51 protein-coding genes (1 of these 51 cut by a window edge) are annotated in these 56644 nt (G+C 64.2%); 20 read left to right on the top strand and 31 right to left on the bottom strand.

Translation table 11 applies throughout. The features are described from left to right. The 10 genes from gspD to ACK4HJ_RS16580 form a co-directional block, all read right to left on the bottom strand. Positions 1 to 1575, bottom strand: the 5' portion of a protein-coding gene (gene gspD, locus ACK4HJ_RS16625) for a type II secretion system secretin GspD (protein WP_409833626.1). The gene continues 828 nt to the left of window position 1, outside the view; 1575 of the gene's 2403 nt are visible here — the first part of the coding sequence; it begins with the start codon at positions 1573 to 1575; the stop codon falls past the left edge of the window. A 756-nt stretch (positions 1576 to 2331) separates the two neighbouring features. Next, positions 2332 to 2892, bottom strand: coding sequence for a type II secretion system protein GspM (gene gspM / locus ACK4HJ_RS16620; protein ID WP_409833624.1), 561 nt, complete (start codon positions 2890 to 2892; stop codon positions 2332 to 2334). Positions 2893 to 2900: 8 nt separating this feature from the next. Continuing rightward, positions 2901 to 3833, bottom strand: coding sequence for a PilN domain-containing protein (locus tag ACK4HJ_RS16615; RefSeq protein WP_409833622.1), 933 nt, complete (start codon positions 3831 to 3833; stop codon positions 2901 to 2903). A gap of 401 nt (positions 3834 to 4234) precedes the next feature. After that, on the bottom strand, positions 4235 to 5059 hold the full coding sequence (locus tag ACK4HJ_RS16610; RefSeq protein ID WP_409833620.1) for a general secretion pathway protein GspK: 825 nt from the start codon (positions 5057 to 5059) through the stop codon (positions 4235 to 4237). 64 nt (positions 5060 to 5123) lie between these two features. After that, entirely contained in the window at positions 5124 to 5822 is a 699-nt protein-coding gene (locus ACK4HJ_RS16605) for a type II secretion system protein J (RefSeq protein ID WP_409833618.1), read from the bottom strand. After that, entirely contained in the window at positions 5819 to 6226 is a 408-nt protein-coding gene (locus tag ACK4HJ_RS16600; protein ID WP_409833616.1) for a prepilin-type N-terminal cleavage/methylation domain-containing protein, read from the bottom strand. The genes ACK4HJ_RS16605 and ACK4HJ_RS16600 overlap by 4 nt, the downstream gene beginning before the upstream one ends. Further along, complete coding sequence (locus tag ACK4HJ_RS16595; RefSeq protein WP_409833614.1) at positions 6223 to 6675, bottom strand: Tfp pilus assembly protein FimT/FimU; 453 nt, start codon at positions 6673 to 6675, stop codon at positions 6223 to 6225. Before ACK4HJ_RS16595 ends, ACK4HJ_RS16600 begins: the two co-directional genes overlap by 4 nt. Positions 6676 to 6719: 44 nt before the next feature. Then, positions 6720 to 7175 (bottom strand): type II secretion system major pseudopilin GspG, encoded by a 456-nt coding sequence (gene gspG, locus ACK4HJ_RS16590; protein WP_409833612.1) that lies wholly within the window; start codon positions 7173 to 7175, stop codon positions 6720 to 6722. A gap of 27 nt (positions 7176 to 7202) precedes the next feature. Further along, positions 7203 to 8447 carry a type II secretion system F family protein gene (locus tag ACK4HJ_RS16585; protein ID WP_409833610.1) on the bottom strand — a complete coding sequence of 415 codons (1245 nt, stop codon included), beginning with the start codon at positions 8445 to 8447 and terminating at the stop codon, positions 7203 to 7205. Beyond that, the gene (locus ACK4HJ_RS16580; protein WP_409833608.1) at positions 8440 to 10164 is read right to left on the bottom strand and encodes a GspE/PulE family protein; all 1725 of its coding nucleotides are present in this window, start codon (positions 10162 to 10164) and stop codon (positions 8440 to 8442) included. The genes ACK4HJ_RS16585 and ACK4HJ_RS16580 overlap by 8 nt, the downstream gene beginning before the upstream one ends. A 292-nt stretch (positions 10165 to 10456) precedes the next feature. On the opposite strand from ACK4HJ_RS16580, the gene ACK4HJ_RS16575 reads away from it, so the two are divergent. After that, positions 10457 to 12229, top strand: coding sequence for a hypothetical protein (locus ACK4HJ_RS16575; RefSeq protein ID WP_409833607.1), 1773 nt, complete (start codon positions 10457 to 10459; stop codon positions 12227 to 12229). Positions 12230 to 12253: 24 nt separating this feature from the next. Here ACK4HJ_RS16575 and rfbC read toward each other — a convergent pair whose 3' ends face one another. The 6 genes from rfbC to ACK4HJ_RS16545 form a co-directional block, all read right to left on the bottom strand. Next, positions 12254 to 12799, bottom strand: coding sequence for a dTDP-4-dehydrorhamnose 3,5-epimerase (gene rfbC, locus ACK4HJ_RS16570; RefSeq protein ID WP_409833606.1), 546 nt, complete (start codon positions 12797 to 12799; stop codon positions 12254 to 12256). A gap of 3 nt (positions 12800 to 12802) precedes the next feature. Continuing rightward, positions 12803 to 14632: a tetratricopeptide repeat protein gene (locus ACK4HJ_RS16565; RefSeq protein ID WP_409833604.1), complete on the bottom strand. Its 1830-nt coding sequence runs from the start codon at positions 14630 to 14632 to the stop codon at positions 12803 to 12805. Between the two features lie 8 nt (positions 14633 to 14640). Then, positions 14641 to 15525: a glucose-1-phosphate thymidylyltransferase RfbA gene (gene rfbA, locus ACK4HJ_RS16560; protein ID WP_409833602.1), complete on the bottom strand. Its 885-nt coding sequence runs from the start codon at positions 15523 to 15525 to the stop codon at positions 14641 to 14643. Between the two features lie 17 nt (positions 15526 to 15542). Next, positions 15543 to 16433 carry a dTDP-4-dehydrorhamnose reductase gene (rfbD, locus tag ACK4HJ_RS16555; protein WP_409833601.1) on the bottom strand — a complete coding sequence of 297 codons (891 nt, stop codon included), beginning with the start codon at positions 16431 to 16433 and terminating at the stop codon, positions 15543 to 15545. Beyond that, positions 16430 to 17518, bottom strand: a complete 1089-nt coding sequence (rfbB, locus tag ACK4HJ_RS16550) for a dTDP-glucose 4,6-dehydratase (RefSeq protein ID WP_409833599.1) — start codon at positions 17516 to 17518, stop codon at positions 16430 to 16432. The genes rfbD and rfbB overlap by 4 nt, the downstream gene beginning before the upstream one ends. A 115-nt stretch (positions 17519 to 17633) precedes the next feature. Beyond that, positions 17634 to 19622, bottom strand: a complete 1989-nt coding sequence (locus ACK4HJ_RS16545) for an SDR family oxidoreductase (protein WP_409833597.1) — start codon at positions 19620 to 19622, stop codon at positions 17634 to 17636. A gap of 225 nt (positions 19623 to 19847) precedes the next feature. On the opposite strand from ACK4HJ_RS16545, the gene ACK4HJ_RS16540 reads away from it, so the two are divergent. The 3 genes from ACK4HJ_RS16540 (at position 19848) to ACK4HJ_RS16530 (ending at position 22210) form a co-directional block, all read left to right on the top strand. Beyond that, positions 19848 to 20444, top strand: a complete 597-nt coding sequence (locus tag ACK4HJ_RS16540; RefSeq protein WP_409833595.1) for a phasin family protein — start codon at positions 19848 to 19850, stop codon at positions 20442 to 20444. A 249-nt stretch (positions 20445 to 20693) separates the two neighbouring features. Beyond that, positions 20694 to 21356: a TetR/AcrR family transcriptional regulator gene (locus ACK4HJ_RS16535; RefSeq protein ID WP_409833593.1), complete on the top strand. Its 663-nt coding sequence runs from the start codon at positions 20694 to 20696 to the stop codon at positions 21354 to 21356. 77 nt (positions 21357 to 21433) lie between these two features. Further along, positions 21434 to 22210, top strand: a complete 777-nt coding sequence (locus ACK4HJ_RS16530; RefSeq protein WP_409833591.1) for a hypothetical protein — start codon at positions 21434 to 21436, stop codon at positions 22208 to 22210. A 269-nt stretch (positions 22211 to 22479) separates the two neighbouring features. Here ACK4HJ_RS16530 and ACK4HJ_RS16525 read toward each other — a convergent pair whose 3' ends face one another. Continuing rightward, positions 22480 to 23247: a type III pantothenate kinase gene (locus ACK4HJ_RS16525; protein ID WP_409833589.1), complete on the bottom strand. Its 768-nt coding sequence runs from the start codon at positions 23245 to 23247 to the stop codon at positions 22480 to 22482. A gap of 181 nt (positions 23248 to 23428) precedes the next feature. On the opposite strand from ACK4HJ_RS16525, the gene lysM reads away from it, so the two are divergent. Beyond that, positions 23429 to 23917: a peptidoglycan-binding protein LysM gene (lysM, locus tag ACK4HJ_RS16520; protein ID WP_409833587.1), complete on the top strand. Its 489-nt coding sequence runs from the start codon at positions 23429 to 23431 to the stop codon at positions 23915 to 23917. Positions 23918 to 24119: 202 nt separating this feature from the next. On the opposite strand, the gene ACK4HJ_RS16515 is transcribed toward lysM, so the two are convergent. From ACK4HJ_RS16515 to ACK4HJ_RS16485, 7 genes are all read right to left on the bottom strand, one after another. Next, the gene (locus ACK4HJ_RS16515; RefSeq protein ID WP_409833585.1) at positions 24120 to 24536 is read right to left on the bottom strand and encodes a rhodanese-like domain-containing protein; all 417 of its coding nucleotides are present in this window, start codon (positions 24534 to 24536) and stop codon (positions 24120 to 24122) included. Positions 24537 to 24549: 13 nt separating this feature from the next. Beyond that, entirely contained in the window at positions 24550 to 25557 is a 1008-nt protein-coding gene (locus ACK4HJ_RS16510; RefSeq protein ID WP_409833690.1) for a M48 family metallopeptidase, read from the bottom strand. A gap of 13 nt (positions 25558 to 25570) precedes the next feature. Further along, the gene (locus ACK4HJ_RS16505) at positions 25571 to 26365 is read right to left on the bottom strand and encodes a lysophospholipid acyltransferase family protein (RefSeq protein WP_409833583.1); all 795 of its coding nucleotides are present in this window, start codon (positions 26363 to 26365) and stop codon (positions 25571 to 25573) included. 67 nt (positions 26366 to 26432) lie between these two features. After that, the gene (gmhB, locus tag ACK4HJ_RS16500) at positions 26433 to 27062 is read right to left on the bottom strand and encodes a D-glycero-beta-D-manno-heptose 1,7-bisphosphate 7-phosphatase (RefSeq protein WP_409833581.1); all 630 of its coding nucleotides are present in this window, start codon (positions 27060 to 27062) and stop codon (positions 26433 to 26435) included. 52 nt (positions 27063 to 27114) lie between these two features. Continuing rightward, positions 27115 to 29346 (bottom strand): glycine--tRNA ligase subunit beta, encoded by a 2232-nt coding sequence (gene glyS, locus ACK4HJ_RS16495; RefSeq protein ID WP_409833579.1) that lies wholly within the window; start codon positions 29344 to 29346, stop codon positions 27115 to 27117. 20 nt (positions 29347 to 29366) lie between these two features. Then, a complete protein-coding gene (glyQ, locus tag ACK4HJ_RS16490; protein WP_060985268.1) occupies positions 29367 to 30272 on the bottom strand; it encodes a glycine--tRNA ligase subunit alpha in 906 nt (301 codons plus the stop codon). Positions 30273 to 30732: 460 nt separating this feature from the next. After that, entirely contained in the window at positions 30733 to 31821 is a 1089-nt protein-coding gene (locus tag ACK4HJ_RS16485) for a type II asparaginase (protein ID WP_409833576.1), read from the bottom strand. A 179-nt stretch (positions 31822 to 32000) separates the two neighbouring features. On the opposite strand from ACK4HJ_RS16485, the gene ACK4HJ_RS16480 reads away from it, so the two are divergent. After that, positions 32001 to 32909 carry a LysR family transcriptional regulator gene (locus ACK4HJ_RS16480; protein WP_409833575.1) on the top strand — a complete coding sequence of 303 codons (909 nt, stop codon included), beginning with the start codon at positions 32001 to 32003 and terminating at the stop codon, positions 32907 to 32909. A 72-nt stretch (positions 32910 to 32981) separates the two neighbouring features. On the opposite strand, the gene fabB is transcribed toward ACK4HJ_RS16480, so the two are convergent. From fabB to ACK4HJ_RS16450, 6 genes are all read right to left on the bottom strand, one after another. Next, the gene (gene fabB / locus ACK4HJ_RS16475) at positions 32982 to 34211 is read right to left on the bottom strand and encodes a beta-ketoacyl-ACP synthase I (RefSeq protein WP_409833573.1); all 1230 of its coding nucleotides are present in this window, start codon (positions 34209 to 34211) and stop codon (positions 32982 to 32984) included. Beyond that, positions 34208 to 34732, bottom strand: a complete 525-nt coding sequence (gene fabA, locus ACK4HJ_RS16470; RefSeq protein WP_094288927.1) for a 3-hydroxyacyl-[acyl-carrier-protein] dehydratase FabA — start codon at positions 34730 to 34732, stop codon at positions 34208 to 34210. Before fabA ends, fabB begins: the two co-directional genes overlap by 4 nt. A gap of 169 nt (positions 34733 to 34901) precedes the next feature. Beyond that, entirely contained in the window at positions 34902 to 36527 is a 1626-nt protein-coding gene (lnt, locus tag ACK4HJ_RS16465) for an apolipoprotein N-acyltransferase (protein WP_409833571.1), read from the bottom strand. Continuing rightward, the gene (locus ACK4HJ_RS16460; protein WP_409833569.1) at positions 36524 to 37414 is read right to left on the bottom strand and encodes an HlyC/CorC family transporter; all 891 of its coding nucleotides are present in this window, start codon (positions 37412 to 37414) and stop codon (positions 36524 to 36526) included. Before ACK4HJ_RS16460 ends, lnt begins: the two co-directional genes overlap by 4 nt. Before the next feature lie 96 nt (positions 37415 to 37510). Next, positions 37511 to 38239, bottom strand: coding sequence for an N-acetyltransferase family protein (locus tag ACK4HJ_RS16455; RefSeq protein ID WP_409833567.1), 729 nt, complete (start codon positions 38237 to 38239; stop codon positions 37511 to 37513). A 303-nt stretch (positions 38240 to 38542) separates the two neighbouring features. After that, positions 38543 to 39025, bottom strand: a complete 483-nt coding sequence (locus tag ACK4HJ_RS16450) for an Lrp/AsnC family transcriptional regulator (protein WP_409833565.1) — start codon at positions 39023 to 39025, stop codon at positions 38543 to 38545. Positions 39026 to 39190: 165 nt separating this feature from the next. On the opposite strand from ACK4HJ_RS16450, the gene ACK4HJ_RS16445 reads away from it, so the two are divergent. The 5 genes from ACK4HJ_RS16445 (at position 39191) to phhA (ending at position 44352) form a co-directional block, all read left to right on the top strand. Further along, entirely contained in the window at positions 39191 to 40132 is a 942-nt protein-coding gene (locus tag ACK4HJ_RS16445) for an esterase/lipase family protein (RefSeq protein WP_409833563.1), read from the top strand. Between the two features lie 3 nt (positions 40133 to 40135). Further along, positions 40136 to 41125 (top strand): lipase secretion chaperone, encoded by a 990-nt coding sequence (locus ACK4HJ_RS16440; RefSeq protein WP_409833562.1) that lies wholly within the window; start codon positions 40136 to 40138, stop codon positions 41123 to 41125. Positions 41126 to 41295: 170 nt separating this feature from the next. Continuing rightward, entirely contained in the window at positions 41296 to 42408 is a 1113-nt protein-coding gene (hppD, locus tag ACK4HJ_RS16435; protein WP_409833560.1) for a 4-hydroxyphenylpyruvate dioxygenase, read from the top strand. 73 nt (positions 42409 to 42481) lie between these two features. Then, positions 42482 to 43447 carry a Bug family tripartite tricarboxylate transporter substrate binding protein gene (locus ACK4HJ_RS16430; RefSeq protein ID WP_409833558.1) on the top strand — a complete coding sequence of 322 codons (966 nt, stop codon included), beginning with the start codon at positions 42482 to 42484 and terminating at the stop codon, positions 43445 to 43447. Positions 43448 to 43512: 65 nt separating this feature from the next. Beyond that, positions 43513 to 44352, top strand: a complete 840-nt coding sequence (gene phhA / locus ACK4HJ_RS16425) for a phenylalanine 4-monooxygenase (protein ID WP_409833556.1) — start codon at positions 43513 to 43515, stop codon at positions 44350 to 44352. A gap of 937 nt (positions 44353 to 45289) precedes the next feature. Here phhA and ACK4HJ_RS16420 read toward each other — a convergent pair. Beyond that, positions 45290 to 46186 carry an esterase/lipase family protein gene (locus ACK4HJ_RS16420; RefSeq protein ID WP_409833554.1) on the bottom strand — a complete coding sequence of 299 codons (897 nt, stop codon included), beginning with the start codon at positions 46184 to 46186 and terminating at the stop codon, positions 45290 to 45292. Between the two features lie 98 nt (positions 46187 to 46284). On the opposite strand from ACK4HJ_RS16420, the gene ACK4HJ_RS16415 reads away from it, so the two are divergent. The 9 genes from ACK4HJ_RS16415 (at position 46285) to ACK4HJ_RS16375 (ending at position 56227) form a co-directional block, all read left to right on the top strand. Continuing rightward, on the top strand, positions 46285 to 47031 hold the full coding sequence (locus ACK4HJ_RS16415; protein WP_409833552.1) for an FFLEELY motif protein: 747 nt from the start codon (positions 46285 to 46287) through the stop codon (positions 47029 to 47031). 79 nt (positions 47032 to 47110) lie between these two features. Then, positions 47111 to 48793, top strand: a complete 1683-nt coding sequence (locus tag ACK4HJ_RS16410) for an AMP-binding protein (protein WP_409833550.1) — start codon at positions 47111 to 47113, stop codon at positions 48791 to 48793. A 300-nt stretch (positions 48794 to 49093) separates the two neighbouring features. Then, positions 49094 to 50047, top strand: a complete 954-nt coding sequence (locus tag ACK4HJ_RS16405) for a sugar ABC transporter substrate-binding protein (RefSeq protein ID WP_409833548.1) — start codon at positions 49094 to 49096, stop codon at positions 50045 to 50047. An 87-nt stretch (positions 50048 to 50134) separates the two neighbouring features. Further along, the gene (locus tag ACK4HJ_RS16400) at positions 50135 to 51799 is read left to right on the top strand and encodes a sugar ABC transporter ATP-binding protein (protein ID WP_409833546.1); all 1665 of its coding nucleotides are present in this window, start codon (positions 50135 to 50137) and stop codon (positions 51797 to 51799) included. Then, positions 51796 to 52788, top strand: a complete 993-nt coding sequence (locus ACK4HJ_RS16395) for an ABC transporter permease (RefSeq protein WP_409833544.1) — start codon at positions 51796 to 51798, stop codon at positions 52786 to 52788. The genes ACK4HJ_RS16400 and ACK4HJ_RS16395 overlap by 4 nt, the downstream gene beginning before the upstream one ends. Before the next feature lie 56 nt (positions 52789 to 52844). Further along, the gene (locus ACK4HJ_RS16390) at positions 52845 to 53867 is read left to right on the top strand and encodes a LacI family DNA-binding transcriptional regulator (protein ID WP_409833542.1); all 1023 of its coding nucleotides are present in this window, start codon (positions 52845 to 52847) and stop codon (positions 53865 to 53867) included. Next, positions 53864 to 54808, top strand: coding sequence for a ribokinase (rbsK, locus tag ACK4HJ_RS16385; RefSeq protein WP_409833540.1), 945 nt, complete (start codon positions 53864 to 53866; stop codon positions 54806 to 54808). The genes ACK4HJ_RS16390 and rbsK overlap by 4 nt, the downstream gene beginning before the upstream one ends. Next, positions 54805 to 55194 (top strand): D-ribose pyranase, encoded by a 390-nt coding sequence (rbsD, locus tag ACK4HJ_RS16380; protein WP_409833538.1) that lies wholly within the window; start codon positions 54805 to 54807, stop codon positions 55192 to 55194. Before rbsK ends, rbsD begins: the two co-directional genes overlap by 4 nt. Positions 55195 to 55294: 100 nt before the next feature. Then, entirely contained in the window at positions 55295 to 56227 is a 933-nt protein-coding gene (locus ACK4HJ_RS16375) for an MBL fold metallo-hydrolase (protein ID WP_409833536.1), read from the top strand. The last annotated feature ends 417 nt before the right edge of the window (positions 56228 to 56644 follow it).

Genomic DNA, 56644 nt, shown 5'->3' with positions numbered 1-56644 from the left:
TTCCACAATGGTGGCTTCGATTAAAACCTGGGTGGGCGGCAGATCCAGACGCTTCAGGGTAGCCTCGATCTTGAGGTATTCAGCCCGGGTGCCCCAGACCAGAATTGCGTTGTTCAGCTCATCGGCCATCACGCGAATGTTGCCGATGGTCGCCACCATCGCCCCGGCTTGCTGGGTGCCTTGTTGGCCTTGCGCGCCCGCACCCAATTGACCCGTGGTCCGCCCGCCCAGGCCGCCCAGCGATGACCCCGTCGTACCCAATCCGGCGCCTGTTCGGTTGCCAAATGCGCCGCCTGTCAGTGAGCCTGTGTTGCCAAAGGCGTTAGGAACGCTGGGTTGGCCAAAAGTGTTGCCGGTGGCAGAAGTGAGGCCGGGCGCCACACCCGTGCCGCTGGTGGTGGATGTGCCGCCCAGCCCACCAAAAATGCCGCTGAGCACCGAGGCGAGATGGCGTGCATTGCCGTTTTGCACCTTGAAGATGTGGAGCTGCGCCTCGGCGCCGTTGTCACTGGGCTGATCCAGCCGTTCGATCCAGCGGCGGGCTTCCTCCAGGTAGGCCGCGCGGGGCGTCACGACGAGAATGCTGTTGAGCCGCTCGATCGGCATGATGCGGAGGGCGCCGAACAATGGGTTGCCTTCACCCAGCATGGCAGCCGCGCCTGATCCGGCGGCTCCGCCGGGCGCCTGGGTGCTGGCAGTCACCGCGCCACGGCCCGCAGGCTGCGGCGTGGCGGCAGCCTGCGCCGCGCCGCCACCGCCGCTGACAAGCGCCAACGCAGACTCCACCTCTTTGATGGACGCATGCTTGAGCGGGAACACGCCCACTGACATCCCCTTCAGGAGGTTGACGTCGAAGGTACTGACCATGTCGAGCCAGCCTTCGGCCTGGGTGCGTGTACCCACCAGCACCAGCAGGTTGCGCAGGTTATCCACGCGCACGATGGACTCGGCAGGCACCATGGGGCGCAGGATGGTGGCCATCTCGCCCGCCCCGATGTATTGAAGCGGAACCACAATGACTCCCTGCCCTGGCGGCAACGGATTGCCCCCCGCCAGACGGACCGTGCCGCCAATGCCGCGCAGTGCCTCCGTGCGGCCGACGTGGTAGGTGCCACGCGCGTCGCGCACCATTCCCAGGCCGTTCGCCTGCAGGGCGCTTTCCATCAGGAACGAGGCCTGATCGGGCGAAATGGGCGCACGCGTGGCCAGGGTTATGGAGCCTGAAAGCGGGGGATGAAGCACGTAGTCCACTTTGAGAATGTCACCCAGCACGGTGCGCACGACCTGGGCAACAGGCGCCTCCTCAAAGTTCAGTGACACCGGCGGCCCGTCCAGCTGCGGTGCAGGCTTGACGGCGCCGACCATTTGGTCGTTGCCGACGATGAGGCGCGGCTCATTGGTTGTAGTTGTAGTGCTCGTTGCGGTTGCACTACCGCTGGATGGTGCGGGCAATGTGGAGACCGCAGCAGAACCAGGGGCCTGCCCTGCAACCACGGGGCCGCCTTGCGTTTGCGCAGCAGCGAGCTGGCAAGAAGCAAGCGCGATGGCGGTGAGTGCGTGTTGGTATGGTGTCATGTCTGCGTCAGTTTTGTCTTTTGGATGTCTGCGGCATAGCGTGCTGCGGTTGCAGCCTGGGGGCTATGTACTCACATTGTTGAATCGCCACCACTCAGCGGCTACCTCCAAAGGTAGCCCTGCGCGGGTCGGGCGTAGGTCTGGGAGACGCCGAGCTTTGTCCGGCGCTCGCACCACCGTCGGGAGCGGGCGCAAGGACGGGTGGCTGGGCTGCTACCGGCGGCGCCACAGCAGACGGAGCCGGCTGCTGCGATGCGGGCATCCCCGTGTAGGTTGTCAGCGCCGCGCGTGGCATGGTCAAAGCCCGGGTCTGGCCACCGTTGGCAAAAGTTGCCGTGTTGCCGGACACAGACCGCAAAGTCCAGCCGCCATCGACGGATTCGTTGAGCCGCACCCGGCGATCCTTGCCTCCGATGTTCATGATCACGCCGCCGCCAGAGGGACTGCTGAACACGCCGAATATGCGCGCCGTGCTGAGGGTATCGACCGGCGGGGGTGCCTCCGGCGGGGGAGGAGGGGGTGGAGGCCGACGGGTCAGCATGAATAGCGGCCGGTCGAGCATGGCCACAAATTTGCTGGTGTCGACAGGCGCTGTGCCGGGCAGCGGAGGCAACATTTGCGCATAGTCTGCCTTATGGGCAGGTGGTACGTCCCATGTGCTGTTTTTTAACTGCGCAGCCGGCGTAAACCAAAGCCAGGCGAGCACAGCGAGCAATGCGAGGTTGACAGCGATAAGAATCAGTATGGCTGGACGCTTCATTTCTGCTCCCGCAGCACACTGAACCCAAAGCTCACAGCCAGCTTGGGCTGAAACTTGGGAGGGGTGTTGCCCAACCCACCCAGCACCTGCACTTCAAACTCGTCGACCACGATCAATGGCAGCTGGGTAGAAAAAACGGCCAGCGCACTCTGTATTGCCAGCCATTCGCCCTCGGCTCGCACCGTGATAGGGATACGCTCGTAGCCCTTAACGGCCTTAGGAGGGAGCACCTGGCTGCTGCTGATCTGCAGCCCTGCGGTGCTGAGAATCTCTCGCACGCGCTGCTGTGCAGCGTTGCCTGCCACAGTGGCATCTTGCGATGCGGGGTAAACGTAACGCGCCCTGGCATCTTTGGCTTGCGCCAGCACGGCCGTGATGTCGGCACGCTGTTCAGTCAGGCCCAGTAGGCGGGCATAGCGGGGCTCCAACTCGGCCAGCCGGGCTTGGGCCCACTGGTGCTTCTGAAACACGTAGAACCCGCCGGCCGCAAGCGGTGCTAGCAGCAGCGCAATCACTACCGCCAAAGCCGCCACTTCTCTTGTTTTGTGGTTTTGCATGAAGGGGCTCAGGGTTTTGCAGGCGCCGTTGGCGCAGTAGCGGGCGGGGTCGCAGCGGAATCTTTGGGCGGCGCAGGCCGGGTAGCCACACCACCAAAAGTAGCGCCCCCTCCAAATGTCGCTCCCCGTGCAGAAGGGGTTGCCGCAGGCGCCGCCGCGCTAGCAGTTGCGGTGGCGGGTGCGGTAGCAGTTGCGGCCGACGCAGCAGCGGCTGCAGCAGGCGCGGTCGCTGGCGCCGGCGCAGTCGATACAGAGGGCGCAGTTGCCACCGGCGCCGGTGGCGGTGGAGTGGTCTGCACACCAAAGTGCGCAGGGTCGAGCATGAACTCGATCATGAACGATTCTTTTTGCGCGCCGGGCATGCGGGTAGCCGCCGATGGAGCCCGCACGTCACGCAAGCCGGGCTGCTCGCCCAAGATTTTCATTAGCGCAGACGCATCTCCGGTCAGCCCCAAAATAGTGACCTTACTCCCTTGCAACTTGACTGTCTGCAGCGCCGTGTCGTCCGGAAGCGCCTGGGTCAGCCGGTCCATGAGCGTCAAAGGCTCGATGCGCCCGACAAGCACCTCAGCCAGTGAAGAAAGCTGCTCGACAGATTGCAGAAGCTCCTCGCGCTCGCGCACAGCGGGAGCGGCACGCTCCACAATACCTTCATAGGCTTGCACGGCCTGTATGGCCCGCAAGCGCAGCTGCGCCGTGGGGGTGACTGCAATGGCTGCCAACAACAGCAAGCTGGTGCACAGCAATCCATAACCCAAGTGCCGCCAACGCGCCGCCTGCCTGCTGCGCTGAGCCTCGCCAAAGCCGGCAAACACCAGTGGCGCGGCACCCTGGGCGCTGCGCACCCACACCTCGGGGTCGCCGGCATTGCGAAGACGATCAGCCTGGGTGTTTATGTACTGCTGGATCTGTCCGCGCGACGCCAGAGCGATTTCCACCATAAGGACGTCCTTGGAGGGCGCCTTCGTAGAGTAGCCCCAAGCGACTTGACCCGGTCCGAAGGGACTAGCGCTTTGGACGTCCAGCGCAACGGCTTTAGCAATATCTTGCGCAGCCATAGGAGGTAAGGTAAGTTGACGGCGCAGCACAATAGCTTCCGGCAACTCCAAAGCCACACAACTTGCGTAGCCCGCCTGCCGCCCAGGCTGCTTCAGCTCAGCGTCACCGCACCAGATGGACTGCGCCCCGTCGGCCTGGAGGAGTCGCACGGGCAAAGCGGGCGTGAGCCAAGCCAGCAGCGGCCATCGGTGTACGCCCCGCAACGCCTTCCGCATGTCATGCCCGACCGCCTGAAGATCAACGCCAAAGAAACTGGCGTCGGAAGAGATAGTTGGCATTGTGATTACTTGGCCACGGTACGTGACATGGGTTCAAAACTGCGTTCAGTGTGGAGCGTGCGCCACGGCAACCCGTCACGCGAGCTAAACCCCAAGTCCACGGTGCGGCTGATACGCATGTGCGTGCCATCTGACAACGGCACCATGGCGGACACGCGGTACCTGCGGGATGGCGATACACCAACGAAGGATGCCTCAAGTGAGGTGGTATCCACTCCTTGGGCGCCCTGGTCGCGCTCTTGGGCAATGCGCTCCGCAACACCCACGTTGCCATTAGCGAGTACGGTGAGCACGTCCAGCGGAGCCGCCATGGGGTTCACTCGCCCCCCGCTCGCCCGGGCGTAGACTGTCAAGAGCGGCGAAAGTCTAGCATAGAGGTCGTAATCAACCCCGGGCACCCGAAGCAGGTCTTCAGTGGCCTCAAAGCGCTCGGGCTGGTTGGTGGGGCCCGGTTTGGTCCGCGCTTCAATCGTGAGCTGCGAGAGCGCCTGGGCCGCGTCCGCAGATATACCGCCCGCAACTTCATACAGCCGAGCCAACAAAGCCTGAGGCGCGGCATTGAGATCGATCAAGCCATTGAGTGGCATGACGGAGACCGGCACTATCACGCCCCGATAGGCAATGTCCGCATGCTGGACGCGGGTAACGGGCACGGTGGTGCCAGAGATTTCCCAAAGCGCCAGGGCAATCGCCGCGTCTCCCGTAGCCTGCGCTACGACGCCTTGGCGAAACGAAGCAACGACGCCGATTTCATCCCTGGCAACGCGGCTGAAGCCGGTGACCAGAATGGACAGCGCTGCGACGACCCACAGCACAGCGATGAGCGCCATTCCTCGTGAGCGTGTGGCGTCAACGCCCGCCCTTGCGCTTACAGCCCATCGAGGACTCATTGAATCACCTCGCGCCACCGCCAAACACAGCTTCACCAGACGCGCCACCCAAGACGCCAGTAGGAGTAGGGCGAACAGGGATTACGAGATCCGGCAAGTTGCCGGAGGTGGTCTGCAGCGAAATCATGACGCGGTCGGGGAAAGCGTCCGTTGACTCCCATGTTGAACTCCACTGGGGCTGATCCACGACGGTATTCACGTAAAGTATGCGCAGCCCTGTAGCCTCGTGCACCAACAGACGGGTTTCGGCCTGCGACCAATCCGGCTGGGTTATTGCGCTTTCCCACGGCAGAAACTCCAGCATCAACCCCCTTGCCCCGTCAGACTCACCCAACGAGAGCCGAAAGAAAAACCGCCCTCCCACCCCATGGCGCGCAGGCATGATGCCCACCCAGGTCAAGGTATCAGACCGCCCCTCAAAGAAATACGGGAGCTGACCCACAGCGGTCGGAGTGTTGAGCTTGAAGGGATAAACGCGTCCCACGACCCCACGAAGGAATGCGGTGGATACACGCAACTCGTCTGCCTCCAGCAGCCTGCGGTCTACACGCTCCCCGGTCTGGGCGGTAGTACGCAGTGCCGAACCCATCCCCAGTGCAATGAGTGAAAGCAGTGCCATGACGACGAGGAGTTCAACCAGCGTAAACCCGCCGACAGCACCGGGAAGATGTACGGCGGAAGGCACAACGCAGAAGCGTCTCATCGGCCCCCTCCTCCCTGTGGCACTGGCTTGCGCTCAGGCATCAGCGTTTGCAACTCCAGGCTTTTCACGATCGCCCCCTCTTGCCAGCTGACGATGACTCCCACTTCATGAAGACGCGGCTTATCGGAACTTTCAATAGGAACCGCGTAAGGGGCACTTGCCACACGCCACGAATAGCCCGCCGTTTCGCCAGCATCCTGCCAACCGCCAGGGCCGACAGAGTCCCGCATGGCCAGAACAGACTCAGCCACCATCGAGGCTCGCTGATTCTGCTCGGCAACTCCTACAGCACGGGCGCTGGAACCACTGGCCCGGTAAAGCATCCCCAAAGAGAGCGCCATGATGACAAATGCCACCAGCAGTTCCAGGAGGGAAAAACCGCGTTGGCGCAACGCAGCAGTCATTGAGCAAGCGCCTCCTGCGTAACCCGCCCGGACAGCCAGTCCACCCGAAGCCGAGTGCCCCCGCCTCCATCCTGGCGCAGCACGTCAATACTCCCGCCTGTTGCTCCTCCATCGGGCAGAAAGCGGATTGCTGCAACTCCGCCAGGGCCAAGTTCCGCTCCAGCCACGGTCGCCCGAACAGTCAACGAGTTGGGCAGCAGAGTTTCTGTGCGGCCCTGGACCCCAAAACTGCGCTGCTGAAGATTTACGCCGAATCGGGTCTCAGAACGCGTAAGGACGGCTTGCTGCCTTGCAACTCGCAACTCCGACAGCATGGTCCGCAAGACATTTCGGTATTGCGCGGTGTCGCGCATCTTTTGGTACGCAATGGGTGTAATGCTGATGAGCAACGCCATGATGGCAAAAACCACCAGCAATTCAACGAGCGTGAATCCGCTCTCACGCCGCATACCTACGCTCTATCCGCAGAAAAATGGGGGGCTCAGCACAACACTCAGGGAGTATTGCGGATGTCGGCGTTTTCGCCGTCCCCTCCAGGGGCCCCGTCTGCTCCAAGAGACAAGATTTCGATGCCTCCATTCGCGCCAGGGTTGGCGTACTTGTAAGCACGCCCCCAAGGATCAGTGGGCACCCCGCCCTTGAGATAAGGCCCCGTCCAACCATTGACGTTGCCAGGACGTTTCACCAGAGCCTCCAAGCCCTCTTCAGATGTCGGGTAGCGACCGATATCGAGCTTGAAAAGCTCCAGCGACTTGTCGAGATCGGCAATCTGAACCGCAGCGGTTTTGGACTTGGCGCCACCCAGCTGATTCAACACTCTAGGACCCACCAAGCCTGCCAGCAAAGTCAGGATGGCTAGGACAACGAGCAATTCGATCAACGTAAAACCCCCGGTACGGCGAGATCGGACTGACACTGCCGTAACGTGGGAAGCGGAGGTACTCACCATGTGTGGTGTTCCTTGGTCAAACAAAAATTATACGGCGAGGTCGTTGATGGACAGTATGCCGAGAAGAATCGACACGATGATGGCAGCGATCAGCACCCCCAACACGAGGATGAGCGCAGGCTCCACCAGCGTGAGCAGTCTCTTGATCCCGGTTTCCACCTCGCGGTTCAATATGTTTGCGAGTTCAAGCATCATGGGACCGATGCGACCCGTTTCCTCCCCCACCCGGATCAGGTTGATGGCCAGGGGTTCAAAAATGCCCGTAGCCGAGATGGCGTGAACCACCTTGCCCCCCTCCTTGACGATGGGCCCCACTTTGCCGAGCGCCTGCTGCAAAACGATGTTGCCAACGGTTTCGGTTGCAATATGCAACGCCGTGAGCATAGGCACGCCGTTACCCAGCAAGGTGCCTAGCGAGCGGGAGAACAAGGTGAGCTGATATTTCAGCGCAAGCGGCCCCATCAATGGGAGACGCAAAATGCGGGCTTGCCACCAATTTCGACCTCTAGGCGATCTGAACCAGCGCAACACAAGTACGCCCAGCGCAAAAATCCCGACACCCATCACCAAGCCATAGCTGGTAAACGCCTGTCCCATGGTCATGACCATGCGGGTGGGCAGCGGCAAGGCATCGCCCATGTCCGTAAAAAGCTTTTCGAACTGCGGCACCACAAACCCGAGCATGGCGATGAGAGACAACACGGCAACGCCCAGCAAAATGGCCGGGTAAATGGTTGCGGAAATTACGCTTTCGCGCAATGAGCGCTGCCGCTCCATATGCTCCACCAAGCGATCCAGCACAGCAGACATCTGACCGCTAGCTTCTCCGGATCGAACCATGTTGATATAGAAATCACCAAACAGCTCGTGGCGTTGAGCGAGCGCTCTGCTGAGTGGCGTGCCCCCCTTTACCGCCTCCAGCGTCGATTGCACCAAAGCTGCCACGCTGGGTTTGTGGCTCATGTCAATCAACACCCGCAAGGCGTTGTCCAAAGCCAGGCCGGCGCGAAGCATGATGGCCAATTCGGACGTCAACGCGAGGACATCTGCAGAGTTGACGGGGCCTTTGTCGACCCGACCAGTTTTGCGGCCAAGCTGCAAGGCGGTGGCACCTTTGAGGCCAGCTCCAGCGCCTTGGACCTCGTCCACCGCCAGGGGTGTCAATCCCCGGTCTCTTAGTTGCTTAACAACCGCAGCCGCAGCAGGCGCCGCCATGCGCCCCTCCTGAATCTGACCGGTGCCAGAGGCAGCTCGCCACGCAAATTCAAGCATCGGTCTGGTCCTGCGTCACACGGGCCAGCTCGTCCAGCGTCGTCACCCCCGAGGCGACTTTGCGCAAGCCGTCTTCATAGAGGCTGAGCATGCCGGCCTGAGCTGCGATGGCATTCAACGCATTGGCGTCCCGGCCTTCAATGATGGCCCGCCGCATACGCTCATCAAGCGCCAACAATTCATGAATTCCCGTTCGCCCTCTGTACCCAGACTGGCGGCACTGGAGGCATCCCACAGCCCGGTAGACCACCTGCCCTGGCTGAGTGAACCGCCCCAATCCGGTGCGCTGCAAAATTTCGTCATCCGGGTGATAGGGCTCCTTGCAATGCGTACACAGCGTGCGGACGAGCCGCTGGGCAAGCACCCCATTCACCGCGGAAGTGATGAGATAGCGCTCGACGCCCATATCCTGCATGCGGATCACAGCGCCAGCGGCCGTATTGGTATGCAAGGTGGAGAGCACCAAGTGCCCAGTCAGAGCAGACTGCACCGCAATCTGCGCGGTCTCCCCGTCGCGCATTTCGCCGATCATGATGATGTCCGGATCCTGGCGGAGGATGGAGCGTAAGGCGTTCGCGAACGTCAGATTGATCTGCGTATGCACCTGTATCTGATTAATCCCGTCGAGTTGGTACTCCACCGGGTCTTCCACCGTAATGATCTTTTGCTCGGACGCGTCGATCTTGGCAAGGGCCGCATAGAGGGTGGTGGTTTTGCCAGACCCCGTGGGCCCAGTCACAAGCAAAATTCCGTGAGGCTTGGCGAGCAAAGCATTGAAGCGCGCCAAGGTATCGGCCTCGAACCCCATCTTCTCCAGCTCAAGCCGCACACTGGCGCGATCCAACACCCGCATGACAACGCTCTCGCCATGTACGGTGGGGACCGTCGAAACCCGCAAATCGAGTTCACGGCCTTTGACGCGTGTCTTGATGCGCCCATCTTGCGGCAATCGCCGCTCTGCAATGTCCAGATGCGCAAGCAGCTTGACACGGGAGCTGACAGCCGCGCTCAACCGCGGCGGCACGAGTTCGCCCGGATGGATCACACCGTCCACCCGGTAGCGCACATGCAGGCCATCGTCGAACGGTTCCAGATGGATATCCGATGCGCGCAGATCGATCACACGGCCGATGATGGAGTTGACCAACCGGATGACCGGGGCTTCGCTGGCGAGATCCTTGAGATGCTCGACAAAGTCTCCGCTGTCCAGTCCGTCTCCAAAACCATCTTCATCATCGCTGGCCTCCTCGACGGGCTCGGCCAACGCTTTCTCGATATCGGACTCCAGCGCTAGGTGCGGGCGGATGGAGAGACCGGTGGCCAACCCTAGCGCCTTGACAACAAAGGCATCCTGAGGAACCGCCATCGCTACGTCCAGACGCCCCTCTTCGACCCGCAGTGGGTAAAGGGCATTGGCCTGCAGGAACTCTGGCAGCAGCCCCTCGACTTCAGGCATCAACTCAGGGAATCTGTCCGCAGGAACCAGAGGGATGCCCAACTGCCCCGCCAAGGCGGTGGCGACATCCGACTCGGAGACCAAACCCAGCCGAACCAGAACCTGCCCCAACATCCCCCCCATTTCCTGCTGCGCAGAGACCGCCCTGTCCAAGTCCCGCGCGCTCAGCTTGCCGGCTTGTACCAGCAGTTCACCGATACGCGGCCGGAACGCAGGCTCTTGGCGCTCCCTGTCGGCGGCCGAAAGTGTTTGAATGGTCATGGATACTCAGATACGACACGCGAAGCTGGGAAAATACATTGCCAGCCATAGACTTTTTGCCACGGAAGTGGCGAGGGCAAGAGTGTAGCCGGGAGCTGGTTTTTGCGAGGCCGGAGCACCGATGCATACGCCTCCACCGACGTCCACCCCGTACTTCATGAACTCTCTCTCAAAGAATTCGACAATTTTCACGGCTTGGGCGATGGCATCTGTGCTGGTTCTTGCGGGCGGATGGGGCGGTTTCGCTCTGCTGTCCCGTCTGTCCCCCACAGATATGCCAAGCAGGGGCCCCATGCTTCTCGCACCCATGGTTGCGGTGGTCGACTCGTGCATCCTGCTGCCGACAAGCCCATCGCCCGCGGCCAGCGCTGACTCCAACGCCCTCGCAGAATCTTGCACCGGACCGGAGGGCTCGGCAGCCCAACTGGTGGAATCAACGCTTGCTCGCATGGAGCCGCGCGACAAACACGCCACGCGCAAGCCGATGGGTTACACCCTGCCAGCGCCGCTGTTGCAGCTTTTTAAAAGCGGTGCCGATGGCTGGGCGATAGACATTGAGAGAGTTCAGCGTGTGGTGCGAACCATCCGCGACACTGATCGCCCCGTGGTTCTGTATTTGTTTGCCACGCACTTTGCGACGGATGCCCCGTTGGAGCAACAGCTTGCAAAAGACGCCACAAACCTAGCACAAACGCGAGACGGGCCCATGGCCCAGGGTCGCTACTACGACTCCGCCATCCATCACTGGACCTTCGCGACCACACAAACGGAATTGACGGCGCGGCGTGTGCAAGCTGCGGAGGCGCTTCTAGCAGAGACATGTCTGCTACCGGAAGCAGACCGAACAAAGATACAAGGCATTACCCTACTGGGCGAACTTCACCACCTGTTTCCGGATTTTGAGGCCGGCATGGGTTTTAACGCCCCCTACCGAGTGACAGACTACAGCGAGGCGTCTCGCACCGGGTTCAGGGCCTTTCTCAGAAATGAATTCCAGCGGATCGACCAACTGAACCGGGTTCTGGGCTCTGAGTTCGTCGCGTTCGAGGACATTGAACCTCCCACGCGCGACATTCGGGCGGAGCCTCTGACACGGTATACAGACCATATCGATGCCTTTGCGCATGGCACATTTCCTGTATCCGGCTGGGCATACTCCAAAAAGGATGCGCACGCTCGGCCGGCATATGTGCATGTCTACCTGAACGGGAAATTCGCAGGCAAAACCCCAGTAGATAAGAGCCGGCAAGACGTGCTTGCAGCGAAACCGGAATTTGGCACCGCCAATACCGGGTGGCGGTTGAACCTGGATTTCCGCCCGCTAAGCACAGGTGTGCACAAGGTGGATGTGTTTCTTGAGTCTAGGCCCGGGCAACTGACGCTTCTGGGATCACGAGAGATCGCGGTCATGGACAAAACGCAGTCTCCACCTCTCCGGCAGACACGGGTCTCAATGCCGCCGCATGACCAGCTCCGAGATGGCTCGGTGCAAGCGCACATCGACCAACCCGTTGATCAAGCTTCCTATTACTACAACCCGCTCGTGCCACTTTGGCATGCCTTCCGAGGCCGGCAGGTGGCTGACTACCTGAAGTTTATGGACCAGGTCGTAGCAAGGTCCTGCCTGTCTGCCACGCCACGCTACACCCACCAGATCATCCCATTCACCAACCCGAGCTGGGATGAGAACAAGTTCGCTATCGACGCCTCGCTCAGCGCAAAGAGCATGGGCAATATTCGACTGGGTGTGAGCCTGTACGGCGAAGCCTCCTATGGCGCGTCATTTGCGAAGTGGTATAGCACCACCGGACACCGCCGCTACGGTATTACAGAGTTTCACCCCCTGAAGGCCATGAGCGGCCACGATCTCGGGCAAACCTTGGATCAACATGCCCAACGAGGCGCCGATTTCTTGTCCTTCTTTGTAGAGCCCTACTGGCTGGGACGGCTGGTAACTCGGAGCCACAATCTTTTTTCTTTCGACCCCAGCAACGCCCAATTTGGTTCAGACAGGCTCTACCAAGCCGTTAAGAACCACTTGGTAACACCCGAAACTCATCGCTAAGACGGCAGCGAGAGGGAAAGCTACTCAGGGGAAAACCTCGGCGCTTTCAAAACTAGTACCTTGCGCATCCTTGCTGGACAGGCTTGGCGCTTGGCTCAGCCTCCAGTTGATAGCAAGCACCGGGTCGTTCCAGGCAATGCACCGCTCATGCACGGGAGCATAGTAGTCCGTGGTTTTGTAGAGAAATTCCGCAGCGTCACTCAAAACCACAAAACCATGGGCAAAACCTGGGGGCACCCAGAGCTGACGATGATTGTGCTCACTCAACTCTTCGCCTACCCACTGGCCAAAGGTGGGCGAACTCTTGCGAAGATCCACGGCCACATCAAAAACTGTGCCGCGCACTACCCGCACCAACTTGCCCTGTGGCTGCTGAATCTGATAGTGCAGGCCACGCAAAACCCCTTTGGCACTGCGACTGTGGTTGTCCTGCACGAATGTGTGCGCCATGCCGGTCGCTTCGTTGAAGGCGCGCTGGTTAAAGCTTTCCAGAAAGAACCCTCGGTCATCGCCGTATACCGTTGGCTCGATCAGGAGAACATCAGGAATGGCAGTGCGAAACGTTTTCATAGATCAGGGATGTAAAGCTGTTACTGCCTTCAGGTCACGAACAGCGAATGCGGCAGGCGCGAGCCCTTGGGCCCATCGATCGAACATCTGCGTATATGCGGCTTCCAGATTGGCCACAAATTCGGCGGAATTGAACAGTGGAAGAGAAGCCCGGTCCTCGGCAATGCGGCGCTTGAAGCCGTTGAGAAAATCGGCATCTGTCGCCAACCTGAACGCCATGGCCTCATACTCGTGCAGCGTATGTGTAACCAACTCGGGTAGCCCTGACGCAGCGAGCAAACTGGCCGCCACTCGACCAGCAAACGCCCTCCCCTGGCAGGTGAGCACGGGGACCCCAGCCCACAGCGCATCGCTTGCCGTTGTGTGGGCGTTGTAGGGCAAGGTGTCCAGCAAAATGTCCGCATGTGCATGGCGAGCAAGATGTTGCGCCAAAGGGACGCGCCTCGCAAAAACAAGCCGTTCTGGAGCCACCCCCTGCGCCGATGCCTCGCGCTGCAAATTTTCGCGGATGTCTGACAGGTCGCAAACAAGCCATAACACGCTGCCAGGGACTCGCTTGAGCAGACGCATCCAAACGGCAAAAAAGTCAGGTGTAATTTTGTAGCAGTTGTTGAAGGCGGCAAATACAAATCCGGACGATGGGAGCCCCTCTTCCACTCGCGTCGGCACACACTCGGAGATAGCGCGTTGGGTGTCGTTCACCTGGTAGCTGTGCGGCATCTGAACGATTTTTTCTGCGTACGCGGTCGCATCGGAGAATGGCGTGACGACAGGGTCACCAATGATGTAGTCGTACGCAGGATGCCCCATCGTCCCAGGGTAACCAAGATAGTTGACAACGATGGGAGCCGGCTTTCGGAGCAACACGGACGTGCGCGCTCCCCGGGTATATCCTTTCAGGTCCACGGCGATGTCCACTCGCGACTTCAACATCAGCTCGGCGATGTCTCCGTTGTTAAGGCCTCGCACATCTATAAATTCGTCAAACGCAGACTGCAGCCTTTTTCTCATCAAAGACCGGTCATCCGGGCCGAAAGAGAACGCCACGACTTCGAATCGGCTCCGATCGTGCCGCTCGAACAACTCAGCCGTCAGGTGGGCTGTTGCATGGTCGTGAAAGTCTGCCGACACGTAGGCCAGCTTGATGCGCCCGCCTTTTTGCCTTGGCGCGAAGACGCGTTTCGGCTCAATGGATTCGCGTTCCATCACGGTGTCGCCAAATGCCTTGGCGCAGCGGCGGTGGATTTCGGGGTCCTGCGTGAAAGATAACGATTCGAAAGGCAAAAGCGCTGGCGTTGGCGTCGATGCCAATTGGGCCTCCACTTTAATCCGCACCCTATCGAGTCCTTCCCATTGACAGGATTCAGAGCGGGCACGCCATAAACCTGCCCAAGCACTTGCCAGATGGGGTGCAAAGTGGACAGCCTGTTCGAACGCCTCCCCCGCCTCGGTATGCCGGGAGACCGCCAGGAGTGCAGTGGCCCGCGTTGCCCAGGCGGCGGCATATCCGGGCGCCTTTGCAAGCGCCTCATCAACTGCTGCGATTGCTGCCTCTGTGGCATCAATATCCTGAAGGGCGTTTGCCAAGTTGTTCCAAGCCATTGGGTCGGCCGGATTGACAGCCACGCTCTTGCGCAACAACTCGACAGCTTCATAAGGGCAACCAAGTTGCCCCGCTACAGTGCCAGCCAAATGCAACGCCATGGCATGCAAGGGGTTCTGCTGCAAGACGCGTCGATATACAGACTGAGCCTCGCGGCGGTAGCCCGATTTTTGCAGCGCGAGCCCCTGCTTGAGCTCCTCGAAATATGGATCCGCTCCCACGTTCGACATGTACCCAATCAGTAAATGACGTTGTGAAGCAATCGGCTTAAGTATTGGCCATAGCCACTCTTCGTAAGCGGCAATGCCAGCCTTTGCAACTCAGCGTCGTCGATCCAGTGGTGCCGCCACGCGATCTCTTCAGGACACGCAATCTTCAAACCCTGGCGATGCTCCAGCGTCGCAATGAACTGCCCCGCCTCCAGCAGGCTTTCGTGCGTGCCGGTATCCAGCCAGGCGTATCCCCGGCCCATGATCTCCACGCTGAGCTGTGACTGCTCCAGATACAGGCGATTGAGATCGGTGATTTCGTATTCACCGCGGGCTGACGGCTTCAGGCTCCGGGCCAGTTCCACGACCTGGCTGTCATAGAAATACAGGCCCGTCACTGCGTAGCTAGACTTAGGCTTCTGGGGCTTTTCCTCCAGCGAAAGCACCTTGCCCTGAGCATCAAACTCGGCAACGCCGTAGCGCTCCGGATCGTGGACATGGTAAGCAAACACGGTGGCGCCTTCTGTGCGCTGCATGGCATGGCCGAGCAGCTCGTGGAAGTCGTGGCCATAGAAGATGTTGTCGCCCAGCACCAGAGCGCTTGGCGAATCTCCAAGAAAGTTCTCGCCAATGAGGAAGGCCTGGGCCAGTCCGTCGGGACTGGGCTGCACTGCGTATTCCAGCCGGATGCCCCACTGGCTGCCATCGCCCAGCAGCTGCTCAAATCGCGGCGTGTCCTGCGGGGTGCTGATGATGAGGATTTCGCGGATGCCCGCGAGCATCAATGTGCTCAGCGGGTAATAGATCATCGGCTTGTCATACACCGGCAGCAGCTGTTTGCTGATCGCCAAGGTGGCCGGGTGCAGGCGGGTTCCGGAGCCTCCAGCGAGGATGATGCCTTTGCGTGCCGTCATGGTGGGTCCAGGGGTCGTCACAGGATTTCGGTAAGCATGCGGGATACACCGGCATGCCAGGGGGGCAGGACCAAACCCATGGTGGCCTGGAGTTTACGGGTGTTGAGCCGTGAATTGAGCGGGCGCGCCGCAGGGGTGGGGAACGCGCTGGTGGCGACAGGGGCCACTTCGTTAGCTATAATTTTTATAGCTTTCTGCGATTTACTGGCGTGCGATATGACGTATTTTGCATAGGAATACCACGTAGTCTCTCCCGCAGCGGCCACGTGATAGAGGCCCGCATCCTGCGGTTGGCGCCGCACATGGCGAATGGCGTGGGCCGTCACGTCGGCCAACAGCTCGGCACCCGTAGGGGCGCCCCACTGGTCGTCGATGACCGTCAGGCGTTCGCGCTCCTGCGCCAGGCGCAGCATGGTCTTGGCGAAGTTGCCGCCCCGCGCTGCATAGACCCAGCTGGTGCGCAGGATCAGGTGCTGTGCGCCTGACTGCGCAATCAGCTGCTCGCCTTGGAGCTTGGTGCGGCCATACACGCTCAGGGGCGCAGGGGTATCGCTCTCATCCCAGGGGCGCTCGCCGCTGCCGTCGAACACGTAGTCGGTGCTGTAGTGAACGAACGTTGCGCCAAGGCGGGCTGCCTCCTCGGCCAGGGCGCCGGGGGTCGTCGCGTTGAGAGTGCGGGCCAGTTCGGGCTCGCTCTCGGCCTTGTCCACTGCTGTGTGCGCTGCGGCATTCACGATGACGTCCGGGCGAAGGGTCCGAACGGTATCGGCAACGCCGGCGGGATTGGAGAAGTCTCCGCAGTGGTCGGCGCTGTCAAAGTCCAGCGCAGTCACCTGCCCCAGCACGGCCAGGCTGCGCTGCAGTTCCCAGCCGACCTGGCCACGGCAGCCAAACAGCAGGATGTTCATGCGGCTGCGCCCACTGGGGCACCATCGGCCGTCGCATATTGGGTCTGCAACCAGTCGCGGTAAGCGCCGGTCTGCACGTTGGCCACCCAGTCGGCGTTTTCCAGGTACCACTGCACGGTCTTGCGGATGCCGGTGTCGAAGGTCTCGGCAGGCTTCCAGCCCAGCTCGCGTTCGATCTTGCGCGCGTCGATGGCGTAGCGGCGGTCGTGGCCGGGGCGGTCTTTCACGTAGGTGATCTGGGCCTTGTAGCTCTGACCGTCAGCACGGGGGCGCAGCTCGTCAAGCAAGCTGCAGATCATGTTCACGATCTCGATGTTGGGCTTCTCGTTCCAGCCGCCCACGTTGTATGTTTCACCGGGGGAGCCGGCCTCCAGCACGCGGCGGATGGCGCTGCAGTGGTCCTTCACGTACAGCCAGTCGCGCACCTGCATGCCGTCTCCATACACCGGCAGGTTCTTGCCGGCCAGCGCGTTGACGATCATCAGCGGAATCAGCTTCTCCGGGAAGTGGTAGGGCCCATAGTTGTTGCTGCAGTTGGTGGTGAGCACCGGCAGGCCGTAGGTGTGGTGCCAGGCGCGCACCAGATGGTCGCTCGCAGCCTTGCTGGCGCTGTAGGGGCTGTTGGGCTCGAAGCCGCGGGTTTCGGTGAAGGCTGGGTCGGTGGGCGCGAGTGAGCCATACACCTCGTCGGTGGAAACGTGCAGGAAGCGGAAGGCCGCGCGCTCGCCCTCGGGCAGCGCGCTCCAGTAGGCGCGCACGGCTTCGAGCAGACGGAACGAGCCGACGATGTTGGTCTGGATGAAGTCTTCAGGACCGTGGATGGAGCGGTCCACATGCGATTCGGCCGCGAAGTTGACCACCGCGCGGGGCTTGTGCTCGGCCAGCAGGCGGGCCAGCAGCGCGGTGTCGCCGATGTCGCCCTGCACGAAGATGTGCCGGGGGTCGCCCTGGACGCTCTCCAGGTTGTGCAGGTTGCCCGCGTAGGTGAGCTTGTCGAGGTTGACCACGGGTTCGCTGGAGGTAGCGAGCCAGTCAAGAACGAAGTTGGCGCCGATGAAACCCGCGCCGCCAGTAACCAGAATCATAGGGAGGGCTTTGTGATGTGCCTGCTCGGCATAGCCCACGATTATCCCACCCTGCCCGGCACCCCGGTAACAGAGTTCTACGGGGACGGAATGGCACGGGCAGGCGTGGGTCCGGTCAGAAGTGGATGCCGCGCATCATCTGCTGCAGCGCCACGGCCTCGGCGGACAACTGCGGCTTGGCGTCCGTGCCGCCGCCCTTGGCGGCCGTGGAGTCCGGAAACATGCGAAAGCTCGTGTTCATGGTGATCTGCGCCACGCGCGGCACCAGCGCATGCAGGATCTGCCCGGTGATGCCCAGGCGCGTGGCAATGCGCACCGGCTTGAAGATGCAGGCCTGGGCAATCATGTCGGCCGCCTCTTCCGGCGCCAAGGTGGGTACGTTGTTGTAGATCTTGGTGGGCGCGATCATGGGCGTGCGCACCAGCGGCATGTTGATGGTGGTGAAGGTGATGCCCTGGTCGGCAAACTCGCTGGAGGCGCAGCGCGTCCAGGCATCCAGCGCCGCCTTGCTGGCCACATAGGCCGAGAAGCGCGGCGCGTTGGTCAGCACGCCGATAGAGCTGATGTTGACCACATGGCCCTTGCGCTTGGCCACCATGCCGGGCAGCAAGCCCATGGTCACGCGCAGGCAGCCGAAGTAATTCAGCTGCATGGTGCGCTCGTAGTCGTGGAAGCGGTCGTAGCTCGACTCGATGGCGCGGCGGATGGAACGGCCCGCGTTGTTGATCAAAAAGTCCACGCCACCGTGGTTGTCGATGAGCAGCTGCACGAACCGATCGCAGTCGGCCATGTCGGCAATGTCGGCCGGGTAGGCGATGAACTGGTAGCCCTTGGCCTTGGCTTCGGCGCAGGCTTCGTCCAGCTTGTCCTGGTCGCGCCCGCAGATGATGGTGGTGGCCCCCGCCTCGGCAAACTTGTGCGCAGCCGCCAGGCCGATGCCGGAAGAACCGCCGGTAATGAGCACGACCTTGCCAGCCACCGTGCCCTTGAGCGTGCGGTCGATGAACAGTTCGGGGTCGAGGTGGCGCTCCCAGTAGTCCCACAGGCGCCAGGCGTAATCCTTGAGGTTGGGGCAGTTCACGCCCGAGCCCTTGAGCGCCGCCAGGGTCTCGCGGCAGTCAAAGCGCGTGGGGTAGTTCACGAAGGTCAGCATGTCCTCGGGCAGGCCCAGGTCCTTCATCACCGCGTTGCGCACGCGGCGCACGGGTGCCAGCGCCATCAGGCTTTTCTTGACGCTCTTGGGGATGAAACCCAGCAGCGCGGCGTTGACGAACAGGTTCATGCGCGGCGCGTGCGCGGCGCGGCTGAAGATGTCAAGCACATCGCCCACGCGGTAGCCCACCGGGTCCACCAGGTGGAAGCACTTCTTGGCGATGGCCTTTTGATGGCTGATGACGTTGAGCGCGTTGACCACGAAATCCACCGGCACGATGTTCACGCGCCCGCCCTCCAGGCCCACCGTGGGCATCCAGGGCGGCAGCAGCTGGCGCAGGCGCTGGATGAGCTTGAAGAAGTAGTAGGGGCCGTCGATCTTGTCCATCTCGCCGGTCTGGCTGTCGCCCACCACCATGGCCGGGCGGTACACCGTCCAGGGCACCTTGCAGTCCTGGCGCACGATTTTTTCGCTCTCGTGCTTGGTCTGAAAGTATGGGTGGTCCAGGCCCTCGGCCTCTTCGAACATGTCTTCGCGGAACACCCCTTCGTACAGGCCTGCGGCGGCGATGGAGGAGACATGGTGGAAGTGGCCCGCATCGATCGCCTTCGCCAGGTCCACCGTGTTGCGCGTGCCGTCGATGTTCACGGCCACCTGCGTTTCCTCGTCGGCGGACAGGTCGTAGACGGCGGCCAGGTGGTAGAAGTGGTCGATCTGGCCCTTGAGCTTCTTGATGTCGTCCGCCGCCACGCCCAGTTTCTTGGCGGTGAGGTCGCCGAACACGGGCACGGCCCGGGCCGCCGTCACGCCCCAGAAGCTGCGCAGGTCGGCCACCTTGTCGGCGCTTTCGCGGCGGATCAGGAAATGGACCACGGCCCCCTTGCGCTCCAGCAGCTTCTTCACGAGCCGCTTGCCAATGAACCCCGTTGCCCCCGTCACGAAATACTGCATGGAAAACTCCTCTGAGAGACTTTCATTCTTGCCCAAGGCCGGCAGGCCCCGATTCAGCAGAAACCCGCGCCGATGCTAGGCGGCCAACGATTCGCTGGCTAGATGGCGCGCTCTACATTTTTAGGATCGCACGCCTACTCCTCACGCGCTGTGCGGCGTACAGTGCGGCCATGCGTCGAAGGCACCCCGCCCGGCAAACCCAACCCACCCCATCACGGAGGCCCCATGGTCAAGAAATTGCAGAAACTCAGCGCTGACAAAAAGAAGAGCAACGCCCAACTGTCCAGCACCGTCAAGGACTCCGCACAGCAGATCTGGCTGGCCGGTCTGGGCGCCTTCTCCAAAGCACAGGAAGAAGGCGGCAAGGTGTTTGAAGCCCTGGTCAAGGAAGGCCTGACCATCCAGCGCAAGACCCAGGCCGTGGCCGAAGAAAAGATCACCGAAGCCACCAGCCGCGTGACCACCATGGCCAACGACATCGGCTCCAAGGCGCAGGGCCAGTGGGACAAGCTCGAAAACATCTTCGAAGACCGCGTGGCCAAGGCCCTGGCCAAGCTGGGCGTGCCCTCGGCCCGCGACCTGGAAGCCCTGAGCGCCCGGGTAGATGCGCTGGCAAAGGGTAACAAGGCGGTACCGGCCAAGGCAGCCGCAAAGCCTGCTGCCAAGGCTCCCGTCAAGAAGGCGGCTACAAAGAAGGCTGCTCCTGCCAGGGCGGCGGCCAAGCCCGCTGCTAAAGCGGCACCGGCCAAGAAGGCTGCTGCCCGCAAGACTGCAGGCCGTGCTGCCGATGCAGCGGCAGGCACCACATCGTCAGCCAGCTGATTCATCCCTCTGGCTCGCCGCTAACCAAACGGCCGATGCGCTCCGCGTATCGGCCGTTTTTGTTTTGGCAAACGCCCTGCAGTGCGCTACAAGTAGCGCTATGCCATAGAGACTACCCCTGTGTGCAGACACGCGGCCCGCACGCGAAGCAGCGGCGCGATGCCGCAGTGCAGCATTTCTCCGTGCGTTAGAGTAGCCACCAGAGACACTGCAACAACAACACGCAACGACGCGAAGGGGCACGCACACATGGTGAAGAAAGCGCCACGCCGCACTGCAGAACGCATCCTGGAAGTGACGCTGGACCTGTTCAACCGGTTCGGCGAACCCAACGTCTCCACCACCCTAATCTCGGCCGAGTTGCGCATCAGCCCCGGCAATCTGTACTACCACTATCCGGCCAAGGACGAGCTGATCAACGCGCTATTTGATCGATACGAAAGCTCGCTTACCGAGCTGCTGGCCGCTGCCGACGGAGTGCGCAATGTGGAGGACGCGTGGTTCTTCATGCACACGCTGTTCGAGCTGATCTGGCAGTACCGGTTTTTGTACCGCGACCTCAACGATCTGCTGTCCAAGAACCGCCGCCTGGAGACGCACTTTCAGGCCATCCTCAAGAACAAGACCCGCGCGGTGCGCGCCATGCTAGATGGCATGGGCCGTGCCGACACCTTGCATATCGACTCGCGCGAGCTGGAGGCCACCGCCACCAGCATGGTGGTGGTGCTCACCTACTGGCTCAGCTTTGAATACGTGCGCGACCCGCGCCGCGCGCTGGAACCCGAAAGCGCCCAGGCCGCCCTGATGCGCGGCGCCCACCATGTGCTGAACCTGCTCATGCCGTATTTGGAGACCAGCCAGCGCGCGCACCTGCTGCAGTTGGTGGGAGCCTATGCCACAGCCCCAGGTTGACGAGGACGGCTGCACAAAAAGATCAACGCAACCCAACAAAATCACACACAAACAGACGACCGACAGGAGACAACACCATGGCCAAATGGACCCCATTCCCCCACGCGGGCGACTACGCCTTTGACGCCAACAGCGTGAAAAAGCAGTGGGCGCGCCTGCACGGCGGCGATGCCGAACCCTGCCCCAAGGATGCCGCCGTGCTGCAGGCCTGGGCCCTGTTTCACAATGGCGAATTCGAACAAGCCGCTGCAGCCGGGCTGGCGGCGGGCGGTGCCGGCATCACCGTGGCCAACAAGGCCACGGCGATTTACGCCAACTACCTGGAGCAGAAAGAAAAAACGCGACTGGACCTGTTCACCCAGGTGGCCGAGCGCGCAGAGGCCCAGGCTGCTGCAGAGCCCGACAACGCCAACGCGTGGTACTGGCACGCGTATGCGTTGGGCCGCTACAGCCAGGGCATCAGCGTGGCGAAGGCCCTGGCCCAGGGGCTGGGTGGCAAGGTGAAGGAGTCACTGGAGAAAGCCATTGCCCTGTCGCCCCAGCATGCGGACGCACGCATCGCGCTGGGCGCCTTCCATGCGGAGGTGATCGACAAGGTGGGCTCGCTCATCGGCGGCATGACCTACGGCGCCAAGAAGGACACCGGGCTCAAGCTGTTTCAAGAGGCGCTCAAGCTCAACCCCGGCTCGGCCATCGGCATGATCGAATACGCCAACGCGCTGGTCATGCTGGAAGGCGACAAGAAGATGCAGGACGCCACCGTGCTGTACGAAAAGGCTGCGGCCAGCGAGCCGGCAGATGCCATGGAGCGCCTGGATGTGGAAATGGCGCGGGCTGAGCTGGAAGAAGAGTAAGAGGCATCCCCATGAGGCGCTTCGCGCCTTCCCCCTTCTCTCGAATCACTGCATGATTCGGGAAGGGGGACACCGCCAGCGCGGCGGGGCGGCCCTTGCGCGGCGGTCGCTGGCATTTGTGCTGCGACTGTTTCGACGGTCCGTGACGAAAGCGCCGTCACATTAATCCGATGACTACGACGTCGATTGACTGGCACGAACGATTTCCGACTTCAAACGCGTGGATGCAAGCCCCACAAGCCCACGCAAATCCCAAGCTTCGGAAGGCCTCAGCCTCCATAACGCCGCGCAGCAATCTCCAGCAGCCCGTCAAAAATCAGGTTGTCTACCAACTCGAAAGGCCGCGTCATGCTGGGCGCCATCTTCCACCCGGCGCCACCGGTCATGATGCAGGCGGGTTCCTGGCCGCTGTGCTCAAGCAGATGCTGGTACATGCGCTCCACGGCGCCGGCGATGGCGTAGGTGCCGCCGCTGGTGAGTGCATCGCTGGTGTTGGTGGGGAACAGGCGCACCTCGCCGGTGGGCACGTGCAGACCGGCGGTGCCGGATTCGAGCGCGCGCAGCATGATGCCGTGGCCGGGCAGGATGAGGCCGCCCATGAAGCGGCCCTCGGCGTCAATGCATTCCACGGTGACGGCCGTGCCCACCATCACCACCACCAGCGGGCGCGCGGGGCCTTGCGCCAGCACATGGTGGCGCGCGCCGATCATGGCCACCCAGCGGTCGGAGCCGAGGCGCGAAGGGTGGTCGTAGCCGTTGATGAGGCCCGCCTCCTGCGCAGACGACACGACCCACGACGGGGCCACGTCCCACAGCTCCATCTGCTCCTGTACCCGGCGCTTGACGGCGTCACCGGCGACCACGCAGCCCAGCATGTGCTGCGGCGCGGGCAGCGCGGCCCAACTGGTTTCGGCCAGGCGGTCGATGTGGTCCAGGAACTCGGCGCCGTGTGCCATCGGCACAGCCCCAGGGCGGGGAGCGTCGTACAACGCCCATTTGAGACGCGTGTTGCCGACGTCGATGGCCAGAAAAGTCATGCGGCGGATTATCCCGAGTTTTGTTTTGGGAGGGCTGTGCGGGGCGCGACACCCTGCCCCGCGCGCTTTGCAGCTGCTCCGACAATGTTAAAAATCGTTTCGCGCAGCCGTCCGACACGACGGCGCTGCCCATTGCCGCTACAGTGGTCGATCCCGTTTCTGCAACATTAGGAGGTACCACATGGGTCTTTTCAGTTTCATCAAGGAAGCCGGTGAAAAGCTGTTTGGCGGCAAAGAGGCGCAGGCCGCACCGGCAGCCGCAGCGCCCTCGCAGGACGAGCTCAATGCCAAGGCCGCCAAGGCCATCGAGACCTACATTGCAGCGCAAAACCTGGGCGCCACCAACGTGCAGGTGGCCTTTGACGGCAGCCAGGGCAAGGTCACCGTGAAGGGCGCCGCCCCCACGCAGGCTGCCAAGGAGAAGATCACGCTGTGCTGCGGCAACGTGGCCAGCGTGACCAGCGTGGACAACCAGATGACGGTGACCAACCCCGAGCCCGAGGCGCAGTACCATGACGTGGTGCGCGGTGATACGCTGAGCGCCATCGCCAAGAAGTTCTACGGCGACGCCAACAAGTACCCTGTGATCTTCGAGGCCAACAAGCCCATGCTGAGCCACCCCGACAAGATCTACCCAGGCCAGAAGCTGCGTATTCCTGCACTGAAGTGACCCCTTGAGTCGCCTGCGGCGCCTTCCCCCAAGGGGGGACGCACCCGGTGGCCCGGCGAAGCCGGTTCCACGGGTGCACTGGGCTGAGCCGTGGGTGTTCCGACGCCCCAGACGAACGAAAGGCGGGGGCAAGTCAAACTTCAAAAAAGATCAGCTGCCAGCGCTTATTCATTAAGCGCTGGCAGCTATTTTTTTGAGAGCATCAGCCCTGCTTCCACGGCAGGCCATGAAAGCGCCAGCCGCCCTTCTTGCCGCGCTGGCCTTGCGCATCCGCATCGCCCTCAAACCCCTCAAGGATGTTGTACGCCGTGATACCTAGCTCGGTGGCGCGGCGCGCGGCGGCGATGGAGCGCACACCGCTGCGGCACAGCAGCACTGCCCGCGCGCTCTCGGGCACGGCGGCGCGCATCTGGGCATCAAAGTCGGCGTTCATCGCCATGCCCGGCCATTGCTTCCAGGCCACGGCGGCGGCGCCGGGCACGTAGCCGACCCACTCGCGTTCGGCGTCGCTGCGCACATCCACCAGCACGGCCTGCCCGGCCTGCACCCATTGCCAGGCCTGCTGGGGCGTCACGTCACCGGCGTAGCCGTCAGCGGGGAAAATCTTTGATTCAGTCATCGTCGGGGTCCTTTCAATCCCACAGGGGAGCCGGTTCGTCGCGCAGGTGGCTGCGCAGCTGTGCATAGTCGGGCACCACGGTGGCCACGGTATCCCAGAAGCGGGGGCTGTGGTCCATCACGCGCAGGTGCGCCAGCTCGTGCGCGACCACGTAGTCGATGATGGCCGGGCGGTAGTGCAGCAGGCGCCAGTTCAGGCGGATGGAGCCGTCGGCCTTGGCGCTGCCCCAGCGGGTGTTGGCGCTGGACAGCCGGAGGCTGGCCCAGCGCACGCCGAGCAGCGGCGCAAAGTGGTCCAGCCGCTCGGTGAAGTGGCGGCGCGCGTCACGCATCAGCCAGGCCTGCACGGCGTCGCGGATCTGCGCGGAGCTGGCGCTTTGCGGCAGGCCGATGTGCAAGCTTGCGCCCTGCCCTGCGCTGGCGCCCGCCACCAGCGCCCCGCCCTTGCCGGCAAAGCCGTGGCTGGGGTCCAGCACCACTGTAAGCGGCGCGCCCAGGTAAGGCAGCACGGCGCCGGGTGCCCACACGATGCGGCCGCCTTCGATGCGCTGCTGGCGCTCGCGCGCCTCGCCCAGCTTGCGCAGGATCCAGTCAGACTTCTCGCGCAGCGCGGCATCCACCGCACCCAGCGTGACCCAGCTGGGCGCGCGCACGGCCAGCCCGTCGGCCCCCACGGTGAAGCCGATGGTGCGGCGCCGTGCGCGCTGCAGTGCGTAGCCCACCACGGCATCGCCCAGCAACACTTCGCGGTTGGCCTGGGGGTGACGGAATTCGGCGGGGGACAGCAACGAGGGCAGCGGAACGGATGGGGCTGCAGGGCGGAAATTTGCTACTGATTCAGGAGCCTTCAGCGCTTTCCCATTAAGCGCTGGAGGCACTTTCTGGTCAAAATCTTGCGCCCCAGAAGGCGGCGCAGATCGTCCAGAGGGTGAAGACGCTGCAGACGGTGCTGCGGGTGCGGGCGCAGCGGCGGCCGGCGGGTCGTCGAACAGGTCGAGCGCCAGTTGCACAAGCCGCTGCATCATCACGGCAGGCCTACTCCCCGCCGCGGTCGGCTGTAACGGATGCAGCCGCTGTGCTTGCGGTGGGCGCTGCGGGGTAGGCCCCTGGGTCCAGCCGGCGCATCTCGGCCTCGATCCAGGCCTCCACCTCGCGCATCAGTTCGTCGGGCTGGCGGCCGACGCTGGAAATGGGCTGCCCGATGGACACCTCGACCACGCCGGGCCGCTTGATGAATGCCTTGCGCGGCCAGACCTTGGCGGACGTGACGGCGATAGGCACCACGGGCGCGCCGGTGTCGATGGCCAGGCGCGTGCCGCCAGTCTTGTACTGGCCCTTTTGCCCGCGCGCAATGCGCGTGCCCTCGGGGAACATGATGATCCAGATGCCCTTGGCCAGCAGGTCTTTGCCCTGCTGCACCACCTTATTGAACGCCTGCGTGCGCTGGCTGCGGTCGATGTGGATCATGTCCAAGCGCCCGATGGCCCAGCCGAAGAAGGGCACGTAGAGCAGTTCCTTCTTGAACACGTAGGCCAGGGGGTGCGGCATGATCGTGGGCATCAAAAAGGTCTCGAAGGTGGATTGGTGCTTGACCAGTAGCACCGCACCCGCGTTCTCGCCCTGGGGCAGGTGCTCCATGCCGGTGATCTCCACCCGGATGCCCAGCAGCACGCGCGCACCGCTGATGCACAGCGACAGCCAGGCCCGAGCGATGCGGTAGAGCGGCAGCCCCCGCACGCCCAGCAGGGTGCCCAGCATGATGGCCAGCGCGTACGGCACCACGGTGATGCCCATCCAAAGAAGGTGAATGACCGAACGGATAAATGCCATATTTTTATGGTGTTTTTGGCGTCCAGCGCTTATCTATCAAGCGCTGACAGCTATTAATAAAGGAGCATCACAACATGCCACCCGGGGGAGGGACTGCGGCGCCAGCAGCTTCTGCCGTAGTCGGCATCGGGGGGTTGGCCGGCTGGGGGGCCGCAGGCAGCAGCTGGTCCACAAAGTCGCCGAGGCTGGCGTGCAACTGCGTGCCGGCAGGCAGCCCCACGGGCAGGCCGCCGTCCGGCTCCACCTGTGCGGACTGGCCGGTGCACACCAGGTGCAGGTGCGCGCCCAGTGCCGCGCCGGCCAGCAGGTGCGCGGCGCAGTTGCCCACCACATGCACGTCCTCGCGCTCCACACCGTAGCGATCGCAGATCTGTTCGAGCAACCCCGGCGCGGGCTTGCGGCAAGCACAGTCCTCGTCGGCGGCGTGGGGGCAGTAAAAAACGGCGTCGATGCGCCCCCCTACCGCGGCCACCTGCCGGTGCATTTTGGCGTGGATGGCATTGAGCGCCACCACATCAAACAGCCCGCGCCCCAGCCCCGGCTGGTTGGTGGCCACCACCACGTGCCAGCCCGCATGGTTGAGCCGCGCCACCGCCTCCAGCGCCCCAGGCAGGGCCATCCATTCGTCCGCCGAGGTGATGTAGTCATCCCCCAGCGGGTTGAGGGTGCCGTCGCGGTCCAGGATGACGAGTTTCATAGGGTGGGTGCGCCTTGTGAGACCTGCCAGCCTATCAGCTTGTGCCCACCGGTCAAACCGCCAGGCGAGACAGGTCGGCCACGCGGTTCATCGCGTTGTGCAACATCTTGAGCAGGCCCAGGCGGTTCATGCGCACGTCCAGCTGTTCGGCGTTGACCATTACGTCGTCAAAGAACGCATCCACCGGGGCGCGCAGCACGGCCAGGGTCTGCAGCGATGCGGTGTAGTCGCCCGCGTCGAACTGCGCATTGGCCTCGGGCACGAAGCGCTGCAGCGCGGTGTACAGGTCGTGCTCGGCCTTTTCCTGCAGCAGCTCGGGGTTGACGTGGGCGTCCACCGGGCCTTCGACTTCGGCTTTTTTCAGGATATTGCCCACGCGCTTGTTGGCGGCTGCGAGCGCCGCCGCTTCGGGCAGCGATGCAAATGCGCGAACGGCCGCCAGCTGTTTTTCGACCAAGGCCAGACGCTGCGGGCGCAGGGCCAGCACGGCGTCCACTTCTTGCGCGCTGTAGCCTTGCTCGCGCAGGCTGCCGGCGAGGCGGTCGTAGATGAAGCTAAGCAGCTCCGTCCCGTCGAGCTTTTCCGCCCCGAAATGCGAATTCAAAGAGCTCAAGTAATTCTGAGCTGTCTCGCTCGTCATCGAGTCGGTCGGACCCAGGGTTGCATTGAGAAAATGCGACATGAAAGGGCGGGCCGCTACAGCGACCAGCAGGGACACGTCCAGCGGCAGCTCTTTTTCGACCAGCATGCGGATCACGCCCAGCGCATGGCGGCGCAGCGCAAACGGGTCTCGGTCGCCCGTGGGCAGGTTGCCAATGCCGAACATGCCGACCAGGGTTTCCAGCTTGTCGGCCAGCGCCACCACCACGCCCACCGAGTTGCGCGGCAGTGCGTCGCCCGCAAAACGCGGCTTGTAGTGGTCTTCAATGGCATTCGCCACGGTCTCGCCCAGGCCGTCGTTCAGGGCGTAGTAGCCGCCCATGATGCCCTGCAACTCCGGGAACTCGCCCACCATGTCGGTCACGAGGTCGGTCTTGGCCAGCAATGCGGCTTGGTCGGCGTCGGCCACCAGTTGCGCATCGCCCAGTTGTTGAGCGATGGCCTTGGCAATGGCGCGCACGCGCTCCACGCGCTCGCCCTGCGTGCCCAGCTTGTTGTGATAGACCACCTTGCCCAGGCCCTCGACGCGCGAGGCCAGGGTCTTCTTGCGGTCCTGGTCAAAGAAGAACTTGGCATCGGCCAGGCGCGGACGCACCACGCGCTCGTTGCCGCCGGTCACAAAGCTCGTGTCTTCAGGGCTGATGTTGCTGACCACCAGGAACTTGTTCGTCAGCTTGCCTGCTGCGTCCAGCAGCGGGAAGTACTTCTGGTTGGCCTTCATCGTGAGGATGAGGCACTCTTGCGGCACGCCCAGGAACTGCTCTTCAAACTGGCAGATGACGACGTTCGGGCGCTCGACCAGCGCGGTCACTTCGTCCAGCAGGGCTTCGTCTTCGATGGGGCGGGCGCCATTGCCGACCTTGGCGGCAGCCGCAGCGAGCTGGCGGGCGATCTCGGCCTTGCGCTCGGCAAAGCTGGCGATCACGGCGCCGTCTCTTTGCAGCGTAGCGGCGTAGCTGTCGGCGTCGGCCAGCACTACGGGCGACACGGCGGCTTCAAAACGGTGGCCGATGGTGCTGTTGCCAGCCGTCAGGCCCAGCGCCTTGACGGGCACCACCGTGCTGCCATGCAGCGCGACCAGGCCATGTGCAGGGCGCACAAAGTTCACGCTGGTCCAGCCGGGCAGCTCGCAGTCCGTTTCGAGCTGGTAGCTCATCACCTTGGGAATGGGCAGCTTGGCAATGGCTTCATCCAGCGCTTTTTGCAGACCCGCCTGCAGCGTCGCGCCTGGCACCACGCTGTCGTAAAACAGCGCTTCGGCCTTGCCGTCCTGGGCGCGCTTGAGCGCGGCCACGGCGGCCGCGGGGTTGGACACATCAGCGCCCAGCGCCTGCAGCTTTTTCAGCAGCGCGGGCGTGGCGTTGCCGTCCTTGTCCAAGCCCACGGTCACGGGCATCAGCTTTTGCTGCACGGCCTTGTCGGCGGCCTTGTCGGCCACGGCGGTCACGTGCGCAGCCAGGCGGCGGGGCGAGGCAAAAGGGGTGACCACAGAAGCGGCTGTGGCCAGACCCAGGGCCTTGAGCTGGTCGCCCAGCACGGTGGCAAAGGCATCGCCCAGCTTTTGCAGCGCCTTGGGGGGCAGTTCTTCGACAAACAGTTCAACGAGGAGGTTTTGGGTCGTCATGTTCTTGTTCTTTCGCTCGTTCACGCGGCCTTTTTGACCATCTGTTCCACCCACTCGCGCGGCGCCATGGGGAAGCCGAGGCGCTCGCGGCTGTCGTAGTAGCTCTGCGCCACGCTGCGGGCCAGGTTGCGGATGCGGCCGATGTACGCGGCGCGCTCGGTCACGCTGATGGCGCCACGGGCATCCAGCAGGTTGAAGCTGTGTGCGGCCTTGAGCACTTGCTCATACGCAGGCAGCGCGAGCTGCTGTTCCATGAGGTACTTGGCCTGCTTTTCGTGCGCGTTGAAGGCGGTGAACAAGAAGTCCGCGTCGCTGTGCTCGAAGTTGTAGGTGGACTGCTCCACCTCGTTTTGCTTGTACACGTCGCCGTAGCTCAGCGTGTCGGTCCACTTCAGGTTGTAGACGTTGTCCACGCCCTGCAGGTACATGGCCAGGCGCTCCAGGCCGTAGGTGATTTCGCCGGTGGCGGGCTTGCAGTCGATGCCGCCGACTTGCTGGAAGTAGGTGAACTGCGTGACTTCCATGCCGTTGAGCCACACCTCCCAACCCAGGCCCCAGGCGCCGAGCGTGGGGTTTTCCCAGTCGTCTTCCACAAAGCGGATGTCGTTCTTTTTCAGGTCGAACCCCAGCGCTTCGAGCGAGCCCAGGTACAGCTCCAGGATGTTGGCCGGGGCGGGCTTGAGCACCACCTGATACTGGTAGTAGTGCTGCAGGCGGTTGGGGTTCTCGCCGTAGCGGCCGTCCTTGGGGCGGCGGCTGGGCTGCACATAGGCGGCCTTCCAGGGCTCGGGACCGATGGCGCGCAGGAAGGTGGCGGTGTGCGAGGTGCCGGCGCCCACTTCCATGTCATAGGGTTGCAAAAGGGCGCAACCCTGCGCGTCCCAGTAGGACTGCAGCTTCAGGATGATTTGCTGGAAGGTCAACATGGCGTCTGTGGCTGAGGCACTGGCAAGCCAGGCCGGGCAAGTAAGGGGAAAAGAATAAAACGCGGTGCGTGAGCAACCCGATGCCCACCGCCCACAAGGCAACAAGGACGGGCATCGCGCGCAAACCGGCGATTTTACGGCGCGCCGCCGCGTGTGCCGCGACAGCGCCCACAACATCGGCGCGCGCCCATGAAAAAAGGCCGGAGCCCTTTTGGAGCCCCAGCCTTCCCAACCAGTCACGCGAGCTATAAGCCGGTGCGTGCCGATGACCACCTTTGCGGGCAGCCCGTTGGCGCACATGTGGTGCGCCAAGTTTTATCTGAAATAGCCTACCGCTAGGCAAGTCGCCACCCGCCGATACCGGCATGGACCCGGCCAGCGCCCCCGCGCAAGGGCCGCCCCGCCGCGCTGGGGGCGTCCCCCTTCAGGGGGAAGGCGCGAAGCGACTCAGGGGGTCTTCTTAATACTCCCAGAAAATGCGCTGGAGTTCCTTGCTGTCCTGGGTCTTGGTCAAAGCCACCATGGCAAGGATGCGGGCCTTTTGCGGACGCAGGTCATGCGCCACCACCCAGTCGTATTTGTCGTCAGGCTGCTCGGCATTGCGCAGCACAAAACCATCGGGCACGCGGGCCGAGCGGATGATCTGCACGCCCGAGGCGCGCAGGGCCTTGAGCGATTCCACCGCCTGCGCGGCCACCGAGCCGTTGCCCGTGCCGGCGTGGATCAGCGCCTTCACGCCCGCCTTACCGTAGGCCTCGATGCCGGTGGTGTTCATGTTGCCGTAGCCGTACACGATGTCCACAGCAGGCAGCGCCTTGATGTCGTCGATGTTGAACTCGGAGTTGGTGGTGTGGCGCTTGACCGGGGCGCGAAACCAGTAGTTCTTGCCTTCCACCACCATGCCCAGCGGGCCCCACTGGCTCTTGAAGGCCTCGGTTTTGATGTTGATGTGCTTGTGCACGTCGCGGCCGCTCTGGATCTCGTCGTTCATGGTCACCAGCACGCCCTTGCCGGCAGCGTCCTTGCTGGCGGCCACGGTCACGGCGTCGTACAGGTTCAGCGCGCCGTCGGCCGACAGGGCCGTGCCGGGACGCATGGATCCGACCACCACGATGGGCTTGGTGGTGCGCACGGTGAGGTTCAGGAAGTAGGCGGTTTCTTCCAGCGTGTCGGTGCCGTGGGTGATGACGATGCCGTCCACGTCAGCCTGCTTGGACAGGGCGGAGACACGCTGGCCCAGGCGCAGCAGGTGCTCGTTGGTGAAGCTCTCGGAGGCAATCTGGAATACCTGCTCACCAGACACCTTGGCTACATTGGCCAGCTCAGGCAGGCCCGCCAGCAGCTTATCGACCGGCACCTTGGCGGCGGCATAGGTCGCGCTGTTGGCGGCCGAGGCGCCCGCACCGGCAATGGTGCCGCCCGTGGCGAGCACGACCACATGGGGCTTGGCCGCCTGGGCCAGGGCGACCGTGGACAGGGCCGAGAGCACGACGCCCGCAAACCAGCGGCGCGTGATGGACGAGGAAGAAGAAGCAGAAAAAATTCGCATGGTTGTGTCTCCGGGTCATTCTCCGGGCGCTGCGGGGTAGTGCGGCGCCCTGCTGCCGTCCGCCCCGGTGCGCGGGTGTCGGGCGGTGCGGCATCCTATGAGAAATCCACACACAGCCAAGTGGAATAATCGGCGTCACCCTGTGAATTGAATTCACACCCCTTTTTCACGGAATTCCCATGAACCTGCGCCAGCTCGAAGTGTTCCAGGCTGTATTGCAGACCGGCAGCATGAGCGCGGCAGGCCGTCTGCTGTGCATTACGCCCTCGGCCGTGAGCAAGGCTGTGGCCCACACCGAACTGCAGTTGGGCTACCGGCTGTTCAACCGCACGCCAGCGGGCCTGACGCCCACACCCGAGGCCCAGGTGCTGGCCGTGGAATCCGGCAGCATCCACCGCCAGCTGGACGCGCTGCAGCGCACGGCGCGCAACCTGGCGACCACCGAGCTGGGCGATGTGCGGCTGGCGGCCATCCCGTCCATCACCCACGAATTTCTGCCCACGCTGCTGCACCGCCACGCGCAAAAACACCCGCAGGTGGGGGTGGAAGTGCGCACCATCCACCAGGACCAGATGACGCAGGCACTGCTCACGCGCAGCGTGGACTTTGGACTGGGTTTTTTCGAGCACCCGCACCCACAGGTGCACAGCGAATTGCTGGTCAGCGGGCGCCTGTCACTGGCCGTGGCGCGCACTGTGTGGGACCGAGCCCCGCGCGCCGCCAGCATGGCCGCGCGGCTGGCGCAGGTGCCGGTCATCCGCTTGGTGGGCGACGACCCCATGCGCCAGTCCATCGACCACACGGCCGACCGCCTGGGCACGCCGGGCGGGCCGGGCATCCAGGTGCAGACCTCGCGCCTGGCGCTGGAGCTGGTGCGGCTGGGCATGGGCTGGACGGTGGTGGATTTCCTCACCGCCATCCGCCTGGACCCGGCCCACATGGTGGCGGTGGAGTTGCCCGACCTGCCGCCCATGTCGCTGTACAGCTACCACGCCAGCCACCACCCACCGGGGCTGCAGGCCACGCGCATGCTGGCCATGCTGCCTGCACTGCTGCACGAGGCGCTCTCGCCCCGGCCGCGCAAGTAGCCTGCGCATAAAAAAACCCGCCGCCGCTGTGCGCCGGGGCGGGTTTTTTTCAGCGAGCCCGACGAGAAATAGTCAGGTGCCCGTCCAGCGGCGCAACACCAGACTGGCATTGGTGCCGCCGAAACCGAAGCTGTTGGACAGCACCGTGGTCAACGCAGCGTCGCGCGTCTGTGTGACCAGGGGCATGTCGCCCAGGGCCGGATCGGGCGTTTCCACATTGGCCGATCCCGCGATGAAGCCCTGGTTCAGCATGATCATGCAGTAGATCGCCTCCTGCACTCCGGTCGCACCCAGCGAGTGGCCGGTGAGCGATTTGGTGGACGAGAACGGCGGCACCTTGTCGCCGAACAGGGCCTTCATGGCGCGCACTTCCTGCATGTCACCCACCGGCGTGGAGGTGCCGTGGGTGTTGATGTAGTCGATGGGGGCGTCCAGGCCTTCCATCGCCTGCTGCATGCACGCAATGGCACCGTCGCCGGAAGGGGCCACCATGTCTTCGCCATCACTGGTGGCACCGAAGCCCACCACCTCGGCCAGGATGGTGGCGCCGCGGGCCTGGGCATGCTCCAGGCTCTCCAGCACCACGGCGCCGCCGCCGCCTGCGATCACAAAACCGTCACGGTTCGCGTCGTAGGCGCGCGAAGCGCGTTCGGGGGTTTCGTTGTACTTGCTGGACATGGCGCCCATGCCGTCGAACAGCAGCGACATGCCCCAGCTCAGCTCCTCACCACCGCCGGCGAACATCACATCCTGCATGCCCCAGGCAATCTGCTGCGCGGCAGCACCGATGCAGTGCGCCGAAGTGGAGCAAGCCGACGTAATGGAGTAGTTGATACCCTTGACCTTGAAGTTGGTCGCCAGGCAGGCGGACACGGTGGAGCTCATGCAGCGCGTGACCTGGTACGGCCCCACCCGGCGGATGCCCTTCTCGCGCAGCGTGTCGGCCGCTTCGATCTGGTTGGCGGGCGAGCCACCGCCCGAGCCCATGATGAGGCCGGTGCGCGGGTGGCTGACCTGTTCGGGCGTGAGACCCGCCTGCTGGATCGCGTCTTCCAGCGCGATCTGCGCATAGGCCGCCGCATCGCCCATGAAGCGCAGCTGCTTGCGGTCGATGCGCGCTTCGATGTCGATCTCGGGCGCGCCGCCCACCTGGCTGCGCAGGCCCAGCTCCTTGAACTTTTCCACGGCCTTGATGCCGCTCTTGCTGGCCCGCAGCGAGGCTTCCACGGTGGCCAGATCGTTGCCGATGCACGAGACGATGCCCGCACCGGTGATGACTACACGCTTCTTGGAGGTCGTCATGCTGCTACGTCCTTGTCGTCGCCCTCGCGTTTGAACAGCCCCACGCGCAGGTCGTTGGCCACATAGATCTCTTTGCCGTCGGCCAGCAGCCGGGCGTCGCCGATGGCCATGACCAGCTTGCGCTTGATCACGCGCTTGATGTCGATTTCGTAGGTGACCAGCTTCACGTCCGGGCCCACTTCGCCGGTGAACTTGACTTCACCCGCGCCCAGTGCGCGGCCCCGGCCGGGCAGTTGCAGCCAGGTCAGGTAAAAGCCGATGAGCTGCCACATGGCATCCAGCCCCAGGCAGCCGGGCATGACGGGGTCGCCCTGGAAATGGCAGGCAAAGAACCACAGGTCAGGCTTGACGTCCAGTTCAGCGCGAATCTTTCCCAGCCCGTGCGCGCCCCCATCGCTGTCGATGTGCGTGATGCGGTCGAACATCAGCATGGGTGGCAGCGGCAAGCGCCCGCTGTCAGCGCCGAACAGCCGCCCCTCGCCAGAGGCAATCAGTTGTTCGTAGGAAAAGGAATCTGCCATTTTCAGTCGTGCTCCAGAACGGCGGGTGGCCCCGCCTCAAATCATCGTTGTATGCAATACAGGCCAACAAGCCCCCGCTTGAGGGGCTCCATTATCAAGGCATAGGGTGACAGCCCCCTGGTTTTGGCCCAGTCAAGTGTCAGGACACCCGCGCGGGGCCTGACCTGGATCAACCGGGGTGGCGTGCGTGAACACGCCGGCCCACGGCGCATGCTGCGACCACGGCAGCCCCCAGAAACCACAGAGGCCACAGCCCCCAACGCGACACCCACCATGCATACGGCGTAATGGCCCAGCCACTGTCCGCATTCAGCCCGCGCCCCTGCACCTCGCCGCGCAGCACGCCGCGGGTGTGGCGCTGCAGCTGGTGGGTGACGGCGCCGCGATGGTCGATAACGGCCGTGGCGCCGGTATTGGTGGCACGCACCATGGGGCGCTCAAACTCCAGCGCACGCATGCGGCTGATGTGCAGGTGCTGGTCGATGGCCACGGTGTTGCCAAACCAGCCGATGTTGCTGAAGTTGACGAACACCGTAGGCGCCTGGGCCGGGTCGACGAAACGCGCGCCCAGCTCTTCGCCAAACAGGTCCTCGTAGCAGATGTTGGGGGCGATGCGCTGCCCCGCCCACGCGAACGAGGCCTGTCCCACGGCCCCCCTGTTGAAGTCGCCCAGGGGAATGTTCATCATGGCCGTGAACCACTTGAAGAACGGCGGAATGAACTCGCCAAACGGCACCAGATGGTGTTTGTCGTAGCGATAGGGCGCAGCCTGTGTGGCGGCACTCATGCCCAAGACCGAATTGGTATAGCCCACCGCGTCGTCCCCCAGCGGGATGCCGACAAGCGCAGCCTGCCGGCCCTGCGCGTAGTGCTGCTGGATGCCTTCCAGGTAGCCAGGCAGCAGTTGCTGCGGCAGCAGCGGGATGGCGGTTTCGGGCGCCACCACCAGGTCGGCCTCGGCGTTGCGCAGCGCCTCGGCGTACCAGTGCAGAGCCTGCGGCACGCCGCTGCCGGGCTGGAATTTTTCGTCCTGGGGAATATTGCCCTGCAGCAACTCCAGCGTCAGTGCAGGCGCGGGCGGGCGCATGGGCGTGTGGCACAGCTCCACGGCGCACATGCGCTGCAGCGCGGCGCCGGCCAGCACAGCGGCCAGCGCCAGCAGCGCTGCCCAGGTGCGCACGAGGCGCAGGTCTGCGGCACGCAGCTGCACCACCCCCATGGCCAGCACCGCCGCCACGGCGCCCAGACCGTACACGCCCACGCTACGCGCCAGCACGGCCAGCGGCCCATCCACATGCGCGTAGCCGCCAGCCCCCCAGGGGAAGCCGGTCCACAACGTGCCACGTGCCAATTCCGCCAGCAGCCAAACCGCTCCGAAAAGAATAGCTGCCAGCGCTTTATGGGTGGGCGCCAGGTGGCAAAAGAGCCCCAAACCGATGGCGTAGTAGCTGGCGAGGAAGGCCGCCAGCCCCAGCACGGCCGCCGCCGCCAGCGGCGCAGCCAACCCGCCATAGGTGTGCATGGAAATGAACAGCCACCAGAAGGTGCCGACCAGCCAGGCCGTGGCGAACACGCCGCCCAGCAACGCACCCCGGCGCCAACCCGGGACGGGGTGCACGCCACCGGGGCGCACCAGCCACGCCAGCACGGTCATGGACACCAGCTGCAGCCACCACAGCGGCTGCCCGGTGCCGGGCCAGGCCAGCGATGCCGCCTGCGCGAGCCCGGCGGCCACCGCCAGCACAAGCTGCAGCGCCAGCCGGGGCGCTGCCGATGGAGAAGCCGGCGCCTTCACTCGCTGGCGCTGCCGGAGGGCGTGGAGGCTTCTTCGGTGCGCGAGACCTTGAACCAGCGCACCGCCCCGCCCTTGGTGTGCAGCACCACAAAGTGCAGGCCGCCGAGCTGCAGGTGCTCGCCGCGCTTGGGCACGTGGCCCATTTCATGGGCGATCAGGCCGCCGATGGTGTCGAAGTGCGCGTCGGCGTCGCTGCTCTGGATGAGGGTGTCGAAGGCTTCGCAGACCCGCTCCACCGACGTGTCGCCACTCACGCGGTAGGTGCGGTCGGCCAGGCCGAAGATGTCACCGTCGTCTTCAGGGATGTCGAACTCGTCCTCGATCTCACCGACGATCTGCTCCAGCACGTCTTCGATGGTGACCAGCCCGGCCACGCGGCCGAACTCGTCGATCACGATGGCCAAGTGGTTGCGGTTGCCGCGGAACTCCCGCAGCAGGTCGTTCAGGCCCTTGCTCTCGGGCACGAACACCGCCGGGCGCAGCAGGGCGCGGATGTTCAGCTCGGGCGCCCGCTGCAGCTTGAGCAGGTCTTTGGCGAGCAGGATGCCGATGATGTTGTCGCGAGTGCCCTGGTACACCGGAAACCGCGAATGCGCCGTGCTGATCACCAGGTGCAGCAGTTCTTCCTGCGGCGCCTCGATGTTGACCATGTCCATGCGGCGGGTGGCCACCATCACGTCGCTGGCCGTCATGTCGGCCATGCGGATGACGCGTTCGAGCATCACGCGGGACTCGGCGCCGATGACTTCGTTGTCTTCAGCGTCGGCGAGGGTTTCGATGAGTTCCTCCCTGGAATCCGGGCCGGGATGGATGAACTCGGCCACTTTCTGCAGGAAGGAGCGCTTGTCTTCCTTTTCAGGAGATCGCGCTGGGTGCGGGTCAGACACTGGGGGAGTGCAGGACGTGCGGTAGTGGATCAGGCCCCTAGGATAGCGGATTGCCGTGGCGGCGCCCCGCGCTGCGCGGCGAAGAAGCCCTCAGGGTCACTCGGCAGACTGGTGGCGCGCGTGCTGCACGCCGCTGCGCACTTCCTGCACGCTCGCCAGGAAGTCCCAGAACTGCTTGGCCTGCTTCTTGATCTGGTAGTCCACCTCGGCAAACTGCTGCTCCACGATCTCCGCCATGCGCGTGTCGAGACTGGCCGGTGGGATCTGCAGGTAGGCCTCGGATTCGGAGCCGTCGCGGCGCACGGTGGCACCCGCGTTGCGCGCGATCTTGAGCATGGCCGTGTTCTCAGACAAAGCGTGGATGAACACCATGTTCACGCCCTCATTGCGCGCGTGCATCACGGCACGCTCGAACAGGCGCGCGCCAAAACCACGGCCGCGGGCCTGCTTGAGCACCGACACGCCGAACTCGGCGCAGTGCTTGTGCTCTGGGTGCTCGGAAAAGGCCAAGTGCGCCATCGCGATGAGTTCGAGGCGGCGGTTGTAGATGCCGAAGATCTCGTCGCGATTGAAATCCAACTGCTCGGCGTAACGGCGGATCTGCTCGTCGTTCGCGGCATAGCCGAAGCGCAGGTAGCGGTCGGCAGGCTCCAGCTGCAGCAGATGCTGCGTAATGCGTTCGCGGTAGGAGGGGCCGAGGGCGCGGATGGGGACCATCACAGGAGCTTGGTTACGGCTTTCGGCAGACGGGCGACCCGTCACCGGACTCAGCATCCCTTTGCTGACGTACCAGGATGCCTTCAGCCAGTCTTTCGTTGCGATCATGGCTGCAAATATAAGGGTTTTCCCTGATCATTTCCAGCGGTTTTTGCTGCGTCGCAACAAATTAAGAGTCTTCAGTCCAATACACGAGAAAACGGCCTCCAGCGCTTGCGGGAAAAGCGCTGGAAGCTATTATTTTGGGAGCATTTCACCAATACGGAACCGCGCTGCAGTCGCCCGGGCGACGTGGCCTGGCGGCACGCACTGCGGCAAGGGTATAGCGATCAGCCCGCCCCAGCAAGCAAACCCTTCCGCTTGGGCTTAGTGGTTCCGACTGAGATTCCAATTGGGATTGCGTGCCGATGCTCACACGGGCACGGCCGTCGTCGCCTTCACCCGGTCCAGCACAAAGCTGGTCTTGCAGTCTTGCACGCTGGGGTGCTTGAGCAGCGTGTCCATGATGAAGCGGCTGTAGTGCGCCATGTCGGCCACCACCACGCGCAGCAGGTAGTCCATTTCGCCGGTGAGCGATGCGCACTCCACCACCTCGGGCCAGGTCTGCACGCTCGCGCGGAAAAGGTCCATGGGGTTGCGCTTGTGGCTTTCGGTGTGTTTTTCCAGCCGCACGTTGAGGTAGGCCGTGAGCCCCAGCCCCACCGCTTCGGGCGGCACCAGGGCCACGTAGCGGTCGATCACGCCGCTGTCCTCCAGCCGCTTGACGCGGCGCAGCACCGCGCTGGGCGACAGGCCCACCTGCTCTCCGATGACGTCATACGTCTCGCGGCCGTTGTCCTGCAGGCGGCGCAGGATGGCGCGGTCCAGCTTGTCGAGTGCGTCAAAGGCTTTCATGGCGCAGGATTTTACGAACAAGCAGGCAATTTCTGCATGGTGCGCCGCACGAGCGGGTATGTCCCGATAGTGACTCCATGGGGTCAATACAAAAATTGATCTTGCAAAAAAGAACGGTCGTTCGTTTTTGCACACATAAGAAACCATACCAACGGAGACAAACACATGACCGGATTTTTCAGCCGCTTCTTGCGGCGACTGGTGTTGGCAGCAACGACGGGCTTGCTGCTGCTGGGCGTGGGTGCACAGGCACAAACGGGCTACACCCAAACGCGTTACCCCATCGTGCTGGTGCACGGCCTGTTCGGCTTTGACTCGGCCCTGGGCATCGACTACTTCTACGGCATCCCCGACGCGCTGCGCCAGGGCGGCGCCAAGGTCTACGTCGCCCAGGTGTCGGCCGCCAACAGCACCGAGGTGCGTGGCGAGCAATTGCTGGCGCAGGTCAAGACCATCCTCGCCATCACCGGCGCGTCCAAGGTGAACCTCGTGGGCCACTCGCACGGTGGCCCCACCACCCGCTATGTGGCCGGTGTGGCGCCGCAGCTGGTGGCATCGGTCACCTCGATTGGCGGCGTGAACCGGGGCTCGCGCGTGGCCGATATCCTGCGCGGTGTGGCGCCTGCGGGCTCGGTGTCTGAAGCCGTGGCCAGTGCCGCTGTCAAGGCGCTGGTCGGCCTGATCAACCTGACCTCCGGCGGCACGGGCCTGCCTCAGATGCCCACGGCCGCGCTGGACTCGCTGACCACGGCAGGCTCGGCCAAGTTCAACAACCGCTTTCCGCAAGGCGTGCCCACCTCCGGCTGCGGCAACGGCGCCGAGCTGGTGAACGGCGTGCGCTACTACTCCTGGACCGGCACCCTGCCGCTGACCAATGTGCTCGACGCCAGCGACGCCCTGCTCGCCACGCTGAGCCTGACCTTTGGCGAAGCCAACGATGGCCTGGTGTCGGCCTGCTCGTCGCGCCTGGGCAAACACCTGGGCGACTACCGCCAGAACCATCTGGACGAAGTCAATCAGCTGCTGGGCCTGCGCGACTGGTTCTCCACCGACCCGGTGACGCTGTACCGCCAGCACGCCAACCGCCTCAAACTGCAGGGGTTGTAAGCCATGCGGCGACCCCTGCAAGCCCGCGCTGCGGCCATCTCCCTTGTCTTGTCTGTGATGGGGCTTGCGGGGTGGTGGCTGCTGGCCGCGGACTCGCCGATGCCCGGCTCGGCGCAGACGCCGGGCGACGGTAACGCCCGCGCCCAGTCCTCCCTGCAGGGGACCCCCCTTGCGGGCGGAAGGCCAGGTGCAGGTGCAAAGGCAGACTTCTTCGCACGTCAACGAGCCGCCAGCGCCGCAGCCGCCGACGACCCCTTGCTGGTGGACGGACTGCGCAACACGCTGGAGGCCCTGCTGCTGGAGGCCGGCGACAGCAGCGACCCGGAAGCGCTCAAGCAGCGCCTGGCCGCGCTGGTCGGCAAACACTTTGCCCCGGGGCTTGCGACGCGCGCACTGGCGCTGGCGGAGCGGTATGTGGACTACCGCGTGGCACTGGGCCGGCTACGACTGCCTAAAGACCCGACAGACCCGCATGCGCTGCGCGAGGCGATGCAGGCCCGGCACGCCGTGCGCCTGCAGTTTTTTGATGGGCCCGAATACGACGCCCTGTTTGCCCGCGAGGCCGAACTGGACCGCTACACACTGGCCCTGCTGGAGATTGCGCGCAACCCTGCCATGACCGCCGAGCAGCGCGCCCAGGCGCTGCGCGATGCAGACAACGAACTGCCCGCCGCACGCCGCGCCGAACGTGCCGAGGCCACAGCGCACATGGAGGCCGCCGCCCAAAGCGCCGCGTTCAATGCGCAGAACACCGACCCTTATACCCGGCACGCGGCACGCAGCGCGCAATACGGCGAGCCTGCCGCACATGCCCTGGCCCAGTTGGACAGGGAAGAACAGCACTGGCAACAGCGCCTGGACCAGTACACCCAGGCCCGCGCCCAGCAAGGCGAAGGCCCGGCGCTTGACCGGCTGCGCATCCAGCTCTTCTCGGCCGATGAACAACAGCGCATCGATGCCGCCCTGGCGCTGCGCAAACTGCAGGGTTCCTAACGCACTGCAGCGCGAACGCAGGGGACAGGACGCGGACTAATTGCACAATTTATTGCCAAAGCGCAATATTCCTGCAAATCCAGAGGGCACGCCTCTTGATTTCGCCAGAATCATGAGGCAGCGCGCGCCTACAGTCGATGACATTCATCAACGAATGCCGGAGACACCCCATGAACGCAGCCCTGCCGCAACAAACAGCCGCCCAGATGGAGGCCTGGGACAACCCCATGGGCCTGATGGGCTTCGAGTTCGTCGAATTCACATCGCCCACGCCCGGCGTGCTGGAGGCGGTGTTTGAAAAGCTGGGCTTCACGCTGGTGGCCAAGCACCGCTCCAAGGACGTGGTGCTGTACCGCCAGAACGGCATCAATTTCATCCTGAACCGCGAGCCCCACAGCCAGGCGGCGTACTTTGGCGCCGAGCATGGCCCCTCGGCCTGCGGCCTGGCCTTCCGCGTGAAGGATTCGCACAAGGCCTACCAGCGTGCGCTGGAGCTGGGCGCCCAGCCCATCGAGATTCCCACCGGCCCCATGGAGCTGCGCCTGCCCGCCATCAAGGGCATCGGCGGCGCGCCGCTGTATTTGATCGACCGCTTTGAAGACGGCAAGTCCATCTACGACATCGACTTTGAATTCATCGAAGGCGTGGACCGCCGCCCCGCGGGCCATGGCCTGAACGAGATCGATCACCTCACGCACAACGTGTACCGGGGCCGCATGGGCTTCTGGGCCAACTTCTACGAGAAGCTGTTCAACTTCCGCGAGATTCGCTACTTCGACATTCAGGGCGAATACACGGGCCTGACCTCCAAGGCCATGACGGCGCCCGACGGCAAGATCCGCATCCCGTTGAACGAAGAGTCCAAGCAGGGTGGCGGGCAGATCGAAGAGTTCCTGATGCAGTTCAACGGAGAAGGCATCCAGCACATCGCGCTCATCTGCGACAACCTGCTGGACGTGGTGGACAAGCTGGGCATGGCCGGTGTGTCGCTGGCCACAGCGCCCAATGACGTTTACTACGAGATGCTGGACACCCGCCTGCCCGGCCACGGCCAACCCGTGCCCGAGCTGCAGTCGCGCGGCATCCTGCTGGACGGCACGACGGCCGACGGCACGCCCCGCCTGCTGCTGCAGATCTTCTCAACCCCCATGCTGGGCCCCGTGTTCTTCGAGTTCATCCAGCGCAAGGGCGACTACCGCGACGGATTTGGCGAAGGCAACTTCAAGGCGCTGTTCGAGTCGCTGGAGCGCGACCAGATCCGCCGTGGCGTGCTGAACACGTAAGACATCTGACATCCAGGGTTAACCCTGCACAGGGGCCTATACTGCGCGCCCCCCGGAACTCAAAAGGATCCCGATGTCGCTCCGTACCACCCTGTTCAGTGTTGGCCTGGCTTGTGCCGCCACCCTGGCCCTGGCCCAAAGCCCCTCAGCCCCGCTCACCATCGTGGTGCCCTACCCCGCCGGTGGGCCGCTGGACATCTCCGCCCGCATCGTGGCCGATGGCGCCACGGGGCTGGGCTCTATCACGGTCGAAAACAAGCCGGGCGCCGGCGGCAGCACCGGTGCCGACCTGGTGGCCAAGGCGCCCAAGACTGCCAACATGGTGTTGATGGGCGCCGTGGCCACCCACGCCGTCAACCCGTGGCTGTACAAGAACATTCCGTACAACGCGCTCAAGGACTTCAAGCCCATCGCGCTGGTGGCCCGCACGCCCAATGTGCTGGTGGTCAACGCCGAACAGGCCGGCAAGCTGGGCATCAAGACCACAACCGATCTGGTCGCCCACCTCAAGAAGAACCCGGACCAGCTCAAGTACGGCTCGGGCGGCAATGGCAGCATCGGCCACATCTCAGCCGAGATGTTCAAGTCACTCACCAACACCAAGATGGGCCACACGCCGTTCCAGGGCTCCAAGCCGGCGCTGGCCGCGCTTGAATCGGGGCAGGTGCTGCTGGTTTTCGACAACCTCGCTTCGGCGCTGCCGCAGATCCAGTCCGGCAAGCTGCTCGCGCTGGGCGTGACGACGCTGAGCCGCAATGAGGCCCTGCCGAGCGTGCCCAGCATCAACGAAAGCGTGCAGGGCTTCAACGTGTCCACCTGGTTCGGCTTGTTTGCGCCAGCCGCGCTGCCGGAAGCCGACGCGCGCCGCTATGCCGACGCGTTCACGGCAGCCATGCATTCGCCTGCGGGCAAAGAGAAGTTCAAGAAGATGGGCATCACGCCCGAAGAGTTGACGCTCGACGGGTTTGCGCAGTTTGTGCGCTCGGAAAACAGCAAGTACGAATTCCTGATCCGGGCCGCAAAGATCAAGATCGATTAGCAGCCGCATGGGCTGGTGCGCACCCCCGTCGCGGTGCGCCGACCATGGCGGCAAAGGAGAAAAAAATGGGACAAGCCCCTGTCGTCTATGGCCAATCCACCCGCCCACCGCGTGGCGACTACTCGCGTGCCAACGCGGACTACACCTGCCCGCAGGACTACGCGAGCTACACCGACGCCGACCACGACACCTACCGCCGCCTGTACGAGCGCCAGCGCGACCTGCTACCGGGCCTGGCCAGCCAGGCGTTCATCGACGCCCTGCCCTCACTGGGCACGAGCGACCGCATCCCGCGTTTTGAAGAGGTGAACGAGCGCCTCTACAAAGCGACCGGCTGGGAGCTGGTGGGAGTGCCGGGTCTGATCCCCGAGGTGCCGTTTTTCACCTTGCTGGCCAACCGCAAGTTCCCGGTGACCGATTGGATCCGCAAGCCCGAGGAGTTCGAGTACATCGTCGAGCCCGACATTTTTCATGACCTGTTCGGGCATGTGCCGCTGCTGTTCAACCCCGTGTTTGCGGACTATGTGCGGCGCTATGGCCAGGGCGGGCTGAAGGCGCAGGGGCTGGGGTCGTGCGAGATGCTCTCGCGTTTGTACTGGTACACGATCGAGTTCGGGCTGATCCGCGAGGCGGGGCAGTTGCGGGCGTATGGCGCTGGCATCCTGAGTTCGTCAGGCGAGCTGGCGTATTCGGTGCAAAGCCCGGAGCCGCAGCGGATTCCGCTGGCGCTGGAGAGGACGATGCGCACGCGGTACAAGATTGATACGTACCAGCAGACGTATTTTGTGATCGACAGTTTTGAGCAGCTGTTCGAGATGACGGCGGCGGACTTTGCGCCGATCTATGAGCGGCTGCGGGGGTTGCCGGAGTTTGCTGCGGATGAGCGGGAAGCTGTTGCGGCTTGACTTTTCGAATGAAATTGGCTGCTACCGCTTTTCTATAAAGCACCAATAGCTACCATTTTCATAGTATTTCAGCGCCCGTACGGGCTGAACCTCTTGAAGCTTTGGCGTGCTAGTTTGGAAGGCGTGCCTGTGTTTCAGGGCGGAGGCCGGGAGTCGCCCGGCATGCGAGTAACTCTCTTTCGCGTCGCCGAAAGAAAGTCACCAAAGAAAGGGCGACCCTACTGTCTGCGACCCCTTCGCTGCGCTACGGGGCAACCTGGGGTGCTCGGTCACGGGGTGCGCCGCAGAACTCACTGCGCGCTGACGCGCTCCGTTCAAACAACTGCGGCGAGTCAGTTCACGAAGCATGGGCGCTCCGACGCCCATGCCCACCCCGCGCCCTGCGCGCCCCAGGCGCATACAGAAGGGAACCCGCGAATCGGACATCCATTCGGGCCATCGCTGCACTCGGCCCAGCCTGCGCAGCGCGAGGCGCTTGCGCCCACGAGATGGGGCCGAGCGCAGCAAAGGCCCGTGCGGCTGCTTGGCTGTTCGGCTGTTGGATGTTCGACTGCCCAACCCCCTGCTGGCTGCGCCTGCGGCGGGGCGGTTGTGGGGTGAGCATGGGCGTCGAAGCGCCCATGCCTTGTGAACTGACTCGCCGTGGTTGTCCGAGCGGCGCGCCGCAGGCGCAAAGCGAGTTCCACGGCGCACCCCGCAAGCGCCCCGCCGCAGGTTTGCCCCTTCGCACAGCGAAGGGGTCGCAGACTGGGGGTCGCCTTTTCTTTGGTGACTTTCTTTTGGCGAAGCAAAAGAAAGTTACTCGCACGCCGGGCGACTCCCGGCCTCCGCCCTCAACAAAGGCACGCCCCCCAATCAGCGCACGCAACAAAACACTACAAAATCAATAGCTACCAACGCTTTATAGACAGGCACTAGCAGCCAAAAAACCACAGAATCACCCTCGACCTATCTCCTCCAGACAAGCCTCCATCACCCCAGGGTCAAACGCCATCTGCACATGCGCCACCCCTTCCACCAACCGGTTGTCCGCCCCCACCAACGCCGCGGTGGTCGCCGGAAACACGATGTTGTCGCAGTTCGAATACCAGCACGTAAACAACGCAGCCCGCCCCGCCGGCTCTGCCCGCTGCAACGCCACCACCCAATCCCCCGCCAAGCTCATCTGCCGCCCATTCACCGCGCGACTGAAACGCCCCAGCCACGTGCCCCCATGCGGCGTGCCCAGCGTCAACACCCGGTGCACCCGCCCATCCGCCTGGTGCGCCCGCAGCCACGCCCGCACCGCCAAGCCCCCCATGCTGTGGCACAACAACACCGGCGCCTGCCCCGTGGCAGCCGTCACTTGGCGCACAGCGTCTTCGATGATGTCGGCATACTCGTCAATCGACCCCATCACCGGCTCCAGATTGACCGCCACATAGGCATGTCCCCGTGCTTGCAATGGCGCAAACCACGGCAGCCACAGGCCCCGGTTGCACATGAAGCCGTGCACGAGCACAACGCCGCGCTTTCCGGTGGGCTGCGCAGGCAGCCAATCGGGCAATGACTGGTGGCGAAACGGCTGGCGCCAGCAAAACACCATCAGCGCCACCCACACCTCTGCCCACCAGGCACCCACGACCTGCGACAGGCGGGCGCGCGGTGCAGCGTCAGTGCGGTTGGTGATGTGCATCAGCACAAACTCCACCGCCATCACCACCAGGTAAATGCCTAGCGGCACCAGTGCCCCCAGCACAGCACGCAACGGTGAATGGTGCCATTGCCACACCAGCCAGACGGCCATGGTCAGCAGGATGAACAGGAGCAGGATTCGTTGCCAGCGCGCGATCATGGTGGTGATGGGCAGATGTTGTAATGGACCAGCCGCATTGTGCGGTCTGACCACCGCCCGACACCGCACCCCGCAGAACGCAGAAAGGACCCCGCCCCATGGATGCCGCCCAGACCATCCGCGATGCCATTGCCGACGTGACCGCCCTGCGCCTGCACCGCACGGGGGACCCGGCGTTGGGGGTGGCGGTGGGCAGCGTCAAGACCTTTCAGGCGCGGCGCTTTCGCGGCACCTATGCGGACTTGATGGCATCGCCTGCGTTCGGTCCCGCAGCGCGGTTTTTTCTGGAAGAGCTGTACAGCGACACCGACTACACCGACCGCGACCAGCAGTTTGGCCGCATCGCGGGCACGCTGCAGACCATGTTCCCCCAGCCGGTCGTCAACACGGCCGTGGCCCTGGCCGTGCTGCACGCGCAGACCGAGGAACTGGACCAGGACATGGGCCGCGCCTGGCTTGCGCATGAAGGGGCCGATGCGGCCAACGACGCCGCCCGCTACACCGCCGCGTGGCGCGCAGTGGGCCAGCGCCATGCGCGCCAGCAGCAGTTACAGCGCGTGCTGGCCATGGGCACCGATCTGGCGCGCCTCACCCGCACACCAGGCCTGCGGATGATGCTGCGCATGATGCGTGGCCCGGCCAACGCAGCAGGCATGGGCGCGCTGCAGAAGTTTCTGGAGACGGGGTTTGACACCTTCGGCCAGCTCGCGCGGCAGCGCGGTGGGGTGGAGCAGTTTCTGGCCACCATCGAGCAGCGTGAGCGGACGCTGATGGACCAATTGTTCGATGCGGATCCTGTCACCTGCGGGACCGAGCTCGCCAACACACTAGGACAAGCCCGATAGCCCGTTGCGCCCCCGCCTTCCACAATCTGTGCCCACCTATCAATGGCATTTGGCGAGCACAAGGGAAGGAAACACGCGCATGGAAAAGATCTGGCTCAAGAGCTACCCCCCGGGCGTCCCGCATGACGTTAAGCCCGAGCAATACCGCTCTGTGGCCCACCTGCTGGAGGAGTCGTTCCGCAAACACGCATCCAGCCCGTTCTCGGTCTGCATGGACCAGTGGATGACCTATGGCGAGTTGGAGCGCCGCTCGGCCGCTTTAGGCGCCTATCTGCAGAGCCTGGGGCTGGAGCCCGGTGCGCGCGTGGCCATCATGCTGCCCAACATTCCGCAGTTTGGCGTCACCATGGCCGCCGTGCTTCGCGCGGGCTACACCTGCGTGAACGTGAACCCGCTGTACACCGCGCGCGAGCTGGAGCATCAGCTCAAGGACTCGGGCGCCACCGCCATCGTGATCCTGGAGAACTTTGCCCACACGCTGGCCGATGTGATCGACCACACGGCCGTCAAGCATGTGGTGATGGCGTCGATGGGAGACCTGCTGGGCTTCTGGTTTGGCAAATGGATCACCTTCGCCGTGCGCCACCTGGCCAAGATGGTGCCCGCGTACGACCTGCCGCTGTCCAACGGGCGCAAGGTGGTCACGTTCAAGAAAGCGCTGTCGCTGGGCGAACACAAGTCGCTCGCCCCCAGCCAGGCCACGCTGGATTCGATTGCCTTCCTGCAGTACACCGGCGGCACCACGGGCCTGTCGAAGGGCGCAGTGCTCACGCACCGTAACATCGTGGCCGCCACGCTGCAGGCCGAGGCGTGGTTCACGCCCGCGCTGGCAAAGATCGGCGATGTCAGCAAGGCCAATTCGATTGCCGCGCTGCCGCTGTATCACATCTTCGCGCTCACGCTGTGCCTGCTGGCCATCCGCCAGGGCTCCAGCATGACGCTGATCCCCAACCCGCGCGACATCCCCAAGTTCGTGGCCGAACTCAAGAAGCGCCCCTTCCACATGCTGCCTGCCGTGAACACGCTGTTCAACGCACTGCTGCAAAACCCGCAGTTCCGCACGCTGGATTTCTCGCACCTCTGCGTGTCGCAGGCCGGAGGCATGGCGGCCAGCGAGGGTACCGCCAAGCAGTGGCAGAAGGTCACCGGCAGCACCATGATCGAAGGCTGGGGCATGAGCGAGACCTGCGCCATCGGCACCAATAACCCGGTGAACAACACCGAGTTCAGCGGCACCATCGGCCTGCCGCTGCCAGGCATCGACATTGCCATCAAGGACGACGAGGGCAACAGCTTGCCCCAGGGTGCATCCGGGGAGATCTGCATCAAGGGACCAAACGTGATGGCGGGGTACTACAACCAGCCCGAAGAGAACGCCAAGGCCTTCACGCCCGATGGCTTCATGCGCACGGGCGACATCGGCATCATGGATGCGCAGGGCTACACCCGCATCATCGACCGCAAGAAGGACATGATCTTGGTGAGCGGTTTCAACGTGTTCCCCAACGAGCTGGAGCAGGTCATCAGTCTGTGCCCCGGCGTGGTCGAATGCGCGGCCATCGGCGTGCCCGACGAGAAACAGGGCGAGGCCATCAAGGTGTTCATCATCAAGAACGATCCGGCCCTGACCGAGGACGAGGTGGCCAACTACTGCCACCAGAACCTCACGGGCTACAAGCGTCCTAAATACATCGAGTTCCGCGACGAGCTGCCCAAGAGCAATGTGGGCAAGATCCTGCGCAGGGAACTGCGCAAGGCCTGACCTTGTTCATAGGCGCGGCGGCCCGAACGCCGCACCCGGCAACCTCCCCCAGGGCGCTTCGGCGCCCTTTTTCTTGGGCGCAAACACTGCAGGTCGCCTGCGTGCATCGGGCGCCCTGATGTCTGCATCTCCGGGTTTTCACCGATTAGCAAACGTTTGCGCAAACGTTTGCTTTCGTTATCATCCCGATCGCGACAAGGCACCGGGATCCGCAGGCGCCCCCTTTGAGGGACGCAGCCGGGGAGTTCCCTTCACGCTGTCGGTCGCCTTTGTCCACATTCCAACCTGGAGACAACACCCATGCAGTTCACCCGCCGTTCCGTTCAGACCGCCGCCGCCCTCGCCGTTGTGGGCAGCCTGCTGGCCAGCCCTGCCTTCGCGCAGGACAAGCCGAAGATCGCGCTCATCATGAAGTCGCTGGCCAACGAGTTCTTCCGCACCATGGAAGACGGCGCCAAGGCGCACCAGAAGGCCCATGCCAAGGAATACACGCTGGTGGCCAATGGCATCAAGAACGAGACCGACACGGCAGCCCAGATCAAGATGATCGAGCAGGCCATGGCGCAGAAGGTCAGCGCCATCGTGCTGGCCCCGGCCGACTCCAAGGCGCTGGTGCCCGTGGTCAAGGCGGCCATCGACAAGGGCATCCTGGTGGTCAACATCGACAACCAGCTCGATGCCGATGCGCTGAAGGAAAAGAGCATCACCGTGCCCTTCGTGGGCCCCGACAACCGCGCGGGCGCCAAGCTGGTGGGCGACCACCTGGCCAAGACGCTGAAGTCGGGCGACAAGGTCGGCATCATCGAAGGCGTGTCCACCACCTTCAATGCGCAGCAGCGCACCCTGGGCTACCAGGACGCAATGAAGGCCGCCAACATCACCGTGGTGGGCGTGCAGTCCGGCAACTGGGAGATCGAAAAGGGCAACACCGTGGCCGCCGGCATGATGCGCGAGCACCCTGACCTCGTGGCCCTGCTGGCCGGCAACGACAGCATGGCCCTGGGCGCTGTGGCGGCCGTGAAGGCAGCCGGCAAGACCGGCAAGGTGCAGGTGGTGGGCTACGACAACATCGGCGCCATCAAGCCCATGCTGGCCGACGGCCGCGTGCTGGCCACCGCCGACCAGTACGCCGCCAAGCAGGCCGTGTTCGGCATCGAGCTGGCGCAGAACGCCCTGGCCGCCAAGACGCCGCAGAACCAGCTGCCTGCCACGGTGAAGACGGATGTGGTGCTGGTGACGAAAGACAGCAAGTAAATCCGAGAGCGGCGAACAAGGCCCTTCTGGCGTTGTTCGCCGCTCAACCGATAAACCCCGCCCTGCAGCCGCCCACTTCAAGCCCCCATGCCCAGTCGCTCGCCCGCTCCTCAGTCCCCGCCCCTGCTCGCCATCCAGGCTGTGGGCAAGGACTACACCGCCACCGTGCTCGATGGCGTGAACGTGGAACTGTTTGCGGGCGAGGTGCTGGCGCTGACCGGGGAAAACGGCGCGGGCAAGAGCACGCTGTCCAAGATCCTCTGCGGGCTGGAACAGCCCACACGCGGCGGCATGCAACTGGCGGGTCAGGCCTACGCCCCCACGTCGCGCCGCGATGCCGAGCGCCACGGCGTGCGCATGGTGATGCAGGAGCTGGGCCTTGTGCCCACGCTCACCGTGGCCGAGAATTTGTTGATGGGCCGCCTGCCGCACCGCCTCGGCTGGCTGCAGCGCGATGTGCTGCACGCCGCCGCCCGCGCGCAGCTGGCCAAGATCGGGCTCGACACCATCGACCCCGCCACACCCGTCTCGCAGCTGGGCATCGGCCAGCAGCAGATGGTGGAGATTGCGCGCAACCTGCAGGACGACACGCGCATCCTGGTGCTCGACGAGCCCACGGCCATGCTCACGCCGCGCGAGACCAATTACCTGTTCGAGCAGATCGCGCACCTCACCGCGCGCGGCGTAGCCATCATCTACGTGTCGCACCGGCTCGAAGAACTGCGCCGCATTGCCGACCGCGTGGCCGTGCTGCGCGACGGCCGCCTGGTGGACGTTCGCCCCATGGCGGGCATGAGCGAAGACGACCTGGTGCAGCGCATGGTGGGCCGCGTGGTGAGCGACCTGGACCACCGCCCGCGCCGCCCCGTCGGCCCGGTGGTGATGAGCGCTGACAAACTAGGCCGGGGCACCGCCGTGCAGGACGTAAGCCTGGAGTTGCGTGCGGGCGAGATCTTCGGCATTGCCGGGCTGGTTGGATCGGGCCGCACCGAGCTGGTCCGCCTGCTGTTTGGCGCCGACCGGGCAGACCGTGGCAGCGTGACGCTGCACCCAGAGCATGAACAAAAACAGCCTCTAGCGCTTGATGCGCAAGCGCAACCAGCTATACAAAACATAGCAAACCAGAAACCTGCAGTTTTCCAGGTCGCACCCCGCACGATTCCCCGTGGTTTCGCCTCGCCTCTTCAGGCCATCGCCGCCGGTGTGGGCCTGGTTACCGAAGACCGCAAATCCCAGGGCCTGCTGCTGGCGCAACCCATCCGCATCAACGCCACGCTGTCCGACCTGTCGGCCGTGTCGCGCGGCGGCTGGCTGCAGCGCGGGCTCGAAAGCCGCCTGGTGCAGGGATTCATCCGCACCCTGCGCGTGCGCTGCCACGGCCCGGAACAACCCGTGGGGCAACTGTCGGGCGGCAACCAGCAAAAGGTGGTGTTTGCCCGCTGGCTGCACCGCGAAGGCCGCGTGTTGCTGCTGGACGAACCCACGCGCGGCGTGGACGTGGGCGCACGCGCCGAGCTGTATGGCGAGCTGGACCGCATGGCCGCCGAGGGCCGCGCGCTGCTGATGGTGTCGTCCGACCTGCGCGAGCTCATGGCCATGGCCGACCGCATCGGCGTGATGAGCGCGGGCCGCCTGGTGGCCGTGTTCGAGCGCGGCGAGTGGTCCGAGCAATCGCTGCTGGCGGCCGCGTTCTCCGAGCCCGGCGGACGCACCAGCACCACCCCTTCAACTTCTTCTCCTGTGACCGCATGAACGCCCCCACCACATCTGCCGCACCCGCTGCGGCGCCCTCCTCTGCCTCGGTCTGGCGCAGCCAGCTGGGCACCTACCTGGGCCTGCTGGCCGTGCTGGCAGGCATGGTGGCGCTGTTCTCGTCGCTGTCCGAATATTTCTGGAGCGCCGAAACCTTCATCACCATCGCCAACGAGATCCCGGCCCTGGCCGTGATGGCCGTGGGCATGACCTTTGTGCTCATCATCGCGGGCATCGATTTGTCGGTGGGCTCTGTGATGGCGCTGGCCGCCGCCACCTCGGCCGCTGCCATCCTGCAGTGGGGCTGGACGGTGCCCGCCGCCGCCGCGCTGGCACTGGCCACGGGCCTGGTGTGCGGCACCATCACGGGCACCATTTCGGTGGCGTGGCGACTGCCCTCGTTCATCGTGTCGCTGGGCATGCTTGAAGCCGTGCGCGGCAGCGCGTATGTGGTGACCGACTCGCGCACGCAGTACGTGGGCGATGCGATCTCGTGGCTGTCGGCACCCTTCTTTGGCGGCATATCGTTCGCGTTCTTGCTGGCCGTGGTGCTGGTGGTGGTGGCGCAGCTGGTGCTGTCGCGCACGGTGTTTGGCCGCTGCGTGGTGGGCATTGGCACCAATGAAGAAGCCATGCGCCTCGCAGGCGTGGACCCGCGCCCCATCCGCGTCATCGTGTTTGCCATGACCGGCCTGCTCGCGGGCCTGGCGGGCCTGATGCAGTCGGCCCGGCTGGAAGCCGCCGACCCCAACGCGGGCACCGGCATGGAGCTGCAGGTGATTGCGGCCGTGGTGATTGGCGGCACCAGCCTGATGGGCGGGCGCGGCTCGGTGGTGAACACCGCGTTTGGCGTGCTCATCATCGCGGTGCTGGAAGCGGGCCTGGCCCAGGTGGGCGCCAGCGAGCCCAGCAAGCGCATCATCACGGGTTTTGTGATCGTCGCGGCCGTCATTGTGGATACGCTGCGCCAGCGCCGCGCCAAGGCCTGAGAGACTGACCCCGCATCCAGCCGCCCCACCACCCACGACCTCATTCTTCTTTCTGCATGGCTACTATCAAGGACGTTGCACGCCACGCCAACGTGTCGGTCACCACCGTATCGCACGTGGTCAACGGAACCCGCCACGTCAGCCCCGAGGGGCGCGAGCGCGTAGAGGCCGCCATCCGCGCACTGGGCTACGTGCCCAGCGCCATCGCGCGCAGCCTCAAGAGCAACAACACGCGCACGCTGGGCATGCTGATCCCCAACAGCTCCAACCCCTACTTTGCCGAGATCGTGCACAGCGTGGAAGACCGCTCTTTTGGCGCGGGCTACAACGTCATCCTGTGCAACACCAACGATGAGGCGCACCGCCAGGGCACCTACCTGCAGGTGCTGGCCGAGCGGCGCATCGACGGGCTCATCGTGGTCTCTACCGGGCATGACGCCACGCTGGCCACGCAGCTCGCGGGCCTGTCCATCCCCACCGTGCTGGTGGACCGCGAAATCGACATCGCCGAACAACAGCCATGCGACCTCGTGGAAACCGCCCACATGCAGGGCGGCCTGCTGGCCACGCGCCACCTGCTGTCGCTGGGCCACCGCCGCATTGCCTGCATTGGCGGCCCCGAAGGCATTGCCCCCAGCGAGCAGCGCATTGCCGGCTGGCGCACAGCCCTGGCCGACGCAGGCTGCGGCACGGGCGAGGGCCTGCTGTGGCACGGCAACTTCACCAGCCAGGGCGGCTACGAAGCCATGCACGCCGTGCTGCGTGCGCCCGAGCCGCCCACTGCCGTCTTCGTCTGTAACGACCTCATGGCCATGGGCGCGCTGTGCGCCGCGCACGAGCGCGACCTGCGCGTGCCCGAGGCACTGTCCATCGTCGGCTTTGACGACATCGAACTCACCGCCTTCACCAGCCCACCACTCACCACCGTGGCGCAGCCCAAGCAGCGCATCGGCGCGCTGGCGGTGGACATGCTGCTGGAGCGCATCGACGGCAAACGCCAGGATGCGCGCAAGGTGATGCTGCAGCCCGAGCTGCGCGTGCGCGCCTCCACGGCACATGCGCCCGGAGGTGCTGCATGAGCACGAACACCGCGCCCCGCATCGCCGTCGTCGGCAGCCTGAACATGGACCTGGTGCTGCAGGTGCAACACGCACCCGGCCCCGGCGAAACCGTGCTGGCCGACGCCCTGCACCTGGTACCCGGCGGCAAGGGCGGCAACCAGGCCGTGGCCTGCGCACGCCAGGGCGCCCGGGTGGCCCTGTTTGGCCGGGTGGGCGATGACGGCTACGGCCAGTCGCTGCGCGCCGGGCTCGACGCCGACGGCATCGACCACAGCGGCGTGCAGACCGACACCGAAACCACCACCGGCGTGGCCGCCATCACCGTCGAGGCCAGCGGGCAAAACCGCATCGTGGTCGTGCCCGGCGCCAATGGCCGCTTTGTGCTGGATGCCGCTGCACTGGGTGCCGCCCTGCAAGGCGCTGGTGGCCTGGTGCTGCAGTTTGAAACGCCCCTGCCCCAGGTGCTGGCCGCCGCCGAGATGGCCCATGCGGCGGGTTGCCCGGTGGTGCTCAACCCCTCCCCCATCCAGCCCCTGCCCGATGCGATGTGGCCGCTGGTGCACACGCTGGTCGTGAACGAGGTGGAAGCCGCCGCGCTGGCAGGCCAGAACGTGACCACCCCCGCCGATGCCGCACAGGCCGCACAGGCGCTGCGCGCCAAGGGCCCCGCACAGGTCGTAGTAACTCTGGGCGCTGCGGGCGCTGTGGCCGCCGATGCCGCAGGCAACCGCTACCACCCTGGCCTCGTCGTGAAAGCCGTGGACACCACCGCAGCGGGCGACACCTTCCTGGGTGCGCTGGCCGTGGCCCTGGCACGCGGCGAGCCGCTGGACGCCGCCGTGCGCGAAGGCATCCGCGCTTCGGCGCTGTGCGTCACGCAGCCTGGCGCCCAGCCCTCCATCCCCACCCGCGCCGCCGTGGCGCAAAGCCCCCAACCGCCCGCCTGGAGCCCCCTGTGAAACGCACCGCCCTGCTGCACGCCGAACTCTCCCACGCCATCGCCACCCTGGGCCATGGCGACATGCTGGTGATTGGCGATGTGGGCCTGCCCATCCCGCCCGGTCCGCGCCGCATTGACCTGGCGCTCACGCCCGGCATCCCCGCCGTGGCCGATGTGCTGCGGGTGGTGCTGGACGAAATGCAGGTCGAGAAAGCCGTGATCGCCACCGAAGCCGTGGAGCGCAACGGCGGCCAGTTGCCCGCTTGGTGCGGGCTGCCGATGCAGCCCAGTGCCGTGCCGCACGAGGACTTCAAGCGCCTGACTCAGCAAGCCCGCGTGATGGTGCGCACAGGCGAGTGCACACCGTACGCCAACGTGATCCTGGTGGCGGGCGTCACGTTCTGACACTACTTGCCCCAGCCCGGAGCCATAGCTTGCGGGTTTTGGAGAACGCGCCGCCGTGCGCACCTGCGGTACGCTGGGGCGTCACCGCTTCGCCTGCCCTATGCCCAGCCTCGCCCCCCACGATCTGCTCCCCCAAGAAATCACCGTCCTCGAACGCGGCTGGCTGTCGGCCAACAACATCCTCTTCATCGGCCACCACGACACGGCCATCGTGGACACCGGCTACTGCAGCCACGCGGAACAGACGGTGGAACTGGTGCGCAGCGCGCTGCAGGGCCGCACGCTGGACCGCATTCTCAACACCCACCTGCACAGCGACCACTGCGGCGGCAACGCCGCCCTGCAGAAGGTCTGGCCCGGTGCGCTCACCGCCATCCCGCCCGGCCAGGCAGACCACGTGCGCCAGTGGGATGCTTATGCGCTGAGCTACACACCCACGGGGCAGGAGTGCCCGCCGTTCCGTGCCGACACCTTGCTGATGCCGGACTCGTGCGTGCTGCTGGGCGACAAGCCCTGGCAGGTGCATGCGGCGCCGGGGCACGACCCCCACTCGGTGGTGCTGTTCGAACCCCAGGGCCGCATGTTGATCTCGGCCGATGCGCTGTGGGAAAACGGCTTTGGCGTGGTGTTTCCCGAGCTGGAGGGCGACAACGCGTTTGCCGAGGTCGCCGCCACGCTGGACGTGATCGAAAAACTGTCGCCCCAGGTCGTCATCCCCGGCCACGGCCCCGTGTTTTCCGACGCCCCCCGCGCCATCGACGGCGCCCGGCGCCGGCTGGACGGCTTTGTGCGCAACCCCGGCAAACACGCGCTGTATGCGGCGAAGGTGCTGCTGAAGTACAAGCTGCTCGAATGGCAGCAGATCAGCCTGCAGGACCTGAGTGCCTGGGCGCTGGCCACGCCGTACTTCGGCATGCTGCACCAGACCCACTTCGACGACCAGGCCGAGGATGCGTGGCTGCAGAGCTTGGCGGATGAGCTGGTGCGGTCAGGTGCAGCACTGCGTCAGGGTGAGATGCTGCACAACGTGTGATGGGACTTTGCGGTGTGTGGGGCGGCTTTGTGCCCTGAGCTGTCGGTCAGTGCAAAGCCACAAAGCTGTCGTTCGACGATGAACGACCCCATGGCATGGCACACCCCATGCGCAAAGCTATAGTGTTCGGAACGAATTCGCTCACGGACCAAATCCAGCACCGTGTGGCGCGCAACACAGGAGGGGAATCGGGTTTTATGGCTGAATTTAGTGCTGTATTTTCATACAGCATACGCGCTGCCAAGCTAGGCTACAAGCCCCTTTCCGCGTTTTCTTCGCGCCAATTTAGACCGCAAGCGCCAGATATGGCCTGCGGCTTGGTGCGGTCTACATTACTACAAGGGCTTCCCATAAAAGTCAAACGAATCCTCCCCGCAATGAATCGCGTAGCGATTGATTGCGGAATTTGAATTCACT

It is taken from the genome of Acidovorax sp. (assembly GCF_046294525.1).
Classification (GTDB): domain Bacteria; phylum Pseudomonadota; class Gammaproteobacteria; order Burkholderiales; family Burkholderiaceae_C; genus Acidovorax.
Note: the sequence above shows the minus strand (reverse complement) of the source record. Positions and strands in the feature narration are given on the sequence as shown.

Excerpts from the sequence above, each read along its gene's own strand:
- ACK4HJ_RS16530 (WP_409833591.1), top strand. The coding sequence starts at position 21,434 with ATGGCCAAATGGACCCCATTCCCCCACGCGGGCGACTACGCCTTTGAC.
- ACK4HJ_RS16595 (WP_409833614.1), bottom strand. The coding sequence starts at position 6,675 with ATGCGGCGTGAGAGCGGATTCACGCTCGTTGAATTGCTGGTGGTTTTT.
- ACK4HJ_RS16445 (WP_409833563.1), top strand. The coding sequence starts at position 39,191 with ATGACCGGATTTTTCAGCCGCTTCTTGCGGCGACTGGTGTTGGCAGCA.
- phhA (WP_409833556.1), top strand. The coding sequence starts at position 43,513 with ATGGGACAAGCCCCTGTCGTCTATGGCCAATCCACCCGCCCACCGCGT.
- ACK4HJ_RS16420 (WP_409833554.1), bottom strand. The coding sequence starts at position 46,186 with ATGATCGCGCGCTGGCAACGAATCCTGCTCCTGTTCATCCTGCTGACC.
- fabB (WP_409833573.1), bottom strand. The coding sequence starts at position 34,211 with ATGACGACCTCCAAGAAGCGTGTAGTCATCACCGGTGCGGGCATCGTC.
- rfbC (WP_409833606.1), bottom strand. The coding sequence starts at position 12,799 with ATGAAAACGTTTCGCACTGCCATTCCTGATGTTCTCCTGATCGAGCCA.
- ACK4HJ_RS16545 (WP_409833597.1), bottom strand. The coding sequence starts at position 19,622 with ATGCAGTATTTCGTGACGGGGGCAACGGGGTTCATTGGCAAGCGGCTC.
- gspG (WP_409833612.1), bottom strand. The coding sequence starts at position 7,175 with ATGGTGAGTACCTCCGCTTCCCACGTTACGGCAGTGTCAGTCCGATCT.
- ACK4HJ_RS16405 (WP_409833548.1), top strand. The coding sequence starts at position 49,094 with ATGCAGTTCACCCGCCGTTCCGTTCAGACCGCCGCCGCCCTCGCCGTT.
- gspM (WP_409833624.1), bottom strand. The coding sequence starts at position 2,892 with ATGCAAAACCACAAAACAAGAGAAGTGGCGGCTTTGGCGGTAGTGATT.
- ACK4HJ_RS16515 (WP_409833585.1), bottom strand. The coding sequence starts at position 24,536 with ATGACTGAATCAAAGATTTTCCCCGCTGACGGCTACGCCGGTGACGTG.
- ACK4HJ_RS16430 (WP_409833558.1), top strand. The coding sequence starts at position 42,482 with ATGTCGCTCCGTACCACCCTGTTCAGTGTTGGCCTGGCTTGTGCCGCC.
- ACK4HJ_RS16455 (WP_409833567.1), bottom strand. The coding sequence starts at position 38,239 with ATGATCGCAACGAAAGACTGGCTGAAGGCATCCTGGTACGTCAGCAAA.
- ACK4HJ_RS16485 (WP_409833576.1), bottom strand. The coding sequence starts at position 31,821 with ATGCGAATTTTTTCTGCTTCTTCTTCCTCGTCCATCACGCGCCGCTGG.
- ACK4HJ_RS16510 (WP_409833690.1), bottom strand. The coding sequence starts at position 25,557 with ATGCAGCGGCTTGTGCAACTGGCGCTCGACCTGTTCGACGACCCGCCG.
- ACK4HJ_RS16565 (WP_409833604.1), bottom strand. The coding sequence starts at position 14,632 with ATGTCGAACGTGGGAGCGGATCCATATTTCGAGGAGCTCAAGCAGGGG.
- ACK4HJ_RS16580 (WP_409833608.1), bottom strand. The coding sequence starts at position 10,164 with ATGACCATTCAAACACTTTCGGCCGCCGACAGGGAGCGCCAAGAGCCT.
- glyS (WP_409833579.1), bottom strand. The coding sequence starts at position 29,346 with ATGACGACCCAAAACCTCCTCGTTGAACTGTTTGTCGAAGAACTGCCC.
- ACK4HJ_RS16375 (WP_409833536.1), top strand. The coding sequence starts at position 55,295 with ATGCCCAGCCTCGCCCCCCACGATCTGCTCCCCCAAGAAATCACCGTC.
- ACK4HJ_RS16600 (WP_409833616.1), bottom strand. The coding sequence starts at position 6,226 with ATGACTGCTGCGTTGCGCCAACGCGGTTTTTCCCTCCTGGAACTGCTG.
- ACK4HJ_RS16450 (WP_409833565.1), bottom strand. The coding sequence starts at position 39,025 with ATGAAAGCCTTTGACGCACTCGACAAGCTGGACCGCGCCATCCTGCGC.
- ACK4HJ_RS16440 (WP_409833562.1), top strand. The coding sequence starts at position 40,136 with ATGCGGCGACCCCTGCAAGCCCGCGCTGCGGCCATCTCCCTTGTCTTG.
- ACK4HJ_RS16585 (WP_409833610.1), bottom strand. The coding sequence starts at position 8,447 with ATGCTTGAATTTGCGTGGCGAGCTGCCTCTGGCACCGGTCAGATTCAG.
- ACK4HJ_RS16615 (WP_409833622.1), bottom strand. The coding sequence starts at position 3,833 with ATGGTGGAAATCGCTCTGGCGTCGCGCGGACAGATCCAGCAGTACATA.
- ACK4HJ_RS16575 (WP_409833607.1), top strand. The coding sequence starts at position 10,457 with ATGCTTCTCGCACCCATGGTTGCGGTGGTCGACTCGTGCATCCTGCTG.
- ACK4HJ_RS16395 (WP_409833544.1), top strand. The coding sequence starts at position 51,796 with ATGAACGCCCCCACCACATCTGCCGCACCCGCTGCGGCGCCCTCCTCT.
- ACK4HJ_RS16525 (WP_409833589.1), bottom strand. The coding sequence starts at position 23,247 with ATGACTTTTCTGGCCATCGACGTCGGCAACACGCGTCTCAAATGGGCG.
- rfbB (WP_409833599.1), bottom strand. The coding sequence starts at position 17,518 with ATGATTCTGGTTACTGGCGGCGCGGGTTTCATCGGCGCCAACTTCGTT.
- ACK4HJ_RS16400 (WP_409833546.1), top strand. The coding sequence starts at position 50,135 with ATGCCCAGTCGCTCGCCCGCTCCTCAGTCCCCGCCCCTGCTCGCCATC.
- ACK4HJ_RS16415 (WP_409833552.1), top strand. The coding sequence starts at position 46,285 with ATGGATGCCGCCCAGACCATCCGCGATGCCATTGCCGACGTGACCGCC.
- fabA (WP_094288927.1), bottom strand. The coding sequence starts at position 34,732 with ATGGCAGATTCCTTTTCCTACGAACAACTGATTGCCTCTGGCGAGGGG.
- ACK4HJ_RS16535 (WP_409833593.1), top strand. The coding sequence starts at position 20,694 with ATGGTGAAGAAAGCGCCACGCCGCACTGCAGAACGCATCCTGGAAGTG.
- gmhB (WP_409833581.1), bottom strand. The coding sequence starts at position 27,062 with ATGAAACTCGTCATCCTGGACCGCGACGGCACCCTCAACCCGCTGGGG.
- rbsK (WP_409833540.1), top strand. The coding sequence starts at position 53,864 with ATGAGCACGAACACCGCGCCCCGCATCGCCGTCGTCGGCAGCCTGAAC.
- ACK4HJ_RS16505 (WP_409833583.1), bottom strand. The coding sequence starts at position 26,365 with ATGGCATTTATCCGTTCGGTCATTCACCTTCTTTGGATGGGCATCACC.
- ACK4HJ_RS16610 (WP_409833620.1), bottom strand. The coding sequence starts at position 5,059 with ATGGCGCTCATCGCTGTGCTGTGGGTCGTCGCAGCGCTGTCCATTCTG.
- glyQ (WP_060985268.1), bottom strand. The coding sequence starts at position 30,272 with ATGTTGACCTTCCAGCAAATCATCCTGAAGCTGCAGTCCTACTGGGAC.
- rfbA (WP_409833602.1), bottom strand. The coding sequence starts at position 15,525 with ATGACGGCACGCAAAGGCATCATCCTCGCTGGAGGCTCCGGAACCCGC.
- lysM (WP_409833587.1), top strand. The coding sequence starts at position 23,429 with ATGGGTCTTTTCAGTTTCATCAAGGAAGCCGGTGAAAAGCTGTTTGGC.
- ACK4HJ_RS16480 (WP_409833575.1), top strand. The coding sequence starts at position 32,001 with ATGAACCTGCGCCAGCTCGAAGTGTTCCAGGCTGTATTGCAGACCGGC.
- ACK4HJ_RS16410 (WP_409833550.1), top strand. The coding sequence starts at position 47,111 with ATGGAAAAGATCTGGCTCAAGAGCTACCCCCCGGGCGTCCCGCATGAC.
- hppD (WP_409833560.1), top strand. The coding sequence starts at position 41,296 with ATGAACGCAGCCCTGCCGCAACAAACAGCCGCCCAGATGGAGGCCTGG.
- ACK4HJ_RS16540 (WP_409833595.1), top strand. The coding sequence starts at position 19,848 with ATGGTCAAGAAATTGCAGAAACTCAGCGCTGACAAAAAGAAGAGCAAC.
- ACK4HJ_RS16605 (WP_409833618.1), bottom strand. The coding sequence starts at position 5,822 with ATGAGACGCTTCTGCGTTGTGCCTTCCGCCGTACATCTTCCCGGTGCT.
- ACK4HJ_RS16390 (WP_409833542.1), top strand. The coding sequence starts at position 52,845 with ATGGCTACTATCAAGGACGTTGCACGCCACGCCAACGTGTCGGTCACC.
- rfbD (WP_409833601.1), bottom strand. The coding sequence starts at position 16,433 with ATGAACATCCTGCTGTTTGGCTGCCGTGGCCAGGTCGGCTGGGAACTG.